The sequence below is a fragment of the Enterococcus raffinosus genome (assembly GCF_019175485.1).
Taxonomy (GTDB): domain Bacteria; phylum Bacillota; class Bacilli; order Lactobacillales; family Enterococcaceae; genus Enterococcus_A; species Enterococcus_A raffinosus.
The window spans coordinates 2,955,857-3,000,000 of sequence record NZ_CP072888.1 but is presented as its reverse complement, the minus strand read 5'-3'; the positions used below and the strand labels follow the sequence as shown (position 1 = coordinate 3,000,000).

Below are 44,144 nucleotides of genomic sequence, written 5' to 3'. Positions count from 1 at the left end.
TTTAATTTCCAAAAAAAATGAAAATACGTTGACATTCACTCGGTAACCTGTTAAGATATAAAAGTTGCTGAAACAAAGCGACAAACAATGTAGACCTTTGAAAACTGAACGAATAAAACAAACCAAATGTGTAGGGCGTTTCTTTTAATAGAAACAAACAACATAGCAAGCAATATGCTAGCAAGTCAATTTTTACAATTGAGCTGATCAGTCGTAAGACTGTTTCAAACACTTTTTATGAGAGTTTGATCCTGGCTCAGGACGAACGCTGGCGGCGTGCCTAATACATGCAAGTCGAACGCTTTTTCTTTCACCGGAGCTTGCTCCACCGAAAGAAAAGGAGTGGCGAACGGGTGAGTAACACGTGGGTAACCTGCCCATCAGAAGGGGATAACACTTGGAAACAGGTGCTAATACCGTATAACAATAGAAACCGCATGGTTTCTATTTGAAAGGCGCTTTTGCGTCACTGATGGATGGACCCGCGGTGCATTAGCTAGTTGGTGAGGTAACGGCTCACCAAGGCAACGATGCATAGCCGACCTGAGAGGGTGATCGGCCACATTGGGACTGAGACACGGCCCAAACTCCTACGGGAGGCAGCAGTAGGGAATCTTCGGCAATGGACGAAAGTCTGACCGAGCAACGCCGCGTGAGTGAAGAAGGTTTTCGGATCGTAAAACTCTGTTGTTAGAGAAGAACAAGGATGAGAGTAGAATGTTCATCCCTTGACGGTATCTAACCAGAAAGCCACGGCTAACTACGTGCCAGCAGCCGCGGTAATACGTAGGTGGCAAGCGTTGTCCGGATTTATTGGGCGTAAAGCGAGCGCAGGCGGTTTCTTAAGTCTGATGTGAAAGCCCCCGGCTCAACCGGGGAGGGTCATTGGAAACTGGGAAACTTGAGTGCAGAAGAGGAGAGTGGAATTCCATGTGTAGCGGTGAAATGCGTAGATATATGGAGGAACACCAGTGGCGAAGGCGGCTCTCTGGTCTGTAACTGACGCTGAGGCTCGAAAGCGTGGGGAGCAAACAGGATTAGATACCCTGGTAGTCCACGCCGTAAACGATGAGTGCTAAGTGTTGGAGGGTTTCCGCCCTTCAGTGCTGCAGCTAACGCATTAAGCACTCCGCCTGGGGAGTACGACCGCAAGGTTGAAACTCAAAGGAATTGACGGGGGCCCGCACAAGCGGTGGAGCATGTGGTTTAATTCGAAGCAACGCGAAGAACCTTACCAGGTCTTGACATCCTTTGACCACTCTAGAGATAGAGCTTCCCCTTCGGGGGCAAAGTGACAGGTGGTGCATGGTTGTCGTCAGCTCGTGTCGTGAGATGTTGGGTTAAGTCCCGCAACGAGCGCAACCCTTATTGTTAGTTGCCATCATTTAGTTGGGCACTCTAGCGAGACTGCCGGTGACAAACCGGAGGAAGGTGGGGATGACGTCAAATCATCATGCCCCTTATGACCTGGGCTACACACGTGCTACAATGGGAAGTACAACGAGTCGCGAAGTCGCGAGGCTAAGCTAATCTCTTAAAGCTTCTCTCAGTTCGGATTGTAGGCTGCAACTCGCCTACATGAAGCCGGAATCGCTAGTAATCGCGGATCAGCACGCCGCGGTGAATACGTTCCCGGGCCTTGTACACACCGCCCGTCACACCACGAGAGTTTGTAACACCCGAAGTCGGTGAGGTAACCTTTTGGAGCCAGCCGCCTAAGGTGGGATAGATGATTGGGGTGAAGTCGTAACAAGGTAGCCGTATCGGAAGGTGCGGCTGGATCACCTCCTTTCTAAGGAATATTACGGAAACTACACAGGTTGCTTTATTCGTTCAGTTTTGAGAGGTCTACTCTCAAATCGTTCATTGAAAACTGGATACAGAAACAATAATTTAAACAAACCGAGAACACCGCGTTGAATGAGTTTTTTAAATAAGTTCAATTGCTTATTTTTTTCTGATTGGGAAATCTATCGCTAGATGGAACAATCAACCCCCTAACGCAAGTTAGGATAAGGTTAAGTGAATAAGGGCGCACGGTGGATGCCTTGGCACTAGGAGCCGATGAAGGACGGGACTAACACCGATATGCTTCGGGGAGCTGTAAGTAAGCTTTGATCCGGAGATTTCCGAATGGGGGAACCCAGCATCTTTTATAGGATGTTACTTTTCAGTGAATACATAGCTGATTAGAGGTAGACGCAGAGAACTGAAACATCTAAGTACCTGCAGGAAGAGAAAGAAAAATCGATTCCCTGAGTAGCGGCGAGCGAAACGGGAAAAGCCCAAACCAAGAGGCTTGCCTCTTGGGGTTGTAGGACTCCGATATGGTAGTCCAGTGAGATAGTCGAAGGACCTGGAAAGGTCTGCTAGAAAGGGTAAAAGCCCCGTAGACAAAATTTGACTGGCACCTAGGAGGATCCTGAGTACGGCGGAACACGAGGAATTCCGTCGGAATCCGGGAGGACCATCTCCCAAGGCTAAATACTCCCTAGTGACCGATAGTGAACCAGTACCGTGAGGGAAAGGTGAAAAGCACCCCGGAAGGGGAGTGAAATAGATCCTGAAACCGTGTGCCTACAACAAGTTAGAGCCCGTTAATGGGTGATAGCGTGCCTTTTGTAGAATGAACCGGCGAGTTACGATTACTTGCGAGGTTAAGTTGAAAAGACGGAGCCGCAGCGAAAGCGAGTCTGAATAGGGCGAATGAGTAAGTGGTCGTAGACCCGAAACCATGTGATCTACCCATGTCCAGGTTGAAGGTGCGGTAAAACGCACTGGAGGACCGAACCCACGTACGTTGAAAAGTGCGGGGATGAGGTGTGGGTAGCGGAGAAATTCCAAACGAACTTGGAGATAGCTGGTTCTCTCCGAAATAGCTTTAGGGCTAGCCTCAGAGTAAGAATGATGGAGGTAGAGCACTGTTTGGACTAGGGGCCCATCTCGGGTTACCGAATTCAGATAAACTCCGAATGCCATCCATTCATCTCTGGGAGTCAGACTGTGAGTGATAAGATCCATAGTCGAAAGGGAAACAGCCCAGACCACCAGCTAAGGTCCCCAAATAACTATTAAGTGGAAAAGGATGTGGGGTTGCACAGACAACTAGGATGTTGGCTTAGAAGCAGCCACCATTTAAAGAGTGCGTAATAGCTCACTAGTCGAGTGACCCTGCGCCGAAAATGTACCGGGGCTAAATAGTTTACCGAAGCTGTGGAACACACCAATAGGTGTGTTGGTAGGAGAGCGTTCTAAGGGCGTTGAAGGTAGATCGTGAGGACTGCTGGAGCGCTTAGAAGTGAGAATGCCGGTATGAGTAGCGAAAGACAGGTGAGAATCCTGTCCACCGAATGACTAAGGTTTCCTGGGGAAGGCTCGTCCGCCCAGGGTTAGTCGGGACCTAAGCCGAGGCCGAAAGGCGTAGGCGATGGATAACAGGTTGATATTCCTGTACCCGTTGTTTTTGTTTGAGCAATGGAGGGACGCAGGAGGCTAAGGAATCAGACGATTGGAAATGTCTGTCCAAGCAATAAGTCTTGATGTGAGTCAAATGCTTACGTCTTTAAGGACAAGTTGTGATGGGGAGGGAAATAATAGTACCGAAGTTCCTGATGTCACACTGCCGAGAAAAGCTTCTAGTGAGAAAACAATGGCCCGTACCGCAAACCGACACAGGTAGTCGAGGAGAGAATCCTAAGGTGAGCGAGAGAACTCTCGTTAAGGAACTCGGCAAAATGACCCCGTAACTTCGGGAGAAGGGGTGCTGATCTAACGATCAGCCGCAGTGAATAGGCCCAAGCGACTGTTTATCAAAAACACAGGTCTCTGCAAAATCGAAAGATGACGTATAGGGGCTGACGCCTGCCCGGTGCTGGAAGGTTAAGAGGAGTGCTTAGCGTAAGCGAAGGTACGAATTGAAGCCCCAGTAAACGGCGGCCGTAACTATAACGGTCCTAAGGTAGCGAAATTCCTTGTCGGGTAAGTTCCGACCCGCACGAAAGGCGTAACGATTTGGGCACTGTCTCAACGAGAGACTCGGTGAAATTTTAGTACCTGTGAAGATGCAGGTTACCCGCGACAGGACGGAAAGACCCCATGGAGCTTTACTGCAGTTTGATATTGAGTGTTTGTACCACATGTACAGGATAGGTAGGAGCCGTAGAAGTCGGGACGCTAGTTTCGACAGAGGCGCTGGTGGGATACTACCCTTGTGTTATGACCACTCTAACCCGCACCACTGATCGTGGTGGGAGACAGTGTCAGATGGGCAGTTTGACTGGGGCGGTCGCCTCCTAAAGAGTAACGGAGGCGCCCAAAGGTTCCCTCAGAATGGTTGGAAATCATTCGCAGAGTGTAAAGGCACAAGGGAGCTTGACTGCGAGACCTACAAGTCGAGCAGGGACGAAAGTCGGGCTTAGTGATCCGGTGGTTCCGCATGGAAGGGCCATCGCTCAACGGATAAAAGCTACCCTGGGGATAACAGGCTTATCTCCCCCAAGAGTCCACATCGACGGGGAGGTTTGGCACCTCGATGTCGGCTCGTCGCATCCTGGGGCTGTAGTCGGTCCCAAGGGTTGGGCTGTTCGCCCATTAAAGCGGCACGCGAGCTGGGTTCAGAACGTCGTGAGACAGTTCGGTCCCTATCCGTCGCGGGCGTTGGAAATTTGAGAGGATCTGTCCTTAGTACGAGAGGACCGGGATGGACTTACCGCTGGTGTACCAGTTGTCTCGCCAGAGGCATCGCTGGGTAGCTATGTAGGGAAGGGATAAACGCTGAAAGCATCTAAGTGTGAAGCCCACCTCAAGATGAGATTTCCCATTTCTTTAAGAAAGTAAGATCCCTGAGAGATGATCAGGTAGATAGGTCAGAAGTGGAAGTGCAGTGATGTACGGAGCGGACTGATACTAATCGATCGAGGACTTAACCAAAATAAAATGATTGTCGGTCGTTTAAAAACGTTTCTGATCCAGTTTTGAGTGAACGAAGTTTACTCAAGTAAATAGCAGTGTGGTGGCGATAGCGAGAAGGATACACCTGTTCCCATGTCGAACACAGAAGTTAAGCTTCTTAGCGCCGATTGTAGTGAGGGGTTGCCCCTTGTGAGATTAGGACGTCGCCACGCGAACATGGAGGTTTAGCTCAGCTGGGAGAGCATCTGCCTTACAAGCAGAGGGTCAGCGGTTCGAACCCGTTAACCTCCATATGAGCCGTTAGCTCAGTTGGTAGAGCATCTGACTTTTAATCAGAGGGTCACAGGTTCGAGCCCTGTACGGCTCATAAGAATATGCGGGTGTGGCGGAATTGGCAGACGCACTAGATTTAGGATCTAGCGCCTTACGGCGTGGGGGTTCAAGTCCCTTCACCCGCATTTTATTTTTTTGTAGTTGCCGGCTTAGCTCAGTTGGTAGAGCATCTGATTTGTAATCAGAGGGTCGAGGGTTCAAGTCCTTTAGCCGGCATCATGCGGAAATAGCTCAGTGGTAGAGCACCACCTTGCCAAGGTGGGGGTCGCGGGTTCGAACCCCGTTTTCCGCTTTCCTGAAGACCAGGGAACAACGCCGGGGTGGCGGAACTGGCAGACGCACAGGACTTAAAATCCTGCGGTGAGTGATCACCGTACCGGTTCGATTCCGGTCCTCGGCATAATATAGATATGCGCCCATAGCTCAACTGGATAGAGTGTTTGACTACGGATCAAAAGGTTAGGGGTTCGACTCCTCTTGGGCGCGTAGTTTTTTTGTTTATCGGGAAGTAGCTCAGCTTGGTAGAGTACTTGGTTTGGGACCAAGGTGTCGCAGGTTCGAATCCTGTCTTCCCGATCAAAAAAGAAGGTGAAAACCTTCTTTTTTTTTATCCTTAATTAAAGAAAGGCGTTCTCCTTTATTTCATGCGTTAAATTCGATATAATTATGGTCAGGAATAGTCAATAGGAGGCGATATTATGAGCAGAAATACCTCTGATTTGATCGAGTCTTACTTGAAAGATATTTTGGAAAATAGTGAAATTATCGAAATTCGAAGAGCCGAGATGGCGCAGCTTTTTAATTGCGTACCTTCTCAAATAAATTATGTGATCAATACACGTTTTACTTTTCAACGGGGCTATTTGGTTGAAAGCAAACGAGGTGGGGGCGGCTATATTCGAATAAGCAAAGTTAAGATTTCTGATCAGCACTACTTTTTGGAACAGTTAATGGATTCTTTTGGAAATGAAATTTCGGAAGCGAATGCGTTTGGGATTATTCAAAAATTATTTGAAGAAGAAATTATTACTGAAAATGAAGGCAACTTGATGTTAAGTGCAGTATCGAAGAATGTTCTTGGTATCAGTCAAATTGAAAATAGACTACGGGCGAGAATTCTGCATGGATTTTTGGAACGTTTAAGTTATGAGAAAAAGGAGTGAGGGATATGGATCAGCTGTATACAGAACGCGCAAAAGCTGTGTTGGCGATTGCACAACAGGAAGCAAAATATTTTAAACACCGCTCGGTTGGTTCGGAGCATTTATTACTAGCGTTAGTCATCGAACAACAAGGAATTGCGGGCAAGACATTACGTCAAATGAATTCGAGTGAGAATGACATTCGTGAAGAAATTGAGCATATGACAGGTTACGGCTCAGTTAAGTCATATCCTGAAGGAGGATATCTTCCTTATTCTCCGAGAGCAAAACAGATTTTGATTTTTGCGGATGATGAGGCGAAGCGTTTCAATGCAAAATTGGTAGGTACAGAACATATTCTATTAGGTCTATTACGTGATGATGAAATTTTGGCTTCTCACATCCTAGTTAATCTCGGTTTGAGTCTACCTAAGATGCGACAACTTTTATTGAAGAAAATGGGTGTCAATGAAGCTCAAAATACAAATCAAGGAACTGGAACACGCAGGAAAGCCTCTGCTAAGCCTGTTCAAAGTAATTCCCAAGGCACCCCTACTTTAGATGGTTTGGCGCGGGATTTAACAAAACTGGCGCGGGAAAAACGATTAGATCCAGTAGTGGGTAGAGACAGCGAAGTCCGTCGAGTCGTACAAATTTTGAGTCGTCGAACTAAGAACAATCCTGTATTAGTTGGAGAACCTGGTGTTGGTAAAACGGCAATTGTAGAAGGCTTGGCGCAGCGGATTATTTCTGGTGATGTTCCTGAGGATATGCGTGGAAAGCGTTTGATGATGCTAGACATGGGGGCCCTTGTTGCGGGAACAAAATACCGTGGAGAATTTGAAGATCGGTTGAAGAAAGTAATTGATGAAATTTACCATGATGGTCAGATTATCTTGTTTATTGATGAGTTGCATACATTGATTGGTGCGGGTGGTGCTGAAGGTGCGATTGACGCTTCTAATATTTTGAAGCCTGCATTGGCACGTGGTGAACTGCAAACGATTGGTGCGACGACATTGGATGAATATCAGAAATACATTGAAAAGGATTCTGCTTTAGAGCGGCGGTTTGCTCGGGTACAGGTAGAAGAGCCAACACCTGAAGAAGCTGAAGAGATTTTGAAGGGATTACGTCCTCGATATGAGGAGCATCATGGCGTAGAAATTACGGATGAAGCATTGCATGCAGCGGTTTCTTTATCGGTGAGATATATTAATTCACGTCAATTACCAGATAAAGCGATTGACTTAATGGATGAATCTTCTGCGAAAGTCCGCTTAGATTCAACGGATGAAGTTTCTGAACTTACTGAGTTAGAAGAAGAAGTTCAAGAGTTAGTGACTGAAAAAGAAAAGGCGATTCAAAACCAAGACTTCGAGTCGGCAGCGCGTTTGCGTTTACGAGAAAAGCAGTTAGCGGAAGTTTTGGAACAAGCGAAAATTAAAGCAGCAAAACAAGAAAACGGCTATCTTGATCAAGTCACGGATGAAGATGTTGCCGCTGTGGTTTCTCAATGGACTGGGGTTCCTTTACAGCAGTTAGAGAAAAAAGAGAGCCAACGTTTATTGGATTTAGAAAATGTCTTGCATAAAAGAGTGGTCGGGCAAGAGGATGCGGTCAAAGCCATTTCCCGCGCGATTCGTCGGGCCCGAAGCGGCTTGAAAGATCCAAATCGTCCAATTGGCTCATTCATGTTCCTAGGACCAACAGGGGTTGGGAAAACAGAGTTGGCGAAGGCGTTAGCCGAGGCGATGTTTGGTAGTGAAGAAGCTTTAATTCGTGTAGACATGTCTGAATATATGGAAAAATATAGTACGAGTCGTTTGATCGGTTCACCGCCAGGATATGTTGGTTATGAAGAAGGTGGACAGCTAACAGAAAAAATTCGTCAAAAACCTTATTCAGTTATTTTGTTAGATGAGGTTGAAAAGGCTCATCCAGATGTCTTCAATATTTTATTACAAGTTTTAGATGATGGTCATTTAACAGATTCGAAAGGTCGGAAGGTTGATTTCCGCAATACGATCTTGATCATGACTTCAAATATTGGTGCGACTGAAATCCGTGAGGAAAAAAATGTTGGTTTCAACGTGAAGGATATTACGAAAGATCATCAAGCGATGGAAAAACGAATTTTAGAAGAACTGAAAAAGGCTTTCCGTCCAGAGTTCTTAAATAGAATTGATGAAACCGTAGTCTTCAAAACCTTAGATCAAGAACAAATTCATGAGATTGTGAAGATTATGAGTCGTTCCATTTTGGATCGCATGAAAGAACATGAGATTCAAGTGAAGATTACACCAGCGGCTTATGATGTTATCGGAAAAGTAGGATTCGATCCTGAATACGGTGCACGGCCAATTCGCAGAGCTTTACAGAAAGAAATTGAAGATCGCTTGGCTGAGGCGTTATTGTCAGGACAAATTCAATTAGGTGATGCGGTAACGATTGGTGCAAGCAAGGGGAAAATCACCTTGACTGTAAAAAATGTTAAAGAAGAAAAAATTCCAGAAAAAGTTTAGTTAATCAGAGGAGGACACTTAGGTGTGTTCCTCTTTTTTTCTGTCGTCAGTTGGAAACTTTTGGAAGCTGTGATAGTATGAGAAAGTCTAAAAGGAGGACCTACCATGATTGAGTTAATTGCGACGGCAGAGTCAATGGCGCAAGCCGAAGAATTACTTGCTGCTGGCGTGGATACATTATACATAGGGGAAGAGGCGTATGGGTTGCGATTGCCGTATTCTTTTTCTCGTGATGAACAAAAAGCATTAATTGAGCAGGCGCATGCTCAGGGAAAAAAAGTAAACATCGCGGTAAATGGGATCATGCATCCTGACAAGATGAAACAGATTCCAGAATATTTAGCATTTTTAGCAGAGGTACAACCAGATCATGTTGTTGTAGGTGATACGGGTGTGATTTACTTATTGCAGGAGTATGATCTGCCTTATATTTATGATGCACAAACATTGGTGACCAATGCCAGACAAATCAATTTTTGGCAGAAAAAGGGTGCGGTCGGTGCGGTTTTGGCTCGGGAAGTGCCGTTTAAAGAAATGCAGCATTTGAGTCAGCATGTGGAGGTTCCGGTAGAAGTCTTGGTGTACGGTGCTACTTGCATCCATCAATCGAAACGACCATTATTGGATAATTACTTCAATTACACAAATCAGAAAGAAGAAGTTTCAAAAGAGCGTGGATTGTTTATTTCAGAGCCGAAAAAAGCAGAGACGCATTATTCAATCTATGAAGATCAACATGGCACACATATTTTTGCTGACAATGATCTGAATTTAATTCAAGAATTGGCTGACTTGGCTCAAACAGGCTATCAAACTTGGAAGCTTGACGGATTATTTACCCCGGGATCAGATTTTGTCGCGATCGCGAAAATTTTTGCCGATGCAAAAACAGCAATTGAAGCAGGAACTTGGGATGAAGCCGCTATGAGCCAAGCGCAGCAAGAAATCCAAAAATATCATCCTGTTGGTCGAGGAATGGATACTGGTTTTTACCATTTAGACCCAACAGCGATTAAATAGGAGTAAGAGCAACATGACAGAGAGAAAACTGAAACGGCCAGAGGTTTTAGCCCCAGCCGGGACATTGGAAAAATTAAAAACCGCGATTCATTATGGCGCGGATGCTGTATATATTGGCGGGGATGCGTATGGATTGCGTTCTCGTGCGGGGAATTTTTCATTTGAAGAGATGGAAGAAGGCGTCGCTTTTGCTGATAAATACGGCGCAAAGGTTTATGTAGCTGCGAACATGGTGACGCATGAAGGAAATGAAGAAGGGGCAGGAGAGTTTTTCAAAAAATTAAGAGATATCGGTATTTCAGCAGTCATTGTTTCTGATCCGGCATTGATTGAAATTTGTGCAACAGAAGCGCCTGGGCTAGAAATTCATTTGTCTACTCAAGCGTCCGCAACCAATGCAGAGACGTTAAAATTTTGGCAAAATGAAGGCTTGGAACGAGTGGTCTTAGCTCGTGAAGTTTCAATGGAGGAATTAGCAGAAATTCGCCGAAATACAGATATTCAAATCGAAGCCTTTATTCATGGCGCGATGTGTATTTCCTATTCAGGACGCTGTACTCTGTCGAATCATATGTCGATGCGAGATGCTAATCGTGGCGGCTGCTCGCAATCTTGCCGTTGGAAATATGAACTATTCGATATGCCTTTTGCTCAAGAACATCGTTCATTGACGGAAAACGGAGATGTAACCGAAGAGTTTTCTATGAGTGCCGTAGATATGTCAATGATCGAACACATTCCTGATTTGATTGAAAACGGTGTTGACAGCTTGAAAATTGAAGGAAGAATGAAATCTATTCACTATGTTTCGACGGTTGCCAATGTATATAAAGCAGCGGTGGATAGCTATATTTCTGATCCAGAAAATTATGTCTGCAAGCAAGAATGGATCGATGAGCTGTGGAAAGTGGCGCAACGAGAACTATCGACAGGCTTTTATTATCATGTGCCAACAGAAAATGAACAGCTATTTGGACCAAGACGGAAGATCCCTGTCTATAAATTTATCGGTGAAGTGTTAAGCTATGACGAAGCCAGTGGAATCGCGACTGTTCGCCAACGAAATCATTTTAGAGTGGGCGATGAGATTGAGTTTTATGGTCCGAACTTCCATCATTTTGAACAAACAGTGACTGAAATGAAGAATGATGAAGGTGAACAGATTGATCGTGCGCCAAATCCAATGATGATCATCACGATGCCTGTAGCTCAACCGGTTAAACCTGGGGATATGATACGCAAGAAAAAAGACTGAGGCTTCCTCAGTTTTTTTCTTACGTCAAATTTTTGTTTCAAAACAAAAAGCAATTATTTTTTGACAGAATGTATTAAAATGAATCTATTGAGTACTGCTACTCATCACTAAAAGTGTTTTATTCGAAGGATTAGACAAGAAATAACTTTCATTAGTAAGAATTAGGAGGCAGATGAATGAAGGAATATGATTACATAGTAGTCGGTGGCGGTAGCGGCGGGATTGCTTCTGCCAATCGTGCAGGTATGTACGGGGCAAAGGTTTTGTTGATTGAAGGAAATAAAATCGGCGGCACGTGTGTCAATGTTGGATGTGTACCGAAAAAAGTAATGTGGCAGGCTAGCAGCATGCTGGAAATGATCGAGCGGGACGCGCCTAGCTATGGTGTCCAAGCGGATGTCGAAAAGTTTGATTTTAAAGAATTAGTGGCACGTCGCGAAAAATACATCGATTTTTTACATGGTGCTTATTATCGTGGGCTTGACAGTAATCATGTTGAGCGGATCGAAGGCTATGCGACATTTAAATCCGATCATGTTATCACGGTTAATGGTGAAGACTATACGGCGCCGAATATTTTGATCGCAACAGGCGGCCGACCAAGCCAGATGAAGATTCCTGGCGGCGAATTAGCGATTGATTCCAATGGCTTCTTTGAATTGACGGAGCAGCCAAAAGAAGTAGTTGTCCTAGGTGCTGGTTATATTGCAGCTGAATTGAGCGGTGTATTGCAAGGAATGGGTACGCAGGTACATTGGGCCTTCCGTCACAGTCGTCCATTACGGACCTTTGACAAAATGTTGGCAGATAACTTAGTTGAGATTTATCGTGACAATAAAATGAAGCTTTACGATCATCATGTAGCAAAAGAAATCAAACAAAATGCAGATGGAACCTATACGGTTTATTTTGAGAACGGCAATACGTTAACAGGAGACAAAGTGCTGTTCGCCGGAGGACGTTTACCAAATACGAATAAGCTAGGCTTAGAAAATACCTCGGTGACTTTAAATGAAAAAGGCTTTGTGATTGTTGATAAATATCAAAATACAACCAGCGAAGGGGTTTATGCAGTTGGCGATGTCATCGGCAAAATTGATTTGACGCCAGTAGCTATTGCAGCTGGACGGCGTTTATCTGAACGGGTGTTTAATGGCAAATCAGAAGAATATTTAGATTATGAAAATGTTCCAACCGTGATCTTCACACATCCAACGATTGCAACGATTGGATTAACGGAAGAAGAAGCGCTTGAACGACATGGAAAAGATCAAATCAAAGTCTATCACTCACGCTTTACGCCCATGTACTTTGCCTTAAGTGATTATCGACAAAAATGTGATATGAAGCTGATCTGTCTCGGGGATGAAGAGAAGATTATCGGGTTGCATGCTATTGGTGTCGGTGTTGATGAAATGCTGCAGGGCTTTGCCGTGGCAATTAAAATGGGGGCAACGAAGAAAGATTTCGATGATACGGTTGCGATCCATCCGACAGGCAGTGAAGAATTTGTAACGATGCGCTAATGAAAAATGATGTGCCGAATGCGGCACATCATTTTTTTTTGTATTTACTGAAAATAAGTCGCTTATTGGATGGAACTTAAACTGATTTCACCAGAGGAGAGGGTGATTGTTTCATTTCCTAGATCAACAACCAATTCTCCGACATCGGTAATAGCAATAGCCGTACCTACGTACAGCTGATCTTTCCGCTTGAAGGTAATTTTTTTGCCTAGCACGAAAGATTTTTTACGATAGGCATCCAGATAGGTCGTTGGATCGGCCAATAAAGCAAAGAAACGATTCCAAATAGTTATGATCAATTGGTTTCGTGTCGTTGTTGCGACTCCATCAGGGAACAGGGAGGTTGCTTTTTCTTGCAGCTCCTCAGGATAATTTTCTTGGGGAATCGAAAAGTTGATGCCCATGCCAATGATAATATATTTTAATGAGTTGCTTTCGATATCGGTCATGGCTTCCGATAAGATACCAACGATTTTTTTGTGATTCAAATAAATGTCGTTGACCCATTTGATTTGACTATCAACGCCTAATAATTCATCTATCGCCTCAGCAACAGCCACAGCCATCAAGATAGTATATTGGGGCAATTCTTGCAGTTGTTCCTTTGGTTCCAGCAGCAGACTCATATAGATCCCTTGTTGTTTTGCAGCGAAAAAGGGCCGATTGAAACGTCCTCGCGGAGCTTCCTGCATGTCCGCCACAATCAATAAGGGTGATGATTTTCCCTCCATAACGGCCAATTGCGCATCCTTCATAGTTGAGACAGATGAATCTAATACTGTTACATCGACAGCATGCTGAATCTGATCTTGAATTTCCTGTGCATCTAAAATATCAGAAGGCTGATAGCGATAGCCGTTTGCTAAATGTTGGATCTGATAGCCCTTCTTTTCTAACTCTTTGATGGCCTTCCAGATAGCGGTACGGGATACACCTAACTCTTGAGCTAAAGCTTCGCCTGATAAAACTTCGTCGGCTGCTTTTAAGCGAGCCAGGACCTTCTCTTTCGTGGTCAACCTGATCCCTCCTTTAGTTTTTATTCTGGGCTCAGTGTAACAAAAAAACAGGCTACATAAAAGTAGCCTGTCAAGAAAGAAGGGAGAATCCAATTGTACTAACCTAATAATAATGCATCGTCTTTGAGCTCGACACCTGAATTTTGGTGGAAAAGCTCCATTAATTTTGGAACCGTTAAGTTTTGTTTCTCTTCTTGTTTTAAATCCAAAGCAATTTGCCCTTGATGGAGCATGATGAGACGATTGCCGTATTGAATCGCATCCTCCATATTGTGAGTGACCATGAAGGCGGTCAGCTCCTGCTCACGAATCAATCGCTCGGTCAACTCCATAACCGTTAAGGAGGTTTTTGGATCCAGTGCGGCCGTATGCTCATCGAGTAAGATAAGGTCAGGACGCTGCAATGTCGCCATTAATAATGTGATGGCTTGGCGTTGTCCGCCTGAAAGCAACCCGATTTCAGCATCTAAGCGGTTTTCCAAATTTAAATTCAGCATAGCCAGCTGTTCCTGGAAGAAACTGCGATCTTTGCTTTTTACACCTAAAGAGAATCCGCGTTTGTGCCCGCGTTTCATTGCTAGCGCCAAGTTTTCCTCTACAGATAAACGAACGGCTGTCCCCATTTTAGGATCTTGGAAGACACGACTGATTCTTTTTGAGCGGCGTGTTACGGACTGTTTAGTGATTTCTTCTTCGTTTAAAAATAGTTGGCCTTTTTCAACTGGAAGGGTTCCAGCGACACTGTTTAGCAGCGTGGATTTTCCGGCACCATTTCCTCCGATGATCGTCACAAATTCGCCAGGGGCTAAACTTAAGTTGATGCCTCGCAGCACATGGTTCTCATTAACCGTCCCGCGTTCGAAATATTGATGAAGATTATTAATCCTTAAGACTGGCTGCATTTACGTTCGCCCCTTTCTTTTTTGTTTTGAAGGTAAATTTTGATCGAATTTGTGGCAAGGATAAACAGATAACCAATACGATCGCTGAAGCCAATTTAGAATCTGTCGGTTCTACGTTCATCTCGAATACTAGAGCTAAGATAAAGCGATAAATAATCGCCCCAGCCACAATCGTAATCAAACGAATAAGGATTGGTTTATTGTGAAGCAGAACTTCCGCAATAATAATCGAAGCTAATCCGATAACGATGGTCCCAACTCCTGAGTTCAAATCAGCAAATCCGTTGTTTTGTGCTAATAGGGCACCTGAAAGAGCGATGCTGCCATTGGAGATCATGTAGCCTAGCAGTTTCATATTTTCCGTTTTGATGCCGTTTGCCTCACTCATATCGGGATTATCTCCGGTTGCTCGAACAGCTAAACCGATTTCCGTTCGGAAAAAGAGTACTAACAGCAGGATAACCAACAGTACGATTAACAATCCTACTGCGATAACCGCATTGTTTTTGCTTAATCCCATTTCCTGGGCGGTGGTAAAAACGGTATTTTCTCCCAGCAAAGCGATGTTCGGTGCACCCATGACCCGTGAAGTCACGGAATACAAACCAGTCATCGTAATGATCCCAGCTAATAACGCTGGAATTTTGAATTTCGTATTCAAGATTCCAGTGACCAATCCAGCCAGCATTCCGCCGCCAAAGGCCAACAAAGTTGCGACTGCAGGATGCATTCCATTCACGATCCCGATCGCAGCGATCCCGCCGCCTAAGGGAAAGCTTCCCTCGGCAGTAAGATCGGCGATGTCTAATATTCGAAAAGTCATGTAAACACCGATCGCCAATAACGACCAGAGCATACCTTGTGACGTAGCTGATAATAACAAAGTGATAACATTCATGATTCTTCCTTCTTTCTTTGTGGAGCTGTTTTAACTTGTTTATTTAGGTTCTTTGATGCTGTCAGGATCAATTCCTAATGCTTCTGCCATGTCCTTATTAACAACTAATTTAAGCGTATCCGCTGATTCAACAGGTGTATCTTCAGGTTTTGCATCGCCGTCTAAAATTTTGGCTGCCATTTTCCCTGTTTGTTTTCCAAGTGATTTGTAGTCGATACCGACAGTAGCTAAACCACCATCGTCGATTTGTTCAGTGGAGCCAGCGACCAATGGAATTTTCTTTTCTTTAACAACATCACCAATGACTGCCGCCGCGCTTGCGAAGGTATTGTCTGTTGGTACGTAGATACCATCTGTTTCGTTTGCCAATGATTCTGTTACTTGCTGAACATCATTTGTCGTGTTGGCCGTTTTGATTTTTACCTCAACCCCTGCTTTTTTCAATGCTTTTTCAGCTAAGTCTGCTTGAATTTTTGAGTTGGCTTCGCCGGCGTTGTACATAATTCCGATGGATTTTGCATCAGGGACGATAGAAAGCAGCAGATCAATTTGCTTGTCGATAGGAACCATATCGGTTGTTCCAGTAACGTTACCGCCAGGTGCTTTGTCACTTTTCACTAATTTTGCTTCTTCTAAATCCGTTACCGCAGTTACGGTGATTGGAATTTCTGTTGTTGCATTTAATAAAGATTGGGCTGCCGGAGTGGCGATCCCTAGTAAAAGATCAGGTTCTTCCTTCACGAGCTTCTCACTCATACTTTTTAGATTGTCTTGATTGTTTTGTGCGTTTTGGTATTCAATTTTTAAATTGTCGTCTTCTTTGTAGCCGCCTTCTGCCAAGCCTTCTTTAAAGCCTTCATAAGCATTGTCTAAAGAAGCGTGTTGGACTAATTGCAAAACGCCCACATGTTTCACGTTGTCGTCACTAGCTGCGTCTTTATTGCCGCATGCACCCAACATCAATAAACTTACCAAACCAATTCCTGCTAATACTGTCTTTTTCATAATTTTCTCTCCTTTTGTCATAAAAAAATCACCCGCTTAGAATGGATGAAGGTCTAAGTGGGTGATGCGAATACAAAAATAGTATGATTCTTCAGCCACTTAGATTTCTCTATGCGGCCGTTGGTACGTCGAAATGCTCTAGCCATCATAGATACAAAAAACACTCAAGTTGTTTGTATCCATCGTGATGAATACAAACCTATCTAAAATAGCTAAAGTAATAGCGATTATTCAGTTGTGTGGTTTTTGAGTTCAACATAGGAACAACCTCCAACTTGGGTTAAGATGTAAATTAGTATACGTTAAGAAAAATGAGATGTCAATAATAAAATGTCGAATATTCTGAATATTCAAAAATGTAAGTCTAATTAAAGCAATTGATACTTACTGAAAGTTTTAAGAAAAGTTTGCGTAACAGGAATCAAAGCATTGAGGCTATTGACTTTTATGTTATCGTCGTGTATTATATTAATTTGCTAAAACTATCTGAAATGATAAAAGGCAGGAACGAAATATTGTCCGTTCCGGCTTTTAAATAAGGAAACAAAAGTAGAAGCTCGCGAATATTTTCAAGAGAACGTTCTATTTTTGGTTTTTTTTTGCCTAAAAGCCGCAAAAAATGTCAGGTGTTACAGTAATTTAATTTTTGTAACATTAATGTAATTTATCTTCGGATCGGTTTTCAAACTTTTAAGAGGGGTGAAGAACTTGGCTGGACACGTAGTAAAATACGGGAAACACCGAGAACGTAGAAGCTTCGCACGAATCAGTGAAGTGTTGGAATTACCGAATTTGATCGAAATTCAAACAGATTCTTATCAATGGTTCTTAGATGAGGGCTTGCGAGAAATGTTTGAAGACATTTTGCCAATTGAAGACTTTAATGGAAACTTGTCACTTGAATTTGTTGACTATGAATTAAAAGAACCTAAATACACGGTAGCAGAGGCTCGTTCACACGACGCAAACTATTCTGCACCATTACATGTGGTCTTACGCTTAGTAAACCGCGAAACAGGCGAAATCAAATCCCAAGAAGTATTCTTTGGTGATTTCCCATTAATGACAGAACAAGGAACCTTTATTATCAATGGTGCGGAACGAGTAATCGTTTCCCAATTGGTTCGTTCTCCTGGTGTGTATTTCCATGGGAAAGTAGATAAAAACGGAAAAGAAGGCTTTGGCTCAACTGTTATCCCTAACCGTGGCGCATGGTTAGAAATGGAAACAGACGCAAAAGACATTTCTTACGTACGGATCGACCGTACTCGTAAAATTCCGTTGACTACGTTAGTTCGTGCCTTAGGTTTTGGTTCAGATGATACAATCTTCGAAATCTTTGGAGAAAGCGAATCATTACGTAACACGATTGAGAAAGACTTGCATAAAAACCCAAGCGATTCTCGTACCGAAGAAGGTTTGAAAGATGTATACGAACGTTTACGTCCAGGTGAACCAAAAACTGCTGACAGCTCTCGTAGCTTGTTAACGGCTCGTTTCTTTGATCCAAAACGTTACGACTTAGCAAATGTTGGTCGTTACAAAGTAAATAAAAAATTAGACCTTAAAACACGTCTATTGAACTTGACCTTGGCTGAAACATTGGTTGATCCTGAAACAGGGGAAATCATCGTTGAAAAAGGAACAGTTTTAACGCATCAAGTAATGGAAGACTTAGGTCCGAAATTAGAAGGCGGCTTGAACTCAGTAACCTACTACCCATCTGAAGATGCGGTTGTAACAGATCCAATGACTGTTCAAGTCATCAAAGTCTTTTCACCAAAAGACCCAGAACGTGAAGTAACAGTGATCGGTAATGCCTATCCGGATTCTTCCGTACGGACAGTTCGTCCTGCTGACATCATCGCTTCAATGAGCTACTTCTTGAACTTGATGGAAGGCATCGGCAATGTCGATGACATCGACCACTTAGGAAACCGTCGTATCCGTTCAGTCGGTGAATTGTTACAAAACCAATTCCGAATCGGCTTAGCCCGTATGGAACGTGTTGTTCGCGAGCGTATGTCAATTCAAGATCAAGAAACCTTGACGCCACAACAATTGATCAACATTCGACCAGTAGTTGCCAGCATCAAAGAATTCTTCGGTTCTTCTCAGTTGTCACAGTTCATGGACCAAACTAACCCATTAGGGGAATTGACCCACAAACGTCGTCTATCTGCCTTAGGACCTGGTGGTTTGACTCGTGACCGCGCTGGTTATGAAGTCCGAGACGTTCACTATTCTCACTATGGTCGTATGTGTCCGATTGAAACGCCCGAAGGTCCAAACATCGGGTTGATCAACAGCTTGGCTTCCTATGCGAAAGTCAACAAGTTTGGTTTCATCGAAACACCGTACCGTCGTGTGGATCGCGCAACTGGTCAAGTAACGGATACCATCGATTATTTAACTGCGGATATCGAGGACCATTACGTAGTTGCCCAAGCAAACAGTAAATTGAACGATGACGGCACCTTCGCTGAAGAAGTCGTTATGGCTCGTGCAACTTCTGAAAACTTGGAAGTAACGATCGATAAAGTGGATTATATGGACGTGTCACCGAAGCAAGTAGTTGCAGTCGCTACCGCTTGTATCCCATTCTTGGAAAACGATGACTCCAACCGTGCCTTGATGGGTGCCAACATGCAGCGTCAAGCTGTGCCATTGATCCAACCTCGTTCTCCATGGGTTGGTACTGGTATGGAATACAAAGCAGCTCATGACTCAGGTGCCGCTTTATTATGTAAAAACGATGGTGTCGTTGAATTCGTTGATGCGCACGAAGTTCGTGTTCGTCGCGACAATGGCGCACTAGATAAATACGACATTACAAAATTCCGTCGTTCAAACTCAGGTACAAGTTACAACCAACGTCCACTCGTTGGATTAGGTGAAAAAGTTGAAGTCGGCGACATTTTAGCTGACGGACCTTCTATGGAAAACGGCGAATTGGCTTTAGGTCAAAACGTTGTCGTAGCCTTCATGACTTGGGAAGGATACAACTATGAAGATGCGATCATCATGAGCCGTCGTTTGGTGAAAGATGATGTGTATACCTCAATCCATATTGAAGAATATGAATCAGAAGCACGTGACACCAAATTAGGACCTGAAGAAATCACTCGCGAAATCCCTAACGTTGGGGAAGACGCATTGAAGAACTTGGACGAAATGGGAATTATCCGCATCGGTGCCGAAGTTCATGATGGTGATTTACTTGTAGGTAAAGTCACTCCTAAAGGGGTAACGGAATTATCTGCTGAAGAACGATTGTTACACGCGATCTTTGGTGAAAAAGCCCGTGAAGTACGTGATACTTCTCTACGTGTGCCTCATGGCGGCGGCGGGATCGTTCATGATGTGAAGATCTTTACCCGTGAAGCAGGCGATGAATTGTCTCCAGGTGTGAATATGTTAGTGCGCGTCTATATCGTGCAAAAACGTAAGATCCATGAAGGGGATAAAATGGCCGGCCGTCACGGAAACAAAGGGGTCGTTTCACGCATCATGCCAGAAGAAGATATGCCATTCTTACCAGACGGCACACCAGTTGATATCATGTTGAATCCACTAGGGGTACCTTCTCGTATGAATATCGGACAAGTACTGGAATTACACTTAGGGATGGCTGCTCGCCAACTAGGTATCCACGTTGCTACACCGGTCTTCGATGGGGCGCAGGATAGCGATGTTTGGGAAACCGTTCGTGAAGCTCGGATGGCGGCAGATGCCAAAACCGTTCTTTATGATGGACGTACCGGAGAACCATTTGATAACCGTATTTCCGTAGGGGTTATGTACATGATCAAATTGGCCCACATGGTCGATGATAAATTGCATGCTCGTTCAATCGGACCATACTCTCTTGTTACGCAACAACCATTGGGTGGTAAAGCACAATTTGGTGGACAACGTTTCGGGGAAATGGAAGTTTGGGCACTGGAAGCTTACGGTGCTGCCTACACGTTACAAGAAATCTTGACTTACAAATCAGATGATGTGGTTGGTCGTGTGAAAACTTACGAAGCCATCGTCAAAGGTGAACCTATTCCAAAACCAGGTGTGCCTGAATCTTTCCGCGTATTGGTGAAAGAATTACAAGCTCTTGGTTTAGATATGCAAGTCTTAGATATCAATGACAAAGAAATCGAGTTGCGAGACATGGATGATGATGATGACGACTTGATCACAGTTGACGCATTGACGAAATATGCCGAACAGCAACAATCTGCAAAAGAAGTCGAAGCGCAAGCAGCTGCTGAAAAAGCCGAACAAAAATCGGATTTGATCCAAGAAATCGAAACTGCTGAAGACTTATAAGAGTCACACTTGTCTGAAGAGGTTGTGTCAGAAGTGTTCAGCTTCAGGAAATGAGAAGGAAGTTCAAAAAAATTGTTTCTCAAATTTGATGAACTTTCGGCTTGTTTCCGAAGAAGCTGCTTCTGGAACACTGTTTATGCATGTGTAAGTCAGCTATCCCCTAGCTGACTTACGATAAAATGAAATGGAGGGAAACCCTTTTGATCGATGTAAATAAATTCGAAAGTATGCAAATAGGTTTGGCTTCTCCTGAAAAAATCAGAAGCTGGTCATACGGTGAAGTAAAAAAACCGGAAACCATTAACTACCGTACATTGAAGCCTGAACGCGAAGGGTTATTCGATGAAAGAATTTTTGGGCCAACCAAAGACTGGGAATGTGCCTGTGGGAAATACAAACGGATCCGTTACAAAGGGATTGTCTGCGACCGTTGTGGTGTTGAAGTCACTCGTTCGAAAGTTCGCCGTGAACGGATGGGTCACATTGAACTAGCAGCTCCTGTTACACATATCTGGTATTTCAAAGGAATTCCTTCTCGGATGGGTCTTGTGCTAGACATGAGTCCACGTGCGTTGGAAGAAATCATCTATTTTGCATCGTATGTCGTAATCGATCCAGGTAATACTAGCCTAGAGAAGAAACAATTATTGACTGAACGTGAATACCGTGAAAAACGTGATCAATACGGTCAAGAATTCCATGCGGCAATGGGTGCCGAAGCTATCAAACAATTATTAGATCAAGTGGACTTAGATGGAGAATCAGCAGAATTAAAAGAAGAATTGAAAACGGCTCAAGGTCAAAAACGTACACGGGCAATCCGTCGTTTAGATGTTTTAGAAGCGTTCCGTTCTTCTGGCAATCAACCAGGCTGGATGGTTATGGATGTTATCCCTGTCATTCCGCCAGATCTACGTCCAATGGTTCAATTAGAAGGGGGTCGTTTTGCGACTTCTGACTTGAACGATCTCTACCGTCGTGTAATCAACCGTAACAACCGTTTGAAACGTTTGTTAGATTTGAATGCACCAAACATCATTGTTCAAAATGAAAAACGAATGCTGCAAGAAGCAGTCGATGCCTTAATCGATAATGGTCGTCGTGGCCGTCCAGTTACTGGACCTGGTAACCGTCCATTGAAATCTTTGTCTCACATGTTGAAAGGGAAACAAGGTCGTTTCCGTCAAAACTTGCTGGGTAAACGTGTCGATTACTCTGCCCGTTCCGTTATCGTTGTTGGACCTTTCTTGAAGATGTATCAATGTGGTCTGCCAAAAGAAATGGCGATCGAATTGTTCAAACCTTTCGTAATGAAAGAATTGGTTCAACGTGAAATTGCTTCAAATATCAAAAACGCAAAACGTAAAATCGAACGTCAAGAAGACGTTGTATGGGATGTCTTGGAAGAAGTAATCAAGGAACATCCAGTATTGCTTAACCGGGCACCTACGTTGCACAGACTAGGTATCCAAGCCTTCGAACCAATCTTAGTAGAAGGTCGCGCGATTCGTCTTCACCCATTAGTATGTGAAGCCTACAATGCCGATTTCGATGGAGACCAAATGGCTGTCCATCTACCACTAGGAGAAGAAGCACAAGCGGAAGCTCGTATGTTGATGTTGGCCGCAACACACATCTTGAACCCTAAAGATGGTAAACCAGTTGTTACCCCATCTCAAGATATGGTCTTGGGGAACTACTACCTAACAATGGAAGAAGAAGGCCGCGAAGGTGAAGGAATGATCTTCCGTGACATGAATGAAGCTGTTTTAGCTTGGCGTAATGGCTACGTTCACTTGCATTCACGTGTGGCTGTTGATCCTAATACTTTAGGCGACAAACCATTCACTGAAGAACAAAAAGAACGTATGCTGATCACGACCGTTGGGAAAATTATTTTCAACGAGATTATGCCGCAAGAATTCCCTTACTTGAACGAACCAACAGATTTCAACTTAACACAATACACCCCTGACAAATACTTTGTCGAAAAGGGTGCAGATATTCCAGCAGCGATTAAGGAACAAGAAATCATCTTGCCATTCAAGAAGAAAAATCTTGGAAACATCATCGCTGAAGTCTTCAAACGTTTCAAAGTCACGGATACATCAATGATGCTTGACCGTATGAAAGACTTAGGCTACAAACATTCAACACATGCTGGTATGACCGTTGGTATCGCAGATATCATGGCGCTGGCAGAAAAACAAGAAATCATCGACAACGCCCACAAACAAGTTGGCACGATCACGAAACAATTCCGTCGCGGGTTGATTACTGACGACGAACGTTATGAACGTGTTATCGCTGTTTGGAATGCGGCAAAAGATGAAATTCAACAACGACTAATGGAATCTTTAGATGCGAAGAACCCAATCTTCATGATGTCTGATTCTGGAGCCCGTGGTAACATCTCCAACTTTACTCAGCTTGCTGGTATGCGTGGACTGATGGCCGCTCCGAATGGACAAATCATGGAATTGCCGATCATCTCAAACTTCCGTGAAGGTCTATCTGTCTTGGAAATGTTTATCTCTACTCACGGGGCTCGTAAAGGGATGACCGATACCGCCTTGAAGACAGCCGATTCAGGTTACTTGACTCGTCGTTTGGTTGACGTTGCCCAAGATGTTATCGTACGTGAAGAAGATTGCGGTACTGACCGCGGGTTGGAAATCTCTGCGATTCGCGAAGGAAACGAAATTATCGAATCATTAGAAGAACGTCTAGTTGGACGTTATACACAAAAATCTGTTATGCATCCTGAAACAGGTGAAGTGTTACTACCTGCAGACGCATTGATTAGTGAAGCAGATGCGAAACGCATCATTGACGCTGGCGTTGAGAAATTAACGATCCGCTCAGTCTTCACATGTAATACGAAACATGGTGTATGTAAACATTGTTACGGACGCAACTTGGCAACTGGCGACGACGTTGAAGTCGGTGAAGCAGTTGGTACCATCGCCGCTCAATCAATCGGTGAACCTGGTACTCAGTTGACCATGCGTACATTCCATACCGGTGGGGTTGCCGGAGACGATATCACACAAGGTCTTCCTCGTGTCCAAGAAATCTTCGAAGCACGTAATCCTAAAGGGTTGGCTGTTATTACCGAAGTAACAGGTGAAGTTGTTGAGATCGCTGAAGATGCAGCAACTCGTACGAAGGAAGTTACCGTTAAGGGTGAAACAGATACTCGTACGTATACAGTTCCTTACACAGCTCGTATGAAAGTCGTTGAAGGGGACATGATTCACCGTGGGGCACAATTAACAGAAGGATCAATCGATCCAAAACACTTGCTGCAAGTTCGCGATGTTATCTCTGTTGAAACGTACCTGTTGCGTGAAGTACAACGTGTTTACCGTATGCAAGGGGTAGAAATCGGCGATAAACATATTGAGGTAATGGTTCGTCAAATGTTGCGTAAAGTCCGCGTAATGGACCCAGGCGACACAGATATCTTGCCAGGTACTTTGCTTGATATTGCTGACTTTAAAGACCAAAACTACAATACTTTGGTTGCTGGTGGCACACCTGCGACATCTCGTCCAGTCTTGCTTGGTATCACCAAAGCATCATTGGAAACAAACAGCTTCTTATCTGCCGCATCATTCCAAGAAACCACTCGTGTGTTGACGGATGCTGCGATCCGCGGTAAGAAAGATCCATTACTTGGATTGAAGGAAAATGTTATCATCGGTAAGATTATCCCTGCCGGTACAGGTATGGCGACATACCGTAACATGGAACCAAAAGAAGTCGTTGTGGCAAGCGAAAATGTTTACAGTATCTCTGATATTGAAGCACAAATGGCTGCTGAAGACGCTTTGAACAATCCATTAAGTTAAGCTACCTATAGAGGAAGACCACAAGATTCAAAAGAATCTTGTGGTCTTTTTATTTTCGCGCTATTATAGGAAGGTATCTGGCGAAATGGTAGCGGTCACTTTGATCAGATATTAAATTTCGTTTAGAGCATAAAAGAAAGACTATTGTCAGAACCGCTTTTGTGAGAAAATGACGGAAACTATTATTAGTACGTAAAATTTTTGAGGTGCTACATGAGCAGAACAAAGAAAATTATTTTGATTGTTGTGGGCGTCATCGTGCTGCTTGTTGGGGCTGCGACGGTTTACCTGCTGAAGGTAAATAGTGATGTGGATCAGGCAATCAGCAAAATGACGAAGAAAGTCAATTATAAAAATACTCGATCAGACACGGTCGATTTAAAAAGCGGTGAACCTTTTTCGATTCTTCTAATGGGGACGGATACAGGTGATAAAGGGCGAACCTATCAAGGGCGTTCTGATTCTATGATGCTGGTAACGATCAATCCAAAGAAAAAGCAAACCATGATGACGAGTTTGGATCGAGATATTTATACTCAGATCGTTGGATATAAGGGTGACGAGAATAATTATGTCGCAAAAGGCGACACCTATTATGACAAGTTGAACGCGGCTTATTCGTTAGGCGGCACGAAGATGGCGATTGAGTCGGTGCAAGAAATGATGGACGTTCCTGTCGATCATTATATCGAGATCAACATGAAGGGTTTGAAGACGTTAGTTGACGCGGTGGGCGGCATCGAGGTTGACAATAAGATTGATTTTACATTAGATGGCGTTCATGTGAAAAAAGGCAAACAAACCTTAGATGGAAGACATGCGTTAGAATATGTACGGATGCGTCATGAAGACCCTAAAGGCGATGTTGGCCGACAAGCACGACAACGAGAGATTTTATCGAAGATCGTCCATAAAATTTTGTCCGTCAATTCTGTCACGAAGTATAAAAAATACCTGCATGCGGTAGAAGATTACGTACGGACTGACCTGAGCTGGAGTGAGATGCTGACGGTCGCAAAGGATTATACTCCAGCAGCTGAGAATATCAAGCAGACCCAAGTAGAAGGCCAGGGCGAAATGATCAACGATATTTACTTCCAAATTTTAGGATTAAATAATTTATTGGAAGAACAAAACCTTGTGAAGAAGCAGCTAGATTTGCCTACGAAGAAAAAGTTACCGAATCTAGACGAGGACGACGACAATCAATTGTTCTTTGATGATAGCGAAGTAGATAAGATCAGTGCAGGCACCCATTATGATTATACTGGGTATGGCAAGATCCTTTATCCCATCGACAAGGATAATTATTAAAGAGAGTAAATGAAGCAGCGGGTATGACAACATTCTTGTCACACCCGCTGTTTTATTTACGTTAAAGATTGAGAAGTCCTTCTTAAGCAGAATCGTTTCATTTTTCTCAAAAATGGTTATGATGAAAGCAAAAGGGGGACGATTTTATGACAGAAGAAAAAGCAATTTTTGCTGGCGGCTGTTTTTGGTGTATGGTGAAGCCGTTTGATCAAATGCCCGGTATCAAAAAAGTAGTTTCAGGCTATACGGGCGGACACATGCCCAATCCAACCTACGAAGAAGTTTGCAGTGGAACAACAGGTCATACTGAAGCAGTGGAGATCACCTTTGATCCAGCAGTGATTTCTTACGAGCAGCTGGTGGAGATTTATTGGCAGCAAACAGATCCAACGGATGCCTTTGGTCAATTTGCGGATCGTGGCGATTCTTATCGTCCAGTGATTTTTTATGCTTCACCTGAACAAAAAGAAGCGGCTGAAGCATCCAAGGCGCGACTTCAGGTAAGTGAGCGCTTCAGTGCACCGATTGTTACAGCAATCGAACCAGCACAGCCCTTTTATCCAGCCGAAGAGTATCATCAAGATTTTTACCAAAAAAATCCTGAGCATTATGCTGCCTATAGCGAAGGCTCTGGTCGACGCGGCTTCATTCGTCAAAATTGGGAAGCGTAATGGCTTTTCAAAAGTAAAACTAAGAGCCCGATAAACAAAAAGGGTAGAAACGGCAGACGCTCTGGGGGATTCTTACGAAGCGCATGAAAGCCGAAAACAACCAACCCGCTCAACGATGCGACAAATAGAAGCTGCAGCAGCTCATAGCCTGATAAAAAGAAGCTCCACAACCCGACCACCCAAAGATCTCCCGAACCTAAGCTGTTTGGGAGAATTTTTTGGCTGAGATAAAAGAGGGCACAAACAGCCACTGGATGGGTCCAATAAATAGGAAAAAGAAAAAATCCGCTAATGAGTAAAAGAATGCCCGTTGCGAAAAAAATTCGCATCTCCACAATCAAATAATCCCAATCGATCACCGCTAAGACTAATGAACTGAACAACCAAAACAAGGTCCAAAGATTGTCCCACTGATATTCCTGTAAAAAAAGCCAACAGAGAAGGCCGCAAAATAATTCCAGCCAGAAGCTGCGTTTCGAAAATTTTCGCCGACAGTGGATACACTGGAATCCTTGAAGCAAAGCAGAGACTAAAGGAATCATTTCGACTGGTCGAAGTCTGTGCTGACAATGGTCACAGTGTGAAGGCGGATAAAGCAGCGATTCGTTTCATGGGACCCGGGTACAAACGACCGCTAAAAAGGACCCGATAACTGTTCCAAAGATGAAATGTAGGATTGTTCTCACCTCCCTTTTTCAATAAGATACGAAAAGCAAGCAAAATTCCAGCATTTTCTTTGTGCTTTTGCCATAATTGTATTATGCTTTTAATGGAAGATAAATTAGGAGGTATGAAGGAATGAAATACGAAAAAACCAAAGAAGTATTGAACCAACTAGTTGCAGACTTGAGTCAAATGTCCATGGTCATTCACCAAACTCACTGGTATATGCGCGGCCCGGGCTTCTTGACATTACACCCAATGATGGACGATTTCATGGATGACGTGAACGATCAATTGGACGAAATTTCAGAACGTTTAATCACATTAGACGGCTCACCTTACTCAACATTACGTGAAATGGCTGACCAAACAAAAATCCCAGACGAAGTAGGACGTTGGGATCGTACAATGGAAGAACGCTTAGCTACGCTTGTTGACGGCTACCGTTACTTAGCAGACCTTTACCAAAAAGGGATCGACGTAACAGGTGAAGAAGGCGATGATCCAACACAAGATATTTTCATCGAATTCAAAACAGCGACTGAAAAACGTATTTGGATGATTCAAGCACATCTAGGAAAAGCGCCTGAAATCGATGCTTAATTCAAAAAAAGGTTCTCATCAATAAGATGAGAACCTCTTTTTTATAGCGCTGGATCAGAATTTAAGCCAATCACACTATCCACGGGAATCGAGATCAAGATGCCCTGCGCGTCACTTTGGAGACCGCATTGCTTGCTGATAGCTTTCATGATCGCCATTTTTTTGTCGTGCTCGACTAAGATGTAGACTATCTCTTTTTCAGGCTGGATACTGATCCCCCATTTTTTCAGAGTTTCTTGAGAATCAAGCCGTCGAGCGTGGACGACCGTTCCGCCAGCCGCGCCAGCTGCAGTAGCGGCCACCATGACCTCCTCGCTGTACCCTTGATTGATGGTGACCATGAGTAAGCTGTGTTTTGCCTCCTGGATCATCTGTTTTTCCTCTCTCTCCATGTGATGTTGAATCTTGTCCTGCATTTCTGAGTCTAAGATTTTCGTGATATAGCTGCTTGCTCCAGAAATAGGGAAAGTAAACGCGCAGCCTCTGTTAGGTTTATGAAGACATAAGCCTTTTCCAAGAGCGGATAATAGACCTGGGACACATTTTTTTAAAACAGGACACATGAAAATCGCTTTTTCGGAGGTGCCTAATCCGAGGTAGTCCATGACCTCGTTTGTCGCCGTTCCTTCTCCGATACATAAATAGTGGACGGGTGTTTTTTCCGCTTCAAAAATAGCATGGGCTTTTTTCTTATCTTTTAAATCTATAATCAATGTCAACATTTGAACAGCCGGTTTATTATGCATCCTCTTCAGTGTCCTCCCATTCTTCGATTTCATTCAATTCATCTATTGTTAACGCCGCATTTTGCGCAGCCTTGCCTTCGCGCCATTTAAAAACAAGCCCCATAATCTGAATAGCGATCAATGGTGTCAATGCGACAAGCGCCACAACACCGAAAGCATCCGCCATAATATTGCCATCCAAAGATTCGCTGACGCCAATACAGAGAGGGAGCAGGAAGGTACTGGTCATTGGTCCGCTTGCAACCCCGCCGGAGTCAAAGGCGATACCGATGAAGATTTTTGGAACAAAGCGGGACAGAAGCAGGGCAATCAGATAGCCTGGGATAATAATCCAATAAATGCTGACGCCTGTGATGGAACGTGTCATCGCCAAGCCCACACTGACTGCCACCCCGATGGAGAGACAGATATTCATGGAAGAAGCGGAGATCGATCCGCCAGTAACATTTTCAACTTGGTGATTCAATACCTGAATGGCTGGTTCGGCCTTTACAATAAAGTAACCGATCAGCATCCCGATAGGAATGAGCAGCCATTTGTATTGGCTAGCCGCTAATTCGCCCCCCAATAAACTGCCGACTGGAGCAAAACCGATGCTCACACCGGTTAGAAAAAGGACCAGCCCAATATATGTGTAGATGAGCCCCACGATCATACGTATGTACTGTCTGTGATGGTACCGACGACTGATAAGCTGAAAGATAAAAAAGAGCAGAGCGATCGGCAGCATCGAAATAAGGACTTCTTTTGCAAAATGCGGCAGCTCAAGCATAAACTCCCGCATGACATCTTGTGTCGTACTGACATCAAGAAACTCTGTAGGCGTATAGGAAGCATCCGTCGGTTGAAAGAAGATGCCTAGTAATAAGACGGCTAGAATGGGCCCGATGCTTGAAATCGCAACTAAACCAAAGCTGTCGTCAGAAGCATTTTTATCGCTTCGCACCGATGCCAACCCGACCCCTAAAGCTAAGATGAAGGGAACGGTGATCGGACCTGTAGTAGCCCCACCTGAATCGAAGGCGACAGGGACAAAATCGTTTGGTGTAAGAAAAGAAAGTAAGATTACCAACAAGTATAGCACCATCAGTAAGAGGGATAAATTGATTTTGAATAAAATTCGCAAGACAGCGATGGTCAAACAAATCCCCACGCCGATCGCCACCGTCCAAACCAGTAAATTACTGGGGATCGCCGGCATTTGATCGGCCAATACTTGTAAATCAGGCTCTGCGATCGTAATAACCGCGCCGATAATAAAAACACTGAAAGCTAGTAGTCCGATTTTTTTACTTTTTGAGAGCTGGATCCCCATCCCTTCACCGAGAGGGGTCATGGACATTTCCGCCCCCAGCTGGAAAAAGCCCATCCCGATAATAAGCATCACTGCCCCCATGAGAAACATAGCAAAGGTTCCAATCTCCATTGGAACAAGAAAAACACTTACCAGCAGCACCGTGATCGTAATCGGCAAGACTGCGGATAACGATTCAGAAATATTTTCTTTTAATTTTTGATTCATCGTTTCACTCCTTTTTCTGTTTTGGACAGAGGAATGTTGGTTTGCATCCAAAAACTGTAGGTCCTCTTTGTTGACTACAGCAATTTTTAATTATCCGTCACACGCAGCGCATAGGAATCCAGCAGAATCCGTGCAATAATCTGCAGCGGCAGGCGTGAGCGCACTTCGTAATCGGGAAAATAGGAGCCTTCAGACTTGAAGCCGACCAAGGCGATCTCGCAATAATTCATCAGACTAGAGGTGTTGTTCGCTGTTAGCAGGATAGAGCCGATCTCCGCGTCGTAGCAGTTTTTAGCGGCGACGACCAGCTCCTTCGTCTCACCGTTTAGAGAGATAAAAATGACGATGTCCTGTTTGGTCAGTTTTCGACTGATATTTTTAATAATTTCCGGATCGGTATGCATTTGACAATTTTTTCCGATCAATTGGAATTTCACCATCATTTCCTGACCGATCATCTCCGAAAAGCCTCGCGCAAAGATAAATACCCGATCCGCGAATTTTATTTTTTGGATCGCATCCTCGATATTGCCGATTTTCATCATATTAATTGTTCGAACAACCTCTTGCTCATTTTTTAAAATCGCTCGTCGAATGCCCTCATCGACTTTATCTAAGGAAGAGAAGTTGATGTTTTTGTTCTCCTGTTCTTTTAAATGGTGTTTGAACGCAGTGAAGCCTTCATAGCCTTTCTTTTTCATCGTTCGCACAATCGTAGCCGTAGAAACATTGGCCTGCTCGCTCAGCTTGACGATGGAGTAATTAGGGACTTCAAGAATATGGCTTTCAATATAGTCCCAGAGGTATTGCTCCGTTTCGCTTAATTTGTGATCCATTGTTTTACTAACCCTCTTTCAGCATCACGTTATATAAAAAGTATCACGTTTCATAAAAAGATGTAAAGCTTTTCAATGAATTAGCGAAAATATGAAAACCTTTTCGGTGTGGAACGTTGCATAATAGGCTCAAGGAGGTCGTCACTCATGTCTATCTATACATGCACTATGAATTTAGCCATTGATCTATTTATTGAAACAGACACCATGGATCCTTTTGTCGTGAATCGAACGAAGGATGATGATATCCAAGCAAACGGAAAAGGCGTGAATGTTTCCCTCGTCTTAAAAATGCTGGGAATTCCAACGACGGCATTGGGTTTTCGCGCAGGGTTCACTGGAAACTATATAGAAGATTATTTACAGGAAAAAGCGATTCAAACAGATTTTATTGAAGTTCCGGGGATGACTCGCATCAATGTCTTCACACAAGTCAATCAAACAGAGGAGGAATACAAATTAGTCAATCAAGGGCCGGAGATCCCACCTGAAAAGGTGCAGGCCTTTTTGGATCAGATCAGGAATTTACAGGCGCAGGATTATCTATGTATCTCAGGAAGTTTGCCACGAGGTGTAGCGCCTACGATTTTGGTCGAGATCAGTCGAATCTGCGAAGAACGCGGCATTCATTTGATCATTGACAGCAGCTATCAAGAAGTCATGTACTGTTTGCCTTACCACCCGTTTTTACTGAAGCCAAATGAAGAAGAGCTGGCGTCCTGGTTTGGACAAGTCATTGATACAGAGGAGGCTTATTTATTTTATGGGCAGCAATTGTTAGCAGCCGGCGCGCAAAATGTGTTGTTGTCACTTGGCGGAGAAGGAGCCATTTTTTTCACGCAAGATAAAATTATTCGAGGAAATTCGCCAAAGGGAAAAGTAGTCAACACGGCCTGTGCAGGGGATACCTTATTGGGAACCTTTTTAGCTGGTCATTTAAGCCAGCAGCCGCTGGAGGAAACATTGCGTAAAAGCTTAGCGGCTGGCAGCTCGACAGCCTTTCGTAAAGGTCTGACAGATTTTTTAGATGTAGAAGCCTTAAGTAAACAAATTGAAATCAAAGAAGAGAGGGTAAAATCATGGGAAATTATCAATTAATCGCAGCAACAGGGTGTCCGACAGGCATTGCTCATACTTATATGGCACAGGAAGCATTGGAGCAGGCGGCGAAGAAAAAGGGCGTGACGATCAAAGTTGAAACACACGGACAGATCGGGGTCGAAAATGAATTAACCGCAGAAGAAATCAAGAATGCGGAGGCCGTGATTATCGCGGCAGATAAGGATGTCCATCCAGAACGATTTGCAGGCAAACGAATCATTGATGTTTCTGTGAGTACGGGGATTAAGGATGCCGAGCGCTTGATTGATGATGCATTAGCCGGCAAAGGGTCGATCGCCGCAGAGAATCATTCGGTGGATGCGTTAGAGCAGGAAACAGGAAGCGGTACGAGTTTTGGTCGCAGCATTTATAAAAACCTGATGAATGGTGTTTCCCATATGCTGCCGTTTGTTGTTGCCGGAGGGGTTTTGATCGCCATCTCCTTTGCTGTCTGGGGAATCTATTCCTTTGATCCAGAGAATGCCCAGTATAACGCGACAGCCGCGATGTTAAAAGCTGTCGGTGATGCGGCGATGGGGATGATGGTTCCCGTATTAGCCGCGTATATCGCAGAGGGAATCGCGAAACGACCAGGGCTAGTTGTAGGTTTTGTCGGCGGGATCGTCGCAATGAATGGCGGTACTGGATTTTTAGGCGGGATTTTAGCCGGGTTTCTAGCGGGATACTTCATTTTATTCCTGCAAAAAGTTTTAGAGGTGCTGCCAAAACAGCTAGACGGTTTGAAAGCCATCTTCTTGTATCCAGTCATTGGTGTAGCGGTGATCGGGATCGTGATGTCTTTACTCGCTGGACCGATGAAGGCTGTAAATGAAGGCATGATGAGCTTTTTAGCTGGCTTTGAACATTCGAATCCTTTAGTCCTTGGGGTGATCGTTGGCTGTATGTGTGCCTTTGATATGGGTGGTCCGATCAATAAGGCAGCCTATGTAACAGGAACGGCATTATTAGCGCAAGGAAATACGACCTTTATGGCAGGCGTCTCAGCAGCTTGTATCGCACCGCCGTTGATCACAGGATTCGCGACCTTATTCTTTGGAAAATATTTCGATACGAATGATCGCAATGCGGGTCTAGTCAACTTCATTTTAGGCTCTACCCATATTACAGAAGGTGCGATCCCATTTGCGGCAAAGGACCCGATTCGCGTATTGCCAACGATGATGCTAGGTTCGTCCATTGCGGCTGTTTTAACGTATATGTTTGGTGTGCAAGTACCAGCACCTCATGGCGGCTTCTTAGTATTACCAGTCGTGACAGGGAAATTCCAATGGGTGTTCTCGATTCTCATCGGTTCAATTATCGGCGGAGTCATTTTGGGATTGATTCAAAAGAGCAGTGTCGCTGCGAAAGAGAAAAAAGCCAATGCGGAACAAGCAGATAAATCAGCCATCGCAGAATAAGGAGAGAACGAGCATGGGGATCATTCAAGAAGAAAACATCTTTTTACATCAATCACTGTCTACTCAAAAAGAAGCCTTTGAATTTTTAGCGAGACAAGCTGTGGCTTTAGGCATTTCAGCCGATGAGCAGCAGGTGTATCAGAAATTAGTCGCACGGGAAAATGAAGGAACGACCGGTATGATGGACGGCTTCGCGATTCCACATGCGAAGGATCAGTCGATCAAAGAACCCAGCATCCTCATTGTTACGCTGGATCAGGGAATCGAGTGGAACAGCATGGATGGTCAGCGGATTAACTTTGTCATCGCGTTGTTTATTCCTGATTCAGAGGCGGGAACGACCCATTTGAAATTATTATCCGCGGTCGCTCGGCTGTTGATGCGAAACGAAGTGACGGAACAGTTGAAAGTGGCGCAAACAAAAACGGAAATCGCAACATTACTAAATGAAAAAATAGGTGAGAATGAATGAAGACAATCAGTGCAGGAAAGAAGAAGTATTTAGATCAACTGACAAATGAGGCGGGAATCATTGGTGCGCTAGCGATCGATCAACGGGGCGCCTTGAAGAAAATGATCGGCAAATACAAGGAAGCAACGACAGATGATATCATCCAATTCAAGGAGCTGGTTTCTCAGGAGTTAACGCCCTATGCGTCGGCTATTTTGTTAGATCCAGAATATGGTCTGCCTGCCGCGGACGTGCGGGACGCCCATTGCGGACTGCTGTTGGCCTATGAAAAAACCGGCTACGACGCGACAACTCCTGGGCGTTTGCCCGATGTATTAAACGTTTGGTCAGTCCAGCGCCTGAAAGAAGCCGGTGCCGATGCCTGCAAATTCCTGCTCTATTACGATGTGGATGAGCCAGAAGCAATCAATGAGCAAAAGCGGGCGTATATGGAGCGGATCGGTTCTGAATGTACCGCAGAAGATATTCCTTTCTTTTTAGAAATTGTGTCCTATGATGCCAAGATCGCAGATGCCTCATCCTTGGACTACGCGAAGGTGAAGCCCCGCAAAGTGATTGAAGCGATGCGGGAATTTTCTAAGGAACGTTATCAAGTGGATGTTTTAAAGGTAGAGGTCCCGGTAAACATGAACTTTGTTGAAGGCTATGGTCAAGAAGTCTGCTACAGCCAATCAGAGGCTGCGGCTTACTTCAAAGATCAATCAGAGGCCACAGATCTGCCATTTATTTTCTTAAGCGCCGGCGTCAGTGCAGCGCTGTTCCAAGAAACCTTACGCTTCGCGAAACAAGCGGGCTCAACCTTTAATGGGGTACTTTGTGGACGAGCAACTTGGGCGAATGGAGTAGAGCCCTTTGTAAAAGAGGGCGAAGAACAAGCAGTTGCCTGGTTATCCGAAGAAGGCAGACGAAACATTGAAGAATTAAATGCGGTATTAAAGGAAACTGCCACTTCTGTTTATACGAATGCATAAGAAAAACGACTGCCTGTAGCGGGCAGTCGTTTTTAATGTCTTATAAGGCTTCTTTCGCCAAATCAATTTGTTTTTTGACTTGGTCGAAGCCAGTACCGCCTAGAGAATGCCGACGTGTGACAGCCGTTTTAGAAGACAAGGTGTCGTAGATGTCCTCTTCGATCACAGAATGGATAGCTTGATATTCTTCTAACGGCACATCCTGCAGGAAAATCCCTTTTTGGGTGCAGGCCAAGACCAATTTCCCAACGATCTCATGGGCTTGGCGGAAAGGGATGCCCTTCGCCGCTAAATAATCCGCCAGCTCCGTCGCATTAGAGAAATCTTTTTCTGTCGCATCGTGCATAGTCTGGGTATGGACCTTCATGGTATCAATCATCCCGGCCATGATGTCTAAGCTAGTCGCTACCGTATGGACTGTATCGAACATACCTTCTTTGTCTTCTTGCAGGTCCTTGTTATAAGCCAACGGCAATCCTTTAATGACGGTTAATAAACCAATCAAATCACCGAAGACACGGCCAGATTTTCCACGGATCAATTCTGCCATGTCCGGGTTTTTCTTTTGGGGCATAATGGAGCTGCCCGTCGAAAACGTATCGGTTAATTCAATAAATTTAAACTCATGGCTGCACCATAGAATGATCTCTTCACAGAAACGAGAGAGATGCATCATTAAGATCGAGCTGTTGCTTAAAAATTCAAGAATGAAATCCCGATCGCTGACCCCATCAAGACTGTTTATATAAATATCCGCAAAGCCCAGTTCGTCCGCGGTCATTTGACGATCAATCGGAAAAGTCGTGCCCGCAAGCGCCGCGCAGCCTAACGGAGAGATATCCACCCGCTTAAGACTTTCCTCAAGCCGTGCCTGATCCCGCGTCAGCATCCCGTAATAGGCCATTAAATGATGCCCAAAGGAAATCGGCTGCGCATGCTGCAGATGGGTATAGCCCGGCATGATCGTTTCGACATGTTCTTCGGCTTTATTGACTAGGACCGCACGAAAATGATGAACCTTCTCGATAATCTCAGCCAAATGCTCCTTCAAGTATAAATGCATGTCGGTAGCGACTTGGTCGTTTCTGCTGCGAGCGGTGTGAAGCTTGCCGGCGACAGGTCCAATCTCGTCATGAAGCATTTTCTCCAAGTTCAAATGAATGTCTTCATTTTCAATCGTAAAGGTTAATTCATTCTTCGCCGCTTTTTCTGCTAATATAGTTAATCCCGAAGTGATTTGCTGCGCCTCTTCTTTGGTGATGATACCTGTTTCCCCAAGCATTTTAACATGAGCCAAACTACCGGTAATGTCTTGTGTCGCTAATTGCTGGTCAAAGGGGATGGAAGCCCCAAATGCGTCGATCCAGGCCTCATTTTTGCCATCAAAACGCCCGCCCCAAAGTTTTGCCATAATAGTTGTCCTCGCTTTTCTTTTATAATCAGTATATAAGAAGTGGATTGCTAAAAAAAGACCGACTAGTCGGTCTTTTTCAGCGAAGTATCACACTTTTCTTTTTCTAGCATGCAGGCTAGCTCTCTTCGACAATAAGCGAAAATTTTGAGAAGTCTGAAGAGCGACTTATCAAAATTTTTGTCTTATTGCTCAAGAGCTGAACGAGCCTGCGTAGCTTTTAGTCTAGGGAGGAGGCATCTTCTCAGATACCTCAGGATGAAAACATTGCTGGTTTCCTTATTTCCTGACCGGAAAAGAAACTCTCCTAAGAGCAATGGCAAGATGTGAAACCGGACGGCCTTATTTACCGGCAAGTAAAAGCCGCCTCACATCTGGTTTCTCTTGCAATTTCATTAAATACTCGGTTGTTTATTCTCAGCCTGAATTTCAGCGTGTACCTTTGTTGGCAAGCCCCATAATTTAATGAAGCCGATCGCTGCATCTTGATCGAAGGTATCAGCAGACGTGTATGTCGCCAAGTTTTCGTTGTATAAGCTGTTGTCAGATTTACGTCCTTCAACGATGACATTGCCTTTGAAGAGTTTTACACGCAATACGCCGTTCACGACTTCTTGGGATTGTTTCAAGAAGGCGATTAACGCGTCCATCGTCGGGTTGAACCACAGTCCGTCATAGATCATTTGGCAAAGCTGTTGCTCAATAACTGGTTTGAAATGCGCCATCTCACGAACAAAGGTCAGATCTTCCAATTCTTTATGCGCCTTCATCAATACTTCCGCACCGGGACATTCGTAAACTTCACGCGATTTGATGCCCACTAGACGATTTTCAATATGATCGATTCTGCCGATGCCATGTACGCCGGCGATCGTGTTCAGTTTCATGATTAATGTCGCTAAAGATAATTCTTCCCCATCTAACGCTGTCGGCACCCCTTTTTCAAAGGTGATCTCAACGATCGTTGGTTTGTCTGGTGTATCTTCTAATTCAGCAGTAATGGCATAAGCTCCAGCGGGCGGAGTAGCCCAAGGATCTTCTAAGATGCCGCATTCGCAGGCACGTCCCCATAAGTTTTGGTCGATGGAGTAAGGATTGTCTAAATCCGCTGGGATCGGCACGCCTTTTTCAGCTGCGTAGTTGATTTCCTCTTCACGAGACCATTTCCATTCACGGACTGGCGCGATGATCTTCAAGTTGGGATCAAGGGCAGCGATGGAAACTTCAAAACGAACTTGGTCGTTTCCTTTTCCAGTACAGCCATGAGCGATGGTCGTTGCTCCTGTCTGATGTGCTAACTCCACTAATTTTTTCGAAATCAATGGACGAGACAATGCTGAAACTAATGGGTAAGAATTTTCATAGTAGGTATTGCCTTGCAGCGCAATTAATACGAAGTCTTGCGAAAATTCTTCACGCGCATCAATGGCATAAGATTCAATCGCACCAACTTGCAGTGCTTTCTTCTTAATAAATTCAGTGTCGCGGCCTTCTCCAATATCCAAACAGCAGGCAATCACGTCGTATCCTTCATCGACGAGCCATTTGATTGAGACTGAAGTATCTAGACCACCTGAGTATGCTAAAATCACTTTTTCTTTCATCCTGATTGCTCCCTTATCGCTTTTTCATTAAAATCTAATTAATGTGTTGAAGCAATATTAGCATCGTAAAATACAAAAAGCAAGCACTTTTTAAATATTTATGCAAAATAATTTTAAAAATACGTTTCTTTATTCAGTTTAGTGTGTATACTAGCATTCATTTTGTATAGTAGAAACACGCAGTGTAAATGAAAAGAATTTGCGTTTTCAAAGAGAAAAACATTGACATGCCAAGGCTTAGCAAGTATTATGGTAAATGGTATTGTTTGCCCCACGAGAGCCCCGGAAACTCAAGTGTTTGTCAAACATTCGAAATCGAAATTGGAGGAAAAAAACGTGCGTACAACATATATGGCTAAGCCAGGCGAAGTAGAACGTAAATGGTACGTAGTAGACGCAACTGATGTTCCTTTAGGACGTCTTTCAACAGTTGTTGCATCTGTACTACGCGGCAAAAATAAACCAACATTCACACCACATGTAGATACTGGTGATTTTGTAATTGTAATCAATGCAGATCAAGTTAAATTAACAGGTAAAAAGGCAACTGACAAGATTTACTACCGTCACTCAAACTTCCCTGGTGGATTGAAATCAGTCTCAGCAGGCGAATTGCGTGCTAAAAATTCTCGCCGTTTGGTCGAAACTTCTGTTAAAGGTATGCTTCCTAAGAACACTTTAGGTCGCGCTCAAGGCATGAAACTTCACGTATACGGTGGAGCAGAACATCCACATGCAGCACAACAACCAGAAGTCTTAGACATCACAAACTTAATTTAATAGGAGGGAAATTCATTGGCACAAGTTCAATATAGCGGCACAGGCCGTCGTAAAAATGCAGTTGCTCGCGTACGTTTAGTACCAGGAACTGGTAAAATTACTGTAAATAAAAAAGACGTTGAAGAATATATCCCACATGCTGACCTACGTTTAGTAATCAACCAACCATTTGGCGTTACTGAAACAGCAGGTTCATACGATGTATTCGTAAACGTAAACGGTGGGGGCTACGCAGGTCAAGCCGGCGCTATCCGTCACGGTATCTCACGCGCTTTATTAGAAGTAGATCCTGATTTCCGCGCACCATTAAAACGCGCTGGATTACTTACACGTGATTCACGTATGGTTGAACGTAAAAAACCAGGTCTTAAGAAAGCACGTAAAGCTTCACAATTCTCAAAACGTTAATATATTTTATATATCGACATTTCAAGGCACTTTCCATTTTGGAAGGTGTCTTTTTTTTGACTGAACAAAAGAGAAAGCCATTTCTACCAAACTATTCATATGAATACAATTTGCATATCGCATTATTTTATGAGATTCTTACTTTGAACATAATGCTAAAGTAAGAAGGTTTATTGGAATGAAAAAAGAAATTTTTGTAGTAGGTGCTATCATTATTCGTGATAAAAAAATCCTTTGCTGTCAACGAGGAGAAGGGCGTTCGCTTTCAAATTTATGGGAATTTCCTGGTGGTAAAATTGAAAAAAATGAATCGACTGCAGAGGCTTTGGAAAGAGAATTGATGGAAGAGTTGCAAGTCCAGGTCGAAATTTCTGAGCATTTATTCGAATCAACGACATATGAATATGATTTTGGAATTGTTACTTTAAAAACATATATCTGTCATTTGAAGACAGGAGAACCAGTTTTAACGGAACACATTCAATCGAAATGGCTCTCAACTAACCAATTAGATCAGTTAGATTGGGCACCGGCAGACATACCAGCAGTACAAAAATTAATTCAACAGGGTATTTGTGATGAATAATTATAGCTATTTAAAACAAGCTGTAAATCGAGCTTTTTTTGATAAGGATATTGATGCTAATCCGTTAAGTCCAGCATTTATTATCAATCGTCCAGAGAAGAAACAATTCTTTTTACCCACATTACAAGAAGAATTTGCTGAGTGTGTAGATTTTACCCTATCTGTAGCATTCATTACTCAGAGTGGTTTGGATTCTATCAAGGCACAATTAATGGATTTGCACTTGCGAGGGGTTAAAGGACGAATATTGACTTCGACTTATTTGGGATTTAATAATCCAGATGTTTTTTCATCCCTGTTGAAAATTCCTAATGTCGAAGTACGCATTTCAGACAAAGAAGGTTTTCATTCTAAGGGCTATCTTTTTAATCATAAAGATCATCAATCCTTCATTATTGGAAGTTCAAACTTAACGATGAGTGCATTAAAAATCAATTATGAGTGGAATGTTAAACTCACTTCTTTGGACCATGGAGAGTTGATTTCTGAAATAAAAGAACATTTGGAAGAAGAATGGGAAAATGCAGAACCATTGACTGAAAAGTGGATTTCTAGTTTTAAAATTAACTACAAAGCCCTAGTTACGCCACAAACACTAAATCTAACAAAGTCTATTGCTGAGAGTTCTGACTATATTACACCTAATACGATGCAAAAAGCAGCGTTAAGTGGATTGACTGATTTACGTAACAGAGGTGAGCAAAAAGGGTTGATTATATCTGCAACAGGAACGGGTAAAACCTATCTAGCGGCTTTTGATGTTGAAGCCTTTAAACCGGAAAAAATGTTGTTTGTAGTGCATCGGGAGCAAATTTTGAATAAAGCAATGGAGACATTTAAAAAAATACTCGGTGGGGATGATGCTGACTACGGAATCCTTTCTGGAAGTTCTAAAGAAATTGATGCAAAATATTTATTTGCTACAATCCAAACGATTTCCAAAGAAAAATTTCAACAACAAATAGGTGCAGAAGCCTTTGATTATATTTTGATTGATGAAGTCCACAAAGCTGGAGCGGAATCTTATACACGGACGATTGATTTTTTTAAACCGAAGTTTTTATTAGGGATGACAGCTACACCGGAAAGAACAGATGGGTTCAATATTTTTGAACTGTTCGATTACAATATTGCTTATGAAATTCGATTACAAGAGGCACTTAAAGAAGATTTATTATGTCCGTTCCATTATTTTGGCGTGACTGACTATGAGAAGAACGGGAATGTTATTGACGAAACTGCTGATTTAAAATACCTAACGGATAATGAACGCGTGGACTTTTTGATCGAGAAAATTGATTATTATGGCTGTTTCGGAAATAAAGTAAAGGGATTAGTTTTTTGCAGTCGTAAAGATGAAGCGCAAAAGCTTGCTCGCCTTTTTAACGAAAAAGGTATTCCGAGTAGTTATCTATCAGGAGATCATTCGATAGAAGCTCGTGAAAAAGAAGTCGAAAAGCTAGAGAATGGATTGCTTAATTACATTTTTACTGTGGATATTTTTAATGAAGGGATCGATATTCCTAAAATCAATCAAGTAATTATGCTGCGAAACACGCAATCGAATATCATTTTTATTCAACAACTAGGGCGCGGGTTGCGTAAAGATCCATCAAAAGAATTTGTCACAATCATCGATTTTATTGGGAATTATAAAAATAATTACATGATTCCGATGGCTTTTTCAGAGGATAATAGTCGAAATAAAAATAATTTACGACGGGATACCTTTGATACGAATTATATTGAGGGACTGTCGACGATTAATTTTGAAAAAATCGCAAAGGAACGGATTTTTAAATCAATTGATGAGGCTAAATTGAGTGGATTAGCCGAGATAAAAAAGAGCTTTTATGATTTAAAAAATCGTTTAAATCGAGTCCCAATGCTTATCGATTTTCAATGTTTGGGAAGTATTGATCCTTTATTGATCGCAAGTAAGGAACAAACGTACTATAATTTTCTAGTTAAGATAAAGGAAAATGAGACAAAGATCAGTGACGAAGAGAATCTTATCTTAAAATTTATCACGGGAGAATTATTAAACGGGATTCGATCACATGAGTTAGAAGTTTTAAATCTGTTTTTGAATGAAGATCGAAAAGTAATCACTCGCCAAGAAGTGACAGAATTATTTGAATCAAAAGGGTTGTTATCAGATCAAGATATTGTTGATTCAACTTTTAAAGTATTGGATCTATCCTTTTATGAGAAAAATTTGTGGCGAAAGTATTCTGAAATTCAGCTATTTACTATTAATGACGATAAGCTAATTTCAACAGACTTATTTTCTCAAATTAAAAATGACGAATATTTTGTCCAATTGTTCCGAGACATAATAGATACTGGAATTGAAAAGTCGAAAGATTATGATTTTTCAGTCAAACTGGATTTGTATAAGAAATATCGCCGTAAAGATGTTTTACGTGCCCTTAACATGAATTTTGAGCAAAATGAACAAGGAATTGGCGGTTATACTTATAGTAACCATCATTTTGCGATTTTTGTTACCTTGGATAAAGGTAAGGATTTTAAAGGCTCATTGATCTCTTATGAAGATGAATTTCTTGATGAGAAACGATTTCGCTGGTTTACCAAAGCGCCTCGAACGATAGAATCTAAAGAAGTTAAGGTTTTGATGAATAATGAGAAGTGGACCGTTCATTTATTCGTCAAACGACGGTATAACAAAACTGACAACGAGACTGATTTTTATTATTTGGGTGAAGTGTTACCAAAACATGAAACAATCAAGCAGGTTCAAAAAACAACGAGTGATAATAAAAAGAAAAATGTTGTAGAAATGGAATTTGATCTTATACAATCTGTTGAGCCCCTGAATAATTCATAGCTCTAAATTTAACCTGTTTTTTTGAACAAATTGCCAATTTTTAAATTAGGCAGATACTTTCTTCCAAAATAATGTGTTTTCGAACAGGATGCCTACGGAAGAAGATCATAATAAAAATTATTTGTCTATTTAAGGGCAGACGAATCCCTTGAAAAAGAATCGGTTAAAAAATTTGTGTGATAACTAGTCTAAATCCATTGTTTGGATCGCCGCAGGCGTTCAAAAACCTTATAAAATTCAGTTTGATACACATGATAACTTGACAGTTTGAGATAGACCTGTCTCCCAGTCTGAACAAGTTTACCGGCTACTTTAAGCAATATCAGCCGGATGGAATGAATCGTCATGCCCTGGTTCACTTTATCAAAACCAATGCTTTTTAAAAAATTAACGAGGTTGTATGCAAGGACACTGATCATCATTCTGACATGATTTTCTAAGAAACGCGGGCTATCTGTTTTATCGAAGTAAAAGCCACCTTTCGCTTCTTTGATGAAATTTTCCATTGTTCCTCGCTTGCCGTAAAGAGAAAATATGACTTCAGGCGAGACATTGTCGGATAGATTAGTCACAATAAACGCATGATGAAATAGCAATTCTCCTCCTTCACGGACGGAGCGTATACAGACACGACGAGGTTTCGACCAGGATTGTGCTTGATAAGGTAGTGAAAAATACTGCACTTCTCGCTCTTCCCATTCTTGATTGTCCCCGTAAAGAACAGAATGTTCAGCTAACTGACTTAACCTCCGATTGCTCTTTAATCGGATAACGTACTGGCTTTCAGTTGCTTCACAAGACTCATACACCTCTGGTGTGGCGAAGCCGCTGTCACCCCGAACCAATATCTCGGTATGAGGTAACGTGCTCTTGTAGTGGTGTAAAAGCGGGTTGATAAAGGCTTTTACCCCTTTAGATGTGTACTGATTGCCTGAACGCAGTTCAGCTTTTAAGAAATCTCCGGTCAGTCCATCAAAGGCAACTAATGGGTGATAGCCGTAGGTTTGATAATGGGCATTATAATCTGTTTGTTCTTGGCGTCCAAAGGTATCCGAATGTGTGGAATCGACATCAATGATTAACTCGGTGTCATTGCGAATTAAACGTGCTTTATCAATCAATGACTGATTTAATGCTTGGAGTTGATCGATGTTCTCCTCGGTGAAACGATCCAGAAACCGTGAGATTGAGGATTGTGATGCCAACTGTTTTTTACCGAGTACAGCTTGAAAGACAGGATCCCGTCTTAATAGATTAGCTGATGAGTCTGCCGAGTAACCAGCAATTAATTGCATAATAAGCTGTTCCAATATCGCTAAGTTATCATGGGTAAAATAAGCCCGATGATCTGTAATATGGAGCCATTGTTTAGCTAAGTGCGAAAAGCCGAAGGTATTCATTAATTCTTTAACCAGGACTAACCCCGAATCACTTGATAGACGACCACCGGTATGTGAAATAGTGATATTTGAAT

Annotated in this window: 29 protein-coding genes, 8 tRNA genes, 3 rRNA genes and 1 pseudogene (1 of these 41 cut by a window edge); 29 read left to right on the top strand and 12 right to left on the bottom strand. The window is 43.1% G+C overall.

The features are described from left to right. Positions 1 to 233 precede the first annotated feature (233 nt). The 16 genes from J9537_RS14630 (at position 234) to gor (ending at position 12,712) form a co-directional block, all read left to right on the top strand. Positions 234 to 1,792: ribosomal RNA gene (locus J9537_RS14630) — 16S ribosomal RNA — on the top strand. A gap of 224 nt (positions 1,793 to 2,016) precedes the next feature. Continuing rightward, positions 2,017 to 4,929, top strand: a 23S ribosomal RNA gene (locus J9537_RS14625). Positions 4,930 to 5,007: 78 nt separating this feature from the next. Then, a 5S ribosomal RNA gene (gene rrf / locus J9537_RS14620) occupies positions 5,008 to 5,123 on the top strand. The 16S, 23S and 5S rRNA genes sit together here with 8 tRNA genes alongside, the layout of an rRNA operon. A gap of 6 nt (positions 5,124 to 5,129) precedes the next feature. Continuing rightward, a tRNA-Val gene (locus J9537_RS14615) sits at positions 5,130 to 5,202 on the top strand. 3 nt (positions 5,203 to 5,205) lie between these two features. After that, a tRNA-Lys gene (locus tag J9537_RS14610) sits at positions 5,206 to 5,278 on the top strand. Positions 5,279 to 5,287: 9 nt separating this feature from the next. Next, positions 5,288 to 5,369, top strand: a tRNA-Leu gene (locus J9537_RS14605). 18 nt (positions 5,370 to 5,387) lie between these two features. Then, a tRNA-Thr gene (locus tag J9537_RS14600) sits at positions 5,388 to 5,460 on the top strand. A 4-nt stretch (positions 5,461 to 5,464) separates the two neighbouring features. Further along, positions 5,465 to 5,536, top strand: a tRNA-Gly gene (locus J9537_RS14595). 22 nt (positions 5,537 to 5,558) lie between these two features. Further along, positions 5,559 to 5,644: transfer RNA gene (locus J9537_RS14590), tRNA-Leu, on the top strand. A gap of 12 nt (positions 5,645 to 5,656) precedes the next feature. Continuing rightward, a tRNA-Arg gene (locus tag J9537_RS14585) sits at positions 5,657 to 5,730 on the top strand. Between the two features lie 16 nt (positions 5,731 to 5,746). Next, a tRNA-Pro gene (locus J9537_RS14580) sits at positions 5,747 to 5,820 on the top strand. Between the two features lie 119 nt (positions 5,821 to 5,939). Next, a complete protein-coding gene (locus J9537_RS14575) occupies positions 5,940 to 6,407 on the top strand; it encodes a CtsR family transcriptional regulator (RefSeq protein ID WP_280640441.1) in 468 nt (155 codons plus the stop codon). A gap of 5 nt (positions 6,408 to 6,412) precedes the next feature. Further along, on the top strand, positions 6,413 to 8,911 hold the full coding sequence (locus tag J9537_RS14570; RefSeq protein ID WP_218256241.1) for an ATP-dependent Clp protease ATP-binding subunit: 2,499 nt from the start codon (positions 6,413 to 6,415) through the stop codon (positions 8,909 to 8,911). A gap of 105 nt (positions 8,912 to 9,016) precedes the next feature. Continuing rightward, positions 9,017 to 9,931, top strand: a complete 915-nt coding sequence (locus J9537_RS14565) for a peptidase U32 family protein (protein WP_218256240.1) — start codon at positions 9,017 to 9,019, stop codon at positions 9,929 to 9,931. A 13-nt stretch (positions 9,932 to 9,944) separates the two neighbouring features. After that, the gene (locus J9537_RS14560) at positions 9,945 to 11,186 is read left to right on the top strand and encodes a peptidase U32 family protein (protein WP_010744334.1); all 1,242 of its coding nucleotides are present in this window, start codon (positions 9,945 to 9,947) and stop codon (positions 11,184 to 11,186) included. Between the two features lie 176 nt (positions 11,187 to 11,362). Next, complete coding sequence (gene gor, locus J9537_RS14555) at positions 11,363 to 12,712, top strand: glutathione-disulfide reductase (RefSeq protein ID WP_010744335.1); 1,350 nt, start codon at positions 11,363 to 11,365, stop codon at positions 12,710 to 12,712. A gap of 62 nt (positions 12,713 to 12,774) precedes the next feature. Here gor and J9537_RS14550 read toward each other — a convergent pair whose 3' ends face one another. The 4 genes from J9537_RS14550 to J9537_RS14535 form a co-directional block, all read right to left on the bottom strand. Beyond that, a complete protein-coding gene (locus J9537_RS14550) occupies positions 12,775 to 13,728 on the bottom strand; it encodes a biotin--[acetyl-CoA-carboxylase] ligase (protein ID WP_218256239.1) in 954 nt (317 codons plus the stop codon). Positions 13,729 to 13,826: 98 nt separating this feature from the next. After that, entirely contained in the window at positions 13,827 to 14,630 is an 804-nt protein-coding gene (locus tag J9537_RS14545) for an ABC transporter ATP-binding protein (RefSeq protein WP_218256238.1), read from the bottom strand. Further along, on the bottom strand, positions 14,608 to 15,528 hold the full coding sequence (locus tag J9537_RS14540) for an ABC transporter permease (protein ID WP_218256237.1): 921 nt from the start codon (positions 15,526 to 15,528) through the stop codon (positions 14,608 to 14,610). Before J9537_RS14540 ends, J9537_RS14545 begins: the two co-directional genes overlap by 23 nt. Positions 15,529 to 15,567: 39 nt before the next feature. Further along, the gene (locus J9537_RS14535; RefSeq protein ID WP_010744339.1) at positions 15,568 to 16,533 is read right to left on the bottom strand and encodes an ABC transporter substrate-binding protein; all 966 of its coding nucleotides are present in this window, start codon (positions 16,531 to 16,533) and stop codon (positions 15,568 to 15,570) included. A 708-nt stretch (positions 16,534 to 17,241) separates the two neighbouring features. Between J9537_RS14535 and rpoB the strand changes: the two genes are divergently transcribed. The 4 genes from rpoB to msrA all read left to right on the top strand — a co-directional run bounded on the left by rpoB (position 17,242) and on the right by msrA (position 26,695). Continuing rightward, positions 17,242 to 20,856: a DNA-directed RNA polymerase subunit beta gene (gene rpoB, locus J9537_RS14530; protein WP_010744340.1), complete on the top strand. Its 3,615-nt coding sequence runs from the start codon at positions 17,242 to 17,244 to the stop codon at positions 20,854 to 20,856. 200 nt (positions 20,857 to 21,056) lie between these two features. Continuing rightward, positions 21,057 to 24,710: a DNA-directed RNA polymerase subunit beta' gene (gene rpoC, locus J9537_RS14525; RefSeq protein ID WP_010744341.1), complete on the top strand. Its 3,654-nt coding sequence runs from the start codon at positions 21,057 to 21,059 to the stop codon at positions 24,708 to 24,710. Positions 24,711 to 24,923: 213 nt separating this feature from the next. Then, positions 24,924 to 26,024, top strand: a complete 1,101-nt coding sequence (locus J9537_RS14520; RefSeq protein ID WP_010744342.1) for an LCP family protein — start codon at positions 24,924 to 24,926, stop codon at positions 26,022 to 26,024. Between the two features lie 146 nt (positions 26,025 to 26,170). Continuing rightward, a complete protein-coding gene (gene msrA / locus J9537_RS14515; RefSeq protein ID WP_218256236.1) occupies positions 26,171 to 26,695 on the top strand; it encodes a peptide-methionine (S)-S-oxide reductase MsrA in 525 nt (174 codons plus the stop codon). Here the strand turns inward: msrA and J9537_RS14510 are convergent. Together J9537_RS14510 and J9537_RS20880 are read right to left on the bottom strand one after the other, a co-directional pair. Next, positions 26,677 to 27,078, bottom strand: a complete 402-nt coding sequence (locus tag J9537_RS14510; protein WP_245001261.1) for a prepilin peptidase — start codon at positions 27,076 to 27,078, stop codon at positions 26,677 to 26,679. The genes msrA and J9537_RS14510 overlap by 19 nt on opposite strands. A gap of 51 nt (positions 27,079 to 27,129) precedes the next feature. Further along, positions 27,130 to 27,294: pseudogene (locus tag J9537_RS20880) on the bottom strand (prepilin peptidase); the annotation flags it as partial. Between the two features lie 199 nt (positions 27,295 to 27,493). Between J9537_RS20880 and J9537_RS14505 the strand changes: the two are divergent. Further along, a complete protein-coding gene (locus J9537_RS14505; protein ID WP_010744344.1) occupies positions 27,494 to 27,961 on the top strand; it encodes a Dps family protein in 468 nt (155 codons plus the stop codon). A gap of 41 nt (positions 27,962 to 28,002) precedes the next feature. Here J9537_RS14505 and J9537_RS14500 read toward each other — a convergent pair whose 3' ends face one another. The 3 genes from J9537_RS14500 to J9537_RS14490 all read right to left on the bottom strand — a co-directional run bounded on the left by J9537_RS14500 (position 28,003) and on the right by J9537_RS14490 (position 31,065). Next, positions 28,003 to 28,707 carry a transposase gene (locus J9537_RS14500; RefSeq protein WP_218256235.1) on the bottom strand — a complete coding sequence of 235 codons (705 nt, stop codon included), beginning with the start codon at positions 28,705 to 28,707 and terminating at the stop codon, positions 28,003 to 28,005. Beyond that, complete coding sequence (locus tag J9537_RS14495) at positions 28,700 to 30,229, bottom strand: DUF1538 domain-containing protein (protein ID WP_218256234.1); 1,530 nt, start codon at positions 30,227 to 30,229, stop codon at positions 28,700 to 28,702. The genes J9537_RS14500 and J9537_RS14495 overlap by 8 nt, the downstream gene beginning before the upstream one ends. 86 nt (positions 30,230 to 30,315) lie before the next feature. Then, the gene (locus tag J9537_RS14490) at positions 30,316 to 31,065 is read right to left on the bottom strand and encodes a MurR/RpiR family transcriptional regulator (RefSeq protein ID WP_218256233.1); all 750 of its coding nucleotides are present in this window, start codon (positions 31,063 to 31,065) and stop codon (positions 30,316 to 30,318) included. Positions 31,066 to 31,212: 147 nt separating this feature from the next. Between J9537_RS14490 and pfkB the strand changes: the two genes are divergently transcribed. From pfkB to lacD, 4 genes are read left to right on the top strand one after another with little or no spacing between them, the layout of a single operon-like run. Beyond that, complete coding sequence (gene pfkB, locus J9537_RS14485) at positions 31,213 to 32,163, top strand: 1-phosphofructokinase (RefSeq protein ID WP_218256232.1); 951 nt, start codon at positions 31,213 to 31,215, stop codon at positions 32,161 to 32,163. Beyond that, positions 32,145 to 33,587: a PTS fructose transporter subunit IIC gene (locus J9537_RS14480; RefSeq protein WP_218256231.1), complete on the top strand. Its 1,443-nt coding sequence runs from the start codon at positions 32,145 to 32,147 to the stop codon at positions 33,585 to 33,587. The genes pfkB and J9537_RS14480 overlap by 19 nt, the downstream gene beginning before the upstream one ends. 13 nt (positions 33,588 to 33,600) lie before the next feature. Then, positions 33,601 to 34,059 carry a PTS sugar transporter subunit IIA gene (locus J9537_RS14475; RefSeq protein ID WP_218256230.1) on the top strand — a complete coding sequence of 153 codons (459 nt, stop codon included), beginning with the start codon at positions 33,601 to 33,603 and terminating at the stop codon, positions 34,057 to 34,059. Further along, the gene (lacD, locus tag J9537_RS14470; protein WP_218256229.1) at positions 34,056 to 35,030 is read left to right on the top strand and encodes a tagatose-bisphosphate aldolase; all 975 of its coding nucleotides are present in this window, start codon (positions 34,056 to 34,058) and stop codon (positions 35,028 to 35,030) included. Before J9537_RS14475 ends, lacD begins: the two co-directional genes overlap by 4 nt. A gap of 40 nt (positions 35,031 to 35,070) precedes the next feature. Here lacD and argH read toward each other — a convergent pair whose 3' ends face one another. Beyond that, entirely contained in the window at positions 35,071 to 36,441 is a 1,371-nt protein-coding gene (argH, locus tag J9537_RS14465; RefSeq protein ID WP_218256228.1) for an argininosuccinate lyase, read from the bottom strand. 395 nt (positions 36,442 to 36,836) lie between these two features. Continuing rightward, entirely contained in the window at positions 36,837 to 38,045 is a 1,209-nt protein-coding gene (locus J9537_RS14460) for an argininosuccinate synthase (RefSeq protein WP_010744353.1), read from the bottom strand. 351 nt (positions 38,046 to 38,396) lie between these two features. On the opposite strand from J9537_RS14460, the gene rplM reads away from it, so the two are divergent. The 4 genes from rplM to J9537_RS14440 all read left to right on the top strand — a co-directional run bounded on the left by rplM (position 38,397) and on the right by J9537_RS14440 (position 42,670). Next, positions 38,397 to 38,825 carry a 50S ribosomal protein L13 gene (gene rplM, locus J9537_RS14455; protein ID WP_192926194.1) on the top strand — a complete coding sequence of 143 codons (429 nt, stop codon included), beginning with the start codon at positions 38,397 to 38,399 and terminating at the stop codon, positions 38,823 to 38,825. A 15-nt stretch (positions 38,826 to 38,840) separates the two neighbouring features. Then, on the top strand, positions 38,841 to 39,233 hold the full coding sequence (rpsI, locus tag J9537_RS14450) for a 30S ribosomal protein S9 (RefSeq protein WP_010744355.1): 393 nt from the start codon (positions 38,841 to 38,843) through the stop codon (positions 39,231 to 39,233). A gap of 178 nt (positions 39,234 to 39,411) precedes the next feature. Then, positions 39,412 to 39,819 (top strand): (deoxy)nucleoside triphosphate pyrophosphohydrolase, encoded by a 408-nt coding sequence (locus J9537_RS14445; protein WP_218256227.1) that lies wholly within the window; start codon positions 39,412 to 39,414, stop codon positions 39,817 to 39,819. Beyond that, positions 39,812 to 42,670, top strand: a complete 2,859-nt coding sequence (locus J9537_RS14440) for a DEAD/DEAH box helicase (RefSeq protein ID WP_218256226.1) — start codon at positions 39,812 to 39,814, stop codon at positions 42,668 to 42,670. Before J9537_RS14445 ends, J9537_RS14440 begins: the two co-directional genes overlap by 8 nt. 188 nt (positions 42,671 to 42,858) lie before the next feature. Here the strand turns inward: J9537_RS14440 and J9537_RS14435 are convergent, their stop codons facing one another. After that, positions 42,859 to 44,144, bottom strand: partial view of an IS1380-like element ISSsu5 family transposase gene (locus J9537_RS14435; protein WP_002338419.1) — the 3' portion only. It continues 34 nt past the right edge of the window; 1,286 of the gene's 1,320 nt are visible here — the last part of the coding sequence; its start codon lies beyond the right edge, outside the window; the stop codon is at positions 42,859 to 42,861.

Coding starts and splice junctions, on each gene's coding strand:
- J9537_RS14440 (WP_218256226.1), top strand. CDS start 39,812: ATGAATAATTATAGCTATTTAAAACAAGCTGTAAATCGAGCTTTTTTT.
- argH (WP_218256228.1), bottom strand. CDS start 36,441: ATGGCAAAACTTTGGGGCGGGCGTTTTGATGGCAAAAATGAGGCCTGG.
- lacD (WP_218256229.1), top strand. CDS start 34,056: ATGAAGACAATCAGTGCAGGAAAGAAGAAGTATTTAGATCAACTGACA.
- msrA (WP_218256236.1), top strand. CDS start 26,171: ATGACAGAAGAAAAAGCAATTTTTGCTGGCGGCTGTTTTTGGTGTATG.
- J9537_RS14540 (WP_218256237.1), bottom strand. CDS start 15,528: ATGAATGTTATCACTTTGTTATTATCAGCTACGTCACAAGGTATGCTC.
- gor (WP_010744335.1), top strand. CDS start 11,363: ATGAAGGAATATGATTACATAGTAGTCGGTGGCGGTAGCGGCGGGATT.
- J9537_RS14570 (WP_218256241.1), top strand. CDS start 6,413: ATGGATCAGCTGTATACAGAACGCGCAAAAGCTGTGTTGGCGATTGCA.
- pfkB (WP_218256232.1), top strand. CDS start 31,213: ATGTCTATCTATACATGCACTATGAATTTAGCCATTGATCTATTTATT.
- J9537_RS14560 (WP_010744334.1), top strand. CDS start 9,945: ATGACAGAGAGAAAACTGAAACGGCCAGAGGTTTTAGCCCCAGCCGGG.
- J9537_RS14480 (WP_218256231.1), top strand. CDS start 32,145: ATGGGAAATTATCAATTAATCGCAGCAACAGGGTGTCCGACAGGCATT.
- J9537_RS14475 (WP_218256230.1), top strand. CDS start 33,601: ATGGGGATCATTCAAGAAGAAAACATCTTTTTACATCAATCACTGTCT.
- J9537_RS14545 (WP_218256238.1), bottom strand. CDS start 14,630: ATGCAGCCAGTCTTAAGGATTAATAATCTTCATCAATATTTCGAACGC.
- rplM (WP_192926194.1), top strand. CDS start 38,397: ATGGCTAAGCCAGGCGAAGTAGAACGTAAATGGTACGTAGTAGACGCA.
- J9537_RS14460 (WP_010744353.1), bottom strand. CDS start 38,045: ATGAAAGAAAAAGTGATTTTAGCATACTCAGGTGGTCTAGATACTTCA.
- J9537_RS14535 (WP_010744339.1), bottom strand. CDS start 16,533: ATGAAAAAGACAGTATTAGCAGGAATTGGTTTGGTAAGTTTATTGATG.
- J9537_RS14520 (WP_010744342.1), top strand. CDS start 24,924: ATGAGCAGAACAAAGAAAATTATTTTGATTGTTGTGGGCGTCATCGTG.
- J9537_RS14565 (WP_218256240.1), top strand. CDS start 9,017: ATGATTGAGTTAATTGCGACGGCAGAGTCAATGGCGCAAGCCGAAGAA.
- J9537_RS14445 (WP_218256227.1), top strand. CDS start 39,412: ATGAAAAAAGAAATTTTTGTAGTAGGTGCTATCATTATTCGTGATAAA.
- J9537_RS14500 (WP_218256235.1), bottom strand. CDS start 28,707: ATGCATAATAAACCGGCTGTTCAAATGTTGACATTGATTATAGATTTA.
- J9537_RS14495 (WP_218256234.1), bottom strand. CDS start 30,229: ATGAATCAAAAATTAAAAGAAAATATTTCTGAATCGTTATCCGCAGTC.
- J9537_RS14490 (WP_218256233.1), bottom strand. CDS start 31,065: ATGGATCACAAATTAAGCGAAACGGAGCAATACCTCTGGGACTATATT.
- J9537_RS14505 (WP_010744344.1), top strand. CDS start 27,494: ATGAAATACGAAAAAACCAAAGAAGTATTGAACCAACTAGTTGCAGAC.